The organism is Halorubrum sp. Ib24, from assembly GCF_002252745.1.
Classification (GTDB): domain Archaea; phylum Halobacteriota; class Halobacteria; order Halobacteriales; family Haloferacaceae; genus Halorubrum.
In genome coordinates this window covers 1-53115 of record NZ_NHOX01000017.1, presented here as the reverse complement: position 1 = coordinate 53115, position 53115 = coordinate 1, and the positions used below count along the sequence as shown (strand labels likewise).

At 69.4% G+C, this 53115-nt stretch carries 44 protein-coding genes and 1 pseudogene; 26 read left to right on the top strand and 19 right to left on the bottom strand.

Annotation, left to right across the window (positions count from 1 at the left end; genetic code table 11):
* The first annotated feature begins 2862 nt into the window (after positions 1-2862).
* The 9 genes from DJ82_RS03905 (at position 2863) to DJ82_RS15445 (ending at position 11060) form a co-directional block, all read left to right on the top strand.
* The gene (locus DJ82_RS03905; RefSeq protein WP_094581111.1) at positions 2863-3252 is read left to right on the top strand and encodes a hypothetical protein; all 390 of its coding nucleotides are present in this window, start codon (positions 2863-2865) and stop codon (positions 3250-3252) included.
* A gap of 64 nt (positions 3253-3316) precedes the next feature.
* Positions 3317-3802: a hypothetical protein gene (locus DJ82_RS03900; RefSeq protein ID WP_094581110.1), complete on the top strand. Its 486-nt coding sequence runs from the start codon at positions 3317-3319 to the stop codon at positions 3800-3802.
* Positions 3783-4223, top strand: a complete 441-nt coding sequence (locus DJ82_RS03895) for a hypothetical protein (RefSeq protein WP_094557384.1) — start codon at positions 3783-3785, stop codon at positions 4221-4223. Before DJ82_RS03900 ends, DJ82_RS03895 begins: the two co-directional genes overlap by 20 nt.
* Positions 4220-4924, top strand: a complete 705-nt coding sequence (locus DJ82_RS03890; protein WP_094581109.1) for a hypothetical protein — start codon at positions 4220-4222, stop codon at positions 4922-4924. Before DJ82_RS03895 ends, DJ82_RS03890 begins: the two co-directional genes overlap by 4 nt.
* Positions 4918-8169 (top strand): hypothetical protein, encoded by a 3252-nt coding sequence (locus DJ82_RS03885; RefSeq protein WP_094581108.1) that lies wholly within the window; start codon positions 4918-4920, stop codon positions 8167-8169. Before DJ82_RS03890 ends, DJ82_RS03885 begins: the two co-directional genes overlap by 7 nt.
* 42 nt (positions 8170-8211) lie before the next feature.
* Positions 8212-8691 carry a DUF5791 family protein gene (locus DJ82_RS03880; protein WP_170938220.1) on the top strand — a complete coding sequence of 160 codons (480 nt, stop codon included), beginning with the start codon at positions 8212-8214 and terminating at the stop codon, positions 8689-8691.
* Positions 8688-9608, top strand: coding sequence for an NAD-dependent epimerase/dehydratase family protein (locus DJ82_RS03875; protein WP_094581107.1), 921 nt, complete (start codon positions 8688-8690; stop codon positions 9606-9608). The genes DJ82_RS03880 and DJ82_RS03875 overlap by 4 nt, the downstream gene beginning before the upstream one ends.
* A 79-nt stretch (positions 9609-9687) precedes the next feature.
* Positions 9688-10863: a bifunctional oligoribonuclease/PAP phosphatase NrnA gene (locus DJ82_RS03870; protein WP_094525275.1), complete on the top strand. Its 1176-nt coding sequence runs from the start codon at positions 9688-9690 to the stop codon at positions 10861-10863.
* A gap of 65 nt (positions 10864-10928) precedes the next feature.
* A complete protein-coding gene (locus tag DJ82_RS15445) occupies positions 10929-11060 on the top strand; it encodes a hypothetical protein (protein WP_275093918.1) in 132 nt (43 codons plus the stop codon).
* 58 nt (positions 11061-11118) lie between these two features.
* Here DJ82_RS15445 and DJ82_RS03865 read toward each other — a convergent pair whose 3' ends face one another.
* Entirely contained in the window at positions 11119-12336 is a 1218-nt protein-coding gene (locus tag DJ82_RS03865; protein ID WP_094581106.1) for a proteasome-activating nucleotidase, read from the bottom strand.
* Between the two features lie 140 nt (positions 12337-12476).
* Here DJ82_RS03865 and DJ82_RS03860 point away from each other — a divergent pair, with 140 nt between their 5' ends.
* The 4 genes from DJ82_RS03860 (at position 12477) to rad50 (ending at position 17179) form a co-directional block, all read left to right on the top strand.
* On the top strand, positions 12477-12740 hold the full coding sequence (locus DJ82_RS03860) for a helix-turn-helix domain-containing protein (RefSeq protein ID WP_094525277.1): 264 nt from the start codon (positions 12477-12479) through the stop codon (positions 12738-12740).
* Positions 12741-12819: 79 nt separating this feature from the next.
* Positions 12820-13098: a hypothetical protein gene (locus tag DJ82_RS03855; RefSeq protein ID WP_094525278.1), complete on the top strand. Its 279-nt coding sequence runs from the start codon at positions 12820-12822 to the stop codon at positions 13096-13098.
* A 95-nt stretch (positions 13099-13193) separates the two neighbouring features.
* A complete protein-coding gene (mre11, locus tag DJ82_RS03850) occupies positions 13194-14495 on the top strand; it encodes a DNA double-strand break repair protein Mre11 (RefSeq protein ID WP_094581105.1) in 1302 nt (433 codons plus the stop codon).
* Entirely contained in the window at positions 14492-17179 is a 2688-nt protein-coding gene (rad50, locus tag DJ82_RS03845) for a DNA double-strand break repair ATPase Rad50 (RefSeq protein ID WP_094557378.1), read from the top strand. Before mre11 ends, rad50 begins: the two co-directional genes overlap by 4 nt.
* Before the next feature lie 13 nt (positions 17180-17192).
* Here rad50 and DJ82_RS03840 read toward each other — a convergent pair whose 3' ends face one another.
* From DJ82_RS03840 to DJ82_RS14910, 3 genes are all read right to left on the bottom strand, one after another.
* Positions 17193-17663 (bottom strand): hypothetical protein, encoded by a 471-nt coding sequence (locus tag DJ82_RS03840; RefSeq protein WP_094527638.1) that lies wholly within the window; start codon positions 17661-17663, stop codon positions 17193-17195.
* Positions 17664-17689: 26 nt separating this feature from the next.
* The gene (locus DJ82_RS03835; RefSeq protein WP_094557377.1) at positions 17690-18220 is read right to left on the bottom strand and encodes a hypothetical protein; all 531 of its coding nucleotides are present in this window, start codon (positions 18218-18220) and stop codon (positions 17690-17692) included.
* A gap of 143 nt (positions 18221-18363) precedes the next feature.
* On the bottom strand, positions 18364-18537 hold the full coding sequence (locus DJ82_RS14910) for a hypothetical protein (RefSeq protein ID WP_170938219.1): 174 nt from the start codon (positions 18535-18537) through the stop codon (positions 18364-18366).
* Positions 18538-18639: 102 nt separating this feature from the next.
* On the opposite strand from DJ82_RS14910, the gene DJ82_RS03830 reads away from it, so the two are divergent.
* From DJ82_RS03830 to sufD, 4 genes are all read left to right on the top strand, one after another.
* A complete protein-coding gene (locus tag DJ82_RS03830; protein ID WP_094581104.1) occupies positions 18640-23871 on the top strand; it encodes a DNA polymerase domain-containing protein in 5232 nt (1743 codons plus the stop codon).
* A gap of 133 nt (positions 23872-24004) precedes the next feature.
* Positions 24005-24925, top strand: coding sequence for an ABC transporter ATP-binding protein (locus DJ82_RS03825; RefSeq protein ID WP_094525284.1), 921 nt, complete (start codon positions 24005-24007; stop codon positions 24923-24925).
* 52 nt (positions 24926-24977) lie between these two features.
* Positions 24978-26408: a Fe-S cluster assembly protein SufB gene (gene sufB, locus DJ82_RS03820; protein WP_094526477.1), complete on the top strand. Its 1431-nt coding sequence runs from the start codon at positions 24978-24980 to the stop codon at positions 26406-26408.
* 1 nt (position 26409) lies between these two features.
* Positions 26410-27624 (top strand): Fe-S cluster assembly protein SufD, encoded by a 1215-nt coding sequence (gene sufD, locus DJ82_RS03815; protein WP_094581103.1) that lies wholly within the window; start codon positions 26410-26412, stop codon positions 27622-27624.
* A gap of 105 nt (positions 27625-27729) precedes the next feature.
* Here sufD and DJ82_RS03810 read toward each other — a convergent pair whose 3' ends face one another.
* The 3 genes from DJ82_RS03810 to DJ82_RS03800 all read right to left on the bottom strand — a co-directional run bounded on the left by DJ82_RS03810 (position 27730) and on the right by DJ82_RS03800 (position 29013).
* On the bottom strand, positions 27730-27915 hold the full coding sequence (locus tag DJ82_RS03810; protein ID WP_094525287.1) for a hypothetical protein: 186 nt from the start codon (positions 27913-27915) through the stop codon (positions 27730-27732).
* On the bottom strand, positions 27912-28259 hold the full coding sequence (locus DJ82_RS03805; protein WP_158217272.1) for a HalOD1 output domain-containing protein: 348 nt from the start codon (positions 28257-28259) through the stop codon (positions 27912-27914). Before DJ82_RS03805 ends, DJ82_RS03810 begins: the two co-directional genes overlap by 4 nt.
* A gap of 112 nt (positions 28260-28371) precedes the next feature.
* Entirely contained in the window at positions 28372-29013 is a 642-nt protein-coding gene (locus tag DJ82_RS03800; RefSeq protein WP_094526480.1) for a helix-turn-helix domain-containing protein, read from the bottom strand.
* Positions 29014-29188: 175 nt separating this feature from the next.
* On the opposite strand from DJ82_RS03800, the gene DJ82_RS03795 reads away from it, so the two are divergent.
* The 4 genes from DJ82_RS03795 (at position 29189) to DJ82_RS03780 (ending at position 31554) form a co-directional block, all read left to right on the top strand.
* The gene (locus tag DJ82_RS03795; protein WP_198948005.1) at positions 29189-29770 is read left to right on the top strand and encodes a bacterio-opsin activator domain-containing protein; all 582 of its coding nucleotides are present in this window, start codon (positions 29189-29191) and stop codon (positions 29768-29770) included.
* Positions 29771-29855: 85 nt separating this feature from the next.
* Positions 29856-30455 carry a hypothetical protein gene (locus DJ82_RS03790; RefSeq protein ID WP_094557373.1) on the top strand — a complete coding sequence of 200 codons (600 nt, stop codon included), beginning with the start codon at positions 29856-29858 and terminating at the stop codon, positions 30453-30455.
* A 132-nt stretch (positions 30456-30587) separates the two neighbouring features.
* Positions 30588-31073: a rubrerythrin gene (locus tag DJ82_RS03785; RefSeq protein ID WP_094525472.1), complete on the top strand. Its 486-nt coding sequence runs from the start codon at positions 30588-30590 to the stop codon at positions 31071-31073.
* A 43-nt stretch (positions 31074-31116) separates the two neighbouring features.
* Positions 31117-31554, top strand: a complete 438-nt coding sequence (locus DJ82_RS03780) for a metal-dependent transcriptional regulator (RefSeq protein ID WP_094525468.1) — start codon at positions 31117-31119, stop codon at positions 31552-31554.
* 39 nt (positions 31555-31593) lie between these two features.
* Here the strand turns inward: DJ82_RS03780 and prf1 are convergent, their stop codons facing one another.
* From prf1 to DJ82_RS03755, 5 genes are all read right to left on the bottom strand, one after another.
* Entirely contained in the window at positions 31594-32844 is a 1251-nt protein-coding gene (prf1, locus tag DJ82_RS03775; protein WP_094581102.1) for a peptide chain release factor aRF-1, read from the bottom strand.
* A 491-nt stretch (positions 32845-33335) separates the two neighbouring features.
* The gene (argS, locus tag DJ82_RS03770; protein WP_094581101.1) at positions 33336-35144 is read right to left on the bottom strand and encodes an arginine--tRNA ligase; all 1809 of its coding nucleotides are present in this window, start codon (positions 35142-35144) and stop codon (positions 33336-33338) included.
* 273 nt (positions 35145-35417) lie between these two features.
* On the bottom strand, positions 35418-37271 hold the full coding sequence (locus DJ82_RS03765) for a carboxypeptidase regulatory-like domain-containing protein (protein ID WP_094581100.1): 1854 nt from the start codon (positions 37269-37271) through the stop codon (positions 35418-35420).
* Between the two features lie 407 nt (positions 37272-37678).
* On the bottom strand, positions 37679-38611 hold the full coding sequence (locus DJ82_RS03760) for an NAD-dependent epimerase/dehydratase family protein (protein ID WP_094581099.1): 933 nt from the start codon (positions 38609-38611) through the stop codon (positions 37679-37681).
* Positions 38612-38689: 78 nt separating this feature from the next.
* Positions 38690-40300 carry an iron ABC transporter permease gene (locus DJ82_RS03755; protein ID WP_094525462.1) on the bottom strand — a complete coding sequence of 537 codons (1611 nt, stop codon included), beginning with the start codon at positions 40298-40300 and terminating at the stop codon, positions 38690-38692.
* Between the two features lie 115 nt (positions 40301-40415).
* Between DJ82_RS03755 and DJ82_RS03750 the strand changes: the two genes are divergently transcribed.
* From DJ82_RS03750 to DJ82_RS03740, 3 genes are all read left to right on the top strand, one after another.
* Positions 40416-40979: a gluconate 2-dehydrogenase subunit 3 family protein gene (locus DJ82_RS03750; protein WP_094581098.1), complete on the top strand. Its 564-nt coding sequence runs from the start codon at positions 40416-40418 to the stop codon at positions 40977-40979.
* Positions 40976-42610 carry a GMC family oxidoreductase gene (locus tag DJ82_RS03745; protein ID WP_094581097.1) on the top strand — a complete coding sequence of 545 codons (1635 nt, stop codon included), beginning with the start codon at positions 40976-40978 and terminating at the stop codon, positions 42608-42610. Before DJ82_RS03750 ends, DJ82_RS03745 begins: the two co-directional genes overlap by 4 nt.
* A 247-nt stretch (positions 42611-42857) precedes the next feature.
* On the top strand, positions 42858-43511 hold the full coding sequence (locus DJ82_RS03740) for a dolichyl-phosphate hexose transferase (RefSeq protein ID WP_241881402.1): 654 nt from the start codon (positions 42858-42860) through the stop codon (positions 43509-43511).
* Positions 43512-43632: 121 nt separating this feature from the next.
* Here DJ82_RS03740 and DJ82_RS03735 read toward each other — a convergent pair.
* The 4 genes and pseudogenes from DJ82_RS03735 to DJ82_RS03720 all read right to left on the bottom strand — a co-directional run bounded on the left by DJ82_RS03735 (position 43633) and on the right by DJ82_RS03720 (position 49449).
* Positions 43633-45868 (bottom strand): annotated as a pseudogene (locus tag DJ82_RS03735) (glycosyltransferase family 39 protein).
* A 16-nt stretch (positions 45869-45884) separates the two neighbouring features.
* Positions 45885-47018, bottom strand: a complete 1134-nt coding sequence (locus tag DJ82_RS03730) for an extracellular solute-binding protein (RefSeq protein WP_094557366.1) — start codon at positions 47016-47018, stop codon at positions 45885-45887.
* Positions 47019-47057: 39 nt separating this feature from the next.
* Positions 47058-48239: an alpha-1 4-glucan-protein synthase gene (locus tag DJ82_RS03725; RefSeq protein WP_094581095.1), complete on the bottom strand. Its 1182-nt coding sequence runs from the start codon at positions 48237-48239 to the stop codon at positions 47058-47060.
* A 22-nt stretch (positions 48240-48261) separates the two neighbouring features.
* A complete protein-coding gene (locus tag DJ82_RS03720; protein WP_094581094.1) occupies positions 48262-49449 on the bottom strand; it encodes a lysylphosphatidylglycerol synthase transmembrane domain-containing protein in 1188 nt (395 codons plus the stop codon).
* 230 nt (positions 49450-49679) lie between these two features.
* On the opposite strand from DJ82_RS03720, the gene DJ82_RS03715 reads away from it, so the two are divergent.
* Both DJ82_RS03715 and DJ82_RS03710 read left to right on the top strand, forming a co-directional pair.
* Positions 49680-49952: a hypothetical protein gene (locus tag DJ82_RS03715; RefSeq protein WP_094525454.1), complete on the top strand. Its 273-nt coding sequence runs from the start codon at positions 49680-49682 to the stop codon at positions 49950-49952.
* 58 nt (positions 49953-50010) lie between these two features.
* Positions 50011-50571, top strand: coding sequence for a rhomboid family intramembrane serine protease (locus tag DJ82_RS03710; protein ID WP_094525453.1), 561 nt, complete (start codon positions 50011-50013; stop codon positions 50569-50571).
* Positions 50572-50648: 77 nt separating this feature from the next.
* Here the strand turns inward: DJ82_RS03710 and rpsJ are convergent, their stop codons facing one another.
* From rpsJ to DJ82_RS03695, 3 genes are all read right to left on the bottom strand, one after another.
* Positions 50649-50957 (bottom strand): 30S ribosomal protein S10, encoded by a 309-nt coding sequence (gene rpsJ / locus DJ82_RS03705; protein ID WP_004048854.1) that lies wholly within the window; start codon positions 50955-50957, stop codon positions 50649-50651.
* Positions 50958-50960: 3 nt separating this feature from the next.
* Positions 50961-52226, bottom strand: a complete 1266-nt coding sequence (tuf, locus tag DJ82_RS03700) for a translation elongation factor EF-1 subunit alpha (protein ID WP_094525452.1) — start codon at positions 52224-52226, stop codon at positions 50961-50963.
* Between the two features lie 204 nt (positions 52227-52430).
* On the bottom strand, positions 52431-53115 hold a 685-nt coding region (locus tag DJ82_RS03695), incomplete at its 5' end, for a homoserine dehydrogenase (protein ID WP_094581093.1).

Genomic DNA, 53115 nt, shown 5'->3' with positions numbered 1-53115 from the left:
GCCTCCGGAACGTACCACCTCACGCGCCGTTCGAGAGCTCGACGACGGGCTCCGTCGGCTCGACGACGCCGAAGCGACGGCGCTCAGACGATCGACGCGGGGGCGGGCGAGCGCCCGGCCGAACGGTCCGGACGCCCCCGAGACCGGCGATCCCGTCCTCGACGCCTGACCGATGTTGCTCCCGCGGCACACGCGCGGGTACGGGCGGTTCGAACCACGTGGTTCGCCGACGAGCGCGTGAGAGATCGCGACGCTCTCGGCGCCCCGTGACCGAAACCCGCTCCGCGTCGTCGTCCGATAAGGCGAGCGCGCCGGACGAACGTGCGGACTCCCGCCGAGGGGCCGCCACTCTCGCGTCCAACGACTCCGGCGGACCAGCGGGCGGGTGTTCTCTAAAAAGGTGCGAGCCCCCACGCTCCGACGCGACCCTGGAGACGACCCGGCCGGTCGCCGTGGCCGCGACGACCGACCCCGCCAGCGACCGGGCTCTCCGTTCGGTTCCGCCGCGTGATCCCGACGCCGTGGACCCTCGCACGACTCGTCGACGCAGGGGACGCTCACGCCGGGCGGCCGCCGGGCTCCTCTCCCGTCCCGTCGAGGCGGGGCGTGACGGGCCTCGTGGCCGGCGGGCGGGGTGCGGGAAAGACGACCCGCGCTCGGTGCCCTCCCTCTGGGACTTCCCGCGGAAGGTCCGGTCGATACTGATAGAGGACCAATTCCGCCCGAGCCTCCCCGACGAGCGCCCTAGCGACCCGGGCAGACGCGCACGGCTCTGCCGTCGGCGACGGGCGAGCCGTCGCCGAGCGACGCGGTCCCGGACCGCGCTCCCCGCCCTCGGCGGCGGTGCGATCGGTCGTGGTGGGAGGTCCGCGCGAGGAGGCGCGCCCTCCTACGAGGCGATGCGCGTCGGCCGCGGCCGGCGAGACGGTGCTCGGGACGATCCACGGGGAAGGACCCGCCGCGTCCGGGAGCGGGGTGGTCGCCGACCTCGGCGTGTCCGCCCTCGTCGTTTTCGCGCGACCGACCTGTTATTTCGTTCTCTCTCGACGACCACCCGGCGTCGACGTGATCGCCGAGGTAGTCGGTCACAGGACGGCGCCGCGTTCGAATCGGGTGTTCGAGCGCACCGGACGAGGGATCTGACGCCGACCGGGCCCCCGGGTCGAACCGCGGCGAAGAGCCGACTCCCTCGATCCGTCTCGCGGGACCTCCGACGAGACGTACGCGTCGATCAGGGGGCCGTCGGGGGAGGGGCGAGCGGATCGCGAGCGCGGTTCGCCACCGGTCGGGACGGAGCGGGCGGTACGTCGATCAGTGGGCGCGAGCGGTGAGACTCGACTATGACCGGAGCGGCGGACGAGGCACGACGGCTCGGCCGACGCAACCCCGGGAGCAGAGGGGGTCGAACGCGAACGAGTCGGCAGAGCTCGGCGCGCGTCGCGTTCCTCGGCTGAGGAGGCCTCGGCAAGAGTCGTCGAGCTCGGTATCGCTCCGCGGTCGGGCTCCGGCGGTCGGGACCTCTCTGTGCCGTCGCGCTCTTCGGCGGTTCGTACGGCCCAGTTTCCGGTACGCTCGCTGGCTCGCCGGAAGGGTTGGGCGGCCGACTCAACGCAGGGTCCATCGGGCACCGGTGGGGCGCTCGCCGCGGCATCCGGGTGCGGACGAGCGCCTCGGTTGCGCCCCGTCCGAGGTCTCGCACGGCGTCGTGCGTGGTTGTGAGGCCACGCGGATGCCGACTGGACGACCGTCGGGCGGAATACGCCACAGGTTCCGGTTTCGCCGCCCGCACGCGGGGACGGATCCGCTGCGCGGACGGCTTTGGCGCGTCACGAGCGCGGAGGAGCTGCGGACGTCGCGACAGCGGGCTCCGGGGCGGTTCGCCCGCGAGTGGCGACCGTGTTCCGCCGACTCGGACGCCGCCGCGTGTAATGCGGACGGCGGTCAAGCGCCGGCAGAGCGGCGGGGGGAACGGTGTCTGGACCGCGCATCGACGCGACGATCTCCGGGCGACGACGCGTCGCGGCGTTTGTCGGGCAATCTGTATCCGCGCCGCCCGTCTCGGCGGCTGTACGCTTCGCAAGTCGCTTCCTCCCGCTGGGGCCCTGGATCGCTCTGCTACCGCGGCGGCCGGTCCGCGTTCCGGTCGGGGTGGGAGGGTCGTGCGCCGGACTCATACCTGTCGTAGCCTCCGCGGACTGTTTCGACGCGTCGCGGTGGCTGCTCTGCGCCAGGACGGTTCGCGTTCGCGCGGCGGTCGACTGACGTCGCACCCGGACGTCCCCGAGCGGGCGCACACGGCCCGGGCCGCGCAGGCGCGGCGCCGAAGTCGCGCAGGCCGCGATCGCTCGCGGTAGTCACCGGGGTGGGGCCGCACCCGTCGCCGGGGTCGGCAGGTCGGCGGGGGACGGGCGCTCCTCGTCGGCGTGCGGACGCCGGCGGCGGCTCGCTTGAGACTCCGGGCGGTCGAAACGGAGGGCTCCGGACGCCAATGACCGGTCATCGCGGCGACGTGGCGAGGGCGTCGGCGGTCGAGACGGCAATCGCGAACGCCGGCGAGCGGCTTCGAAGCGGGCGCGACCGGCGAGCTGTTTCAGCGGCCGGGCGCACGAAGCGAGACCCTTCGGTACGGCGTGCGGAGCGTTCCTCGGCACGCGGGGCGCCCCGCGGGTTCCGGGTCCGTCGCGCGGGTCCGCCGGGCGCGCGGTTCGCGTGCTCGCCGTCGCCGCCGGGCGAGGGGTCGCCCGGCGGCGAAGTGCTCCTCGAGCCTCGCCGACCAGCTCGAGGAGCTCGGGCGGCTCGATAACCCGCGCGCGGACGTCAGCTCCGCGTACCGTCGACGACGCGCGAACGAACACCGCGGCGGTGTTCGCGCCGCTCGATCGGTGCGGCGCGGACGGTCGGTTCGCCACGGGGGTCGACGCCGTCGACGCCGGGGGACTGGGCGCCGGAGCGACCGCCGGCGCGGACGCGCTCGGTGTCGGGGGCGGCGGTACTGGTGCCGGCGGCGGGAGCGCGGCCGAGGCGACCGCGGAATCCGGCGCCGGCTCCGGCACCGGAGCGCTCTCCGTCCCGGTACTCGGCCGGATCGTCGGCGCCTACGTGCTGATCCTCGCGGCGCTGCTCACCGCGCTGGCGACCGGGCTGGAGCGCGGCTTCGACCGGACGCTGGTGGCCTACCGCGTGGGGATCGCGCTGCCGACTGCGACGGCGACGTACCTCGTCGCGTTCGCGGGCGCGGGAGCGCTGCTGTAACGACCGGACCGCAGCCGCGTGTCCTCGCCGATCATTTAAATACCAAGCCGCGGCCAGCCGGCCCGTGTTCGAGACTCACCTCGACGCGACGTACGCGTGGCTCGGCCTCGCCGTGGTGAGCGTCGCGACGGCCGGCGTCGCCGCGACGCTCCCGGCGTCGCCGCCGCCGGACGCGGCCGGCGTCGCGCACACGATCGAGACGGTAGCCGGCGGAGAGTACCCCGCGACGGCGGAACACGGGATCGCGGCGGACCGAATCCGACTCACGCCGCGGTCGGTCTCGCTCGGCGGAGACGGGGGAGACGCACGGGCGCCGCTCCACGCGCCGCGGGTGACGCCGGTCCCACCGGTCGATCGAAGCGGAGGTGGGGACCGGCTTCGGCGGGTCCTCGACGGCGTTCCGCCGGACGCCGCGTTCGACGACCCCGACGCGCTGGCCGCGGCGGCGGAGCGCGCGCGGAGCGCCGACAGCGGGTGGCGACCGGCGCCGGAGCGGCTCACCGTGCGGCGGGTGCATTACGGAGGGGTGCATGTCACGCTCGTCGGGTGACCCGTCCGGCGCCGGAAGCGGGGCCGCGGATCGCGCCGCGGTCGAACCGCTCGCCGCGCTCGTCGCGGTGCTGGTAGTCGGGGCGGCGCTGAGTCTGTACGCGGCCGCGCTCGACGACGCGACGGTCGATCGGGAGCGGCCCGGTGCCGAGACCGTCCTCGACAGGGCCGAGCGAACGGCGACCGCCGGCGGCGTCGTCGAACCGGACCAGCTCCGCGGCGCCGACGGCTTCCGGTATCCGACGGCGGTGACGGTGAGGGCCGGCGGGAAGACGTGGCGGATCGAGTTCGGCGATGACGCGCCCGAACGCGCGGCAGTCGGAGACGACGGAGCGATCGGGACGGCCGAGCGACCGGTGACCGTGCGAGTCGGTCCGGGGCGGAACGTCCGCGGGACCCTTCGCGTGGTGGTCCGCCGGTGACGAGCACCGTGCTCGACGTGACGGTGCTGCTCCTGTGCGTGTCCGCGAGCGTCGTCGCGCTCGGTGGCGTCGGCGGGGACGCGGGGACGCGCGGGCCGACCGCGGAGGGGGCGGCCGACCGGATAGTGACGGAGACCGTGACCGTGCGGTACCGGTCGCCGCGGGCGGCGAACGGCACCCGAACGGTACACGCGACGCGCGCCGAACTGCTCGCGCTGCTCGTCGCGGCTCCCGGAAGCGCGGGCGATGAGCGCGGCGCCGTCGACGGCGAGGGCGCGTTCGAGCCGCGAGCGACGGCCGCGATCGCCGCGGGCCTCGGCGAGCGAACCCGGGTCGACGCGACGGTCCCGGCGGTTCCGAGCCGGGAACCCAGCTCGACGCAGCGAGCCGTCGACCGTCGGCCTCCGGCTCCGCGTGGCTGTCGACCCGCAACCGGCCGGATAGCGGCGTCTGGGACACCGAACGCGCCGCGATCCCCTCAACGAACCGCCGGCCAGTCCCGGGAGGGTCCGGACCGGACCGACGGCGGTTCGAGGGGAACCGAGCGGCCTCGCCCCGGGAGAGACGGGAACGCGAGAGCGGTCGTCGTCGGGGCCGAGCCGCCGCGGAACGCCGACGTCACGACGGCGGTGGTCACGCAGCCGACGCCGGACGCGGCCGAGACGGACGATCCCGTTCGGATCGTCGTGAGGAGGTGGTGAGCGTGGGGAAACGCGGCGGAGCATCCGACTCCGAGCGGGTCGGGCGACGGTTCGCGGTCGACGAGCGGGCGCGAGTCCCGTTCGCCCTGATCGGCGTGTTGCTGCTCGTGACGAGCACGACGTACGCAGCGGGGATCGCGGATCAGGGGCTCGTCGACGAGGACCGGAGCGTCGAGCGGGCCGTCGAGCGCGTCGACGCCGACGCCACCGCAGCGCTGCACGCCGCGGCGCGCGAGGCGGCGCACGACGCGGCGCGGGAACCGGTGACGCGGGCGCCCGAGAGCGGTGCCGCGGCCGAGGCGGTGCGCGAGGAGTCGGCGTTCACGGACGCGCTTCGGATACGACTGGCAGTCACCGGGGCAGACGCGCTCTCCGCGGTCGACGCTGACGTCGGATCGGTGACGGCGACGGCGTCGCTACCGGCGGTCGGGGGGCGAGAGGGCCTCACCGCGGCCCGCGACCGCGTCCGCGTCGAGTCGGCGGCCAACGGGACCGCGACTCGCGTCACTTTCGAGGAGGTCGACATCACCGCGACACGGAACGGCCGAACGGTCGTGAACCGCACCGCGGACAGGACCGTCGTGGTGGCCGTCCCGACGCTCGCCGCTCACGAGCGGACGGAGCGGTTCGAAGAGCGGCTCGACAGGGGTCCGGTTGAGGGACCGGGTCTCGGTCGACAGCTCACCGCGAGCCTCTATCCGATGACGTGGGCGAGGGGATACGCGCAGTACGCCGGGGCGCCGGTCGAGAACGTCCTCGCGAACCGGCACGTGGAACTGTCGACGAACGCCGGGATCGTCCGGACGCAGCGGGCAGTCTTCGGGACGAGCGACCCGAGCGCCCGCGGCGGAGTGGCACGGGCGACCGCCCGGACCGGGATGAGCGACCTCCTCGCGCCGACCGGCGTTCGAGAGGACTCGTGGACCGACGCGGTTCTCGGAGCGCCGACGCCGACCGGTTCCGGGGAGACCGCGACGCAACCGAGCGCCGGCACGCACCCGAACGGGGCGGGGAGCGAGGACGACGCATTCGAGTCGAAACGAGACCGGTCCGACGAGGAGACGCCGGTTCCGATCGGGCACGCGGCGGACGTCGGGGCGGTTCGGGTCCACGACGACCTCGACGAGGTGATCGAGGGCGCGTACCGAGTCGAGGCCGACGTGCGGACGGCGACGACGCAGGTCGCGGACGGCGGACGAATCGCGCCGCCGACGCCGGCCGTCGCGGCGACCGGCGAGTGGGATCGCGTCGACGTGGAGCGGTCGGAGCGGCTGACCGACGTCGCCGGGAGCGACGTGCCGCGCGGGGTTCCCGCGGGGACCGTGGATCCGGACGAGCCGGTCGCGTTCGGAGACGCGATCCGCGAGGTGACGGTCGAACGCACCGCGACTGCGACGTGGGAACGGGAAGTCGTGGAACGGGGCCCTAACGGAAGCGTCGTCGACCGCACCGTCCATCGGACGACCACCGCCGACGAAGCGGCCGACCGCTACCGGGTCCGCGTCTCGGTGACGGGGCGACACGCGCCGACCGACGGCGCGGCGGACCGGCCCGCCGCGACGTTCGGAGCGGGAGGTGACGGACCCGACCTACGCGGGACGCCGGCGGCCGCGCGTTCGTCGCTCGGCGTCGACACGGCGGCCGGCGTGGACCGACTGGCCCGGGACGCCGTCCGGAGCGGAGACGTCGACGACTCGACGGTGGTCCACGGCTCGTGGACGGAGACCGAACGGGACCGCGTGGCGGCGGATGTCGCCGCGCTCGCCGTCGAAGTCCGGGCGTTCGAGACCGACGCGTCGATGGAGGCGGCGGCGGTCGGCAAGGCGGAGCCGTACGCCGACCTCGCCGACGCGGTCCGCGATCGCCGAGCGGCGCTCGTCGACGCGCCGAAGACGTACGACGGCGCGGTCGATCGGGCGCGGGTCGCCGCCCGCGCGGCGTACGTCGACGCCGTCGTCGCGGAGCTGGAAGCGGCTTCTGCCGACCGCGAGCGGGCGACGGACGGGTTTCTCGATCGGGTGAACAGCGCCTTCGGCGGCCCCTCGGTCGGCGAGGCGATCGCCGCCCGCGAGGCCGCGACGGACCCGGGCACATACACGGTCGCCGGCGACGGTCCCGGGGGAGCGGTGACGTTCTCGCCGCGAGGGGCGCCGGGATACCTGCCGCGGACGACGGTCGACGGCGAACGGACAGACGGCGCGAGCGACGCCCCGACGCGACCGCTCGCCGTCCGCAACGTGAACTACGTCACCGTTCCGTACGGCGATCTGTCGAGCGGGATCGTGGATCGGATCCTCGGCGCCGGGGACACGGTCCGACTCGGTACCGCCGGGCGCGCGCTCCTGCTCGCCGACGAGGCGCTGGCCGCGAGCGACGACCCGGGACTCCGCGCCGACCGGGACGCGCTCACGAAACGGGTCGACGGCTCGCTTCGCGAAGTCGATCGCGAAGTTGAGGGCGTGCTTCGGGAGCGGACCTCGTTGTCGCGGGAGGCGCGTCGCGACGCGGTCGACGAGGCCGCCGCGTCATACGACTCGACCGGTGACAGAGCGGCCGCGGTCGGTGACGGCGAGTACGCCGAGCGGGTCGCCGCAGAGGCCGCGGCCGACGGATCGCTCTCGACCGCGGCGGAGGCGTCGCTGGCCGCGCACCTCCGCGTCGCGACGCGGAAGGCGGCGGGTCGAGAGGACGTTCGGGTGCCGACGCGGGTCGTCGAACCGCCGACGAAGGGCGCGCGGGTCCTGCTCAGGGACCGCATGGAGAAAGCGATCGAGAGGGAGGCCACGCGCGCCGGCCGGACCGCGACCGAGGAGCTGAGCGAGAGGGCGGCCGAGGACCTCGGCGAGAAGTGGTCGCTGAAGCCCGCCCGGAGCGTCGGGGCGGGGCTTCCGGTCGCGCCGGTGCCCGGTTACTGGGTGACGACGGTGAACGCCTGGCGCGTGCAGGTCCGCGGGGAGTACCCGCGGTTCGCGCTGCGCGCCGACGTCGGCACGCCGGGCGAGCCGTTCGAGTACGTTCGACGGGAGGGCGACGTGGCCCTCGACGTTGGCGGGGAGACCGTTCGGCTCGGTGCGACGGAGCCGATTCGGTTCGAGACGGAGACCGTCGTCGCCGTCGCGGTGCCCGCCGGCCCACCCGGCGTCGGCGACGTCGACGGCACCCGCGACGAGACCTCCGCCGGGTGGCCCTGCCCGAGAGCCGGGGGAGCGTCGGACGGAGGAGCGAGAGAGTGCGCGACCTCGTGAGTCGACCGTAGCCGTTTTGAGAGACGCCGACCGAGGGGGACCATGTTTCACGAGGTCGTCGAGGACGGGACGGTGTCCGGTGTCGACGCCGTCGGCGCCAACGGGACGCCCGATGTCGACGCGGGCGAGGTGACCCCGGGCGCGCTGCTCGCGGCGTTCGAGGTGATGGTGCGCGAGTCGGTGGCCGAGGCCGGGCGCGAGCGCGTCGGCGTCGAGACCGGCGTCGACGAGGCGGCCGTCGAGGCGGCCGCCGCGGGCGACGCGGCGGACCTCAGCGTGGACGACGCGGCGGCGATCGTCGCCGTGACCGCCGACCGCGACGCCGACGCGCTCGTCGCGGAGCTACGCGATCACCTCCTGATGGGGATGGCGACCGCGGTGCTCGACGTCGACACGGTCGCGGCGGGGATCGACGCCGATCTCACCGGCCAAGAGGTCCAACAGGCCCTCGAGGGACGAGCCGGGATGACGCTGGAACAGCTCGCGGAGGTCATGGCGGTCATCGAGCGCCGCAAGCGATGAGGGCCGTCGTCGTCGGCTGCGGCTACGTCGGGATCGAACTCGCGTCGCAGCTCGCCGATCGCGGCCACGCCGTGACGGGCGTGCGGCGGTCTGACGCGGGGATCGACGCCATCGGTGAGGTCGGGGAACGCGTCGACGGCGACGGCGCGGTCGACGCGATACGAGCGGACGCGACCGATCCGCCCTCGCTCGACGCGTTGCCCGACGCGGACGCCGTCGTCTTCGCGGCCAGCTCCGGCGGCCGAGGCGCCGAGGCGGCCCGCGAGGTGTACGTCGACGGCCTCCGAAACGTCATCGAGGAGTACGCGGCGCGGTCGTCGTCGCCGGACAGACTCGTCTACACGTCGTCGACGGGCGTGTACGGCGACCATGACGGCGGGTGGGTCGACGAGGAGACGCCGATCGATCCGACCACGGAGAAGACGCGGGTCCTCGCCGAGGCGGAACGGATCGCGCTGGAGGCCGCCGGCGACGCCGGGATCGGCGGGACCGTCGCTCGGTTCGCGGGACTGTACGGCCCCGGGCGGTACCGATTGGAGCGGTACGTCGAAGGGCCCGTCACCGCGGGGTACCTCAACATGGTCCATCGAGACGACGCCGCGGGGGCGATCCGGCACCTCCTCGAGACGGATCGCGCACGCGGCGAGCCGGTCGTGGTCGTCGACGACGAACCGGTCGACAAGCACGCGTTCGCCGACTGGCTCGCCGACGAGTGCGGCGTGCCGCGGCCGGAGAAGCGGTCGAAGGCCGAGCGGATCGCGGCCGGCGACCTCTCAGCGGCCGCCGAACGCCGGATCCGGACGAGCAAGCGCTGTTCGAACGACAGGCTCCGCGCGCTCGGGTACGAGTTCGACTATCCGACATTCCGCGAGGGATACCGCGACGCGGTGCGGTCGTTCCGCGCGACCCGAGAGTAAGCGACGCCACTGGCGGGCGTCGCCGATCGGTCGAAACAGTGACGAACCTTCATGTGGGGGGAGGGAGTCTCGGGGACACATGTGGAGCCTGAGTGCGGCCGACGAGCGACTCTCGCAGGCGGGGACGCTCGCGCGGGAGAACCCGGAGCTGACCGCGATCGCGGTCGGCGTCGCACTCGTCGCGGTCGCCGGGGGATACCTCCTGTTCCGCGCCCGCTGGACGACCGGAGTGCGGTTCCGGCGGCTGCTCGCCGACCAGGACGAGATCGCGGTGCTGATGCACCCGAACCCCGACCCGGACGCGATGTCGTCCGCCCTCGGTGTCGCGTCGCTCGCGTCTCAAGTCGATGTCGACGCGACGGTGCAGTACCCCGGACAGATCCGTCATCAGGAGAACCGCGCGTTCCGAACGGTGCTCGATCTGGAGCTCGAACCGATCGAACACGTGAGCGACCTCGCCGCCGGGTCCGTCGTGCTAGTCGATCACAACGAGCCGCGAGGGTTCGCGGGCGCCGACGGCGTCCTCCCCACGGCCGTCGTCGACCACCACCCCGGCGACGGCGCCGGAGAGCGGTTCACCGACGTCCGCACCGATTACGGAGCGACCGCCTCCGTCGTCGCCGAGTACTTCGAGGAGAACGACGCGATCCCGGTCCCGCCGGACAAGCACGCGAGCGAGACCGACAGCGACCTCACCCTCCCGACGGACACCGCGACCGGGCTGCTGTACGGTATCCTCTCCGACACGAAACACCTCACCGTCGGGGCGAGCGAGCCGGACTTCGCGGCCGCAGCGTACGTGTACCCCGGCGTCGATCAGGACTGCCTCGACCGCATCGCCAACCCCGCGGTCGACGCGGAGGTGCTGGAAGTGAAGGCGCGAGCCATCGCCGGGCGCCGCGTCGAGGGCTCGTTCGCGGTGGCGGACGTGGGCGGCGTGAACAACGTCGACGCGATCCCGCAGGCGGCCGACGAGCTGATCCAGCTCGAAGGGGTCAGCGCCGTCGTGGTGATCGGCGAGCGGGACGGGACGGTCCACCTCTCCGGGCGCTCCCGTGACGATCGGGTCCACATGGGCAACGCGATCGAATCGGTCCTCTCGGACGTCGAAAACGGAGACGGAGGCGGCCACTCGCGGATGGGCGGCGGGACCGTCGCACCGCGGATCGACCCGACGGGAGAGGACGGGCCGGAGGGGGTCGACCGAGACGAGCTCGCCGACGCGCTGTTCCGGGCGATGGCCGGCGACGTCTGAGTCCCGCCGGCTGGTCGCCGGGAGCCGGAGACAGTATTTAATTATGCGGCCGCGGAGTGAACGGTATGAACCTCGATCTCCCGACCGACGGCGGGCGGCGCGCGCTCGCGGGCGTCGGCGTCGGCTACGCGCTCGCGACCGGACTGATCTTCGTCCTGCTGTTCGCGGTTCCGTATCTGATCGTGCGGGCGCTGTAACGGCCGAACCGTCGTGACGGCAGAAAAACCGATCTGAAGCCGGTAGCGTCGGCGGTGATCAGGCGAACGCGAGCGAGTCGTCCGCGCCGCTCTCGTCGTCCTGCTGGAGCTTCTCGTGGGCCTCGAGGAAGTCGTCGAGCGTGACCTCGGTGCGGTCGTCGCGGATGGCGAACATCCCGGCCTCCGTGCAGATGGCCTTGATGTCGGCGCCGGACGCGTCGGGGGTCATCTCGGCGAGCTCGTCGAAGTCGATGTCGCTCGCGAGGTTCATCTTCCGGGTGTGGATCTGGAAGATGATCTCGCGACCGTCGGTGTTCGGCTCGGGCACCTCGATGAGGCGGTCGAACCGGCCCGGACGGAGGATGGCCGGGTCGAGCATGTCGAAGCGGTTGGTCGCGGCGATGATCCGGACCTCGCCGCGCTCGTCGAAGCCGTCCATCTCGGAGAGCAGCTGCATCATCGTCCGCTGGACCTCGGCGTCGCCGGAGGTCTTCGAATCGGTGCGCTTCGAGGCGATGGCGTCGATCTCGTCGATGAAGAGGACGGCGGGCTGGTTCTCGCGGGCGACCTCGAACAGGTCGCGGACGAGCTTCGCACCCTCGCCGATGAACTTGTGGACGAGCTCGGAGCCGGCCATCTTGATGAACGTCGCGTCCGTCTCGTTGGCGACGGCCTTCGCGAGCATCGTCTTCCCCGTGCCCGGCGGCCCGTACAGCAGAACGCCGCTCGGCGGCGTGATGCCGACGTCCTCGAACATGTCCGGGTGCTCCAGCGGCATCTCGACGGTCTCGCGGACCTCCTGCATCTGGTCTTCGAGCCCGCCGATGTCGGCGTAGGTGACGTCGGGCGAGTGCTCGACCTGCATCACGCGGGCCCGCACGTCCGTCTCCTTCTCCAGCTTCTTCACGACCGAGAGGGAGTTGTTGACCGCGACCCGGTCGTCGGGATCGAGCTTCTCGCGCATCTCCGCGGTGATCTCCGTAAGCGCCTCTTGATTGTTGCCGTGCTGTTTGATCACGGCGCCGTCGGGCGTGATCTCCTGAACGGTCGCCACGAACAGCGGGGACTGCTTCAGCTTCTTGTTCTCGTGGGTGAGCCGTTCGAGCTTCTGCTGGTACTTGTTGTTCTCCGCGTTCGCGTCGAGGAGCTTGTCGCGCATCTCCTCGTTTTGCGACTCCAGCACGTCGAGCTCATCCTGGAGGGACTCGATCTTCTCCTGTCTCGACGCCGACCCTTCGTCGTAGGGCATCTCGACGTCTTCGACGGTGTCAGTCATTGTCCGTAATAAGGCGTCTCGCGCGTAAGAGGTTTCGGGTGGGGGAGAGTAGAGCGGGACGGATCGCCGAATGAATGACCAATAGTAATGAATATGGATAGTAAATATTATTTGTCGGCATGAGATATGAGAGAGTACGCATGAGCACCACCGACGCCGTCACCGCCGACGAGGACGTCACGGACCGCTGGAGCGCCGTCCGCGATCTTCCCCCGAGCGCGAAGCTCGTGGCGAAGGTCCTCGACTACAACGACACGCTGACGCAGAGCGAACTCGCCGAGGAGACGCTGCTGCCCCCCCGGACCGTCAGGTACGCGCTCTCGCGGCTGGAAGAGGAGGACGTGGTCGACTCGCGGTTCTCCTTCACCGACGCCCGGAAGCGGCTGTACACGCTCGCGGTGTGAGTCGGCAGGGGTCGGCAGCGACGTGGACGGAGGCGGGCGAGAGCCATCATCTTATCCCCGATACCGACGCAGGGACGCCGTGGTCTCGACAACCGGCGTCAAGCGGGCCCTGGCCGCGCTGGCGACGCGTACCGACACCGCAACCCGGCCGTACGCCGCCGTGATCGACGAGGCCGAGGCCGCGCGAACCGACCTGCGGCGCGCCGCCGGGTTCGTCGAATCTGTCGGACTCGACCGGCTGGAGGAGGCGGTCGCGGCCGCCGAGCGCGACGGCGACGCGGCCGCGGCCGAGCGGGGTCGCGCGGCGCTGTCGGCCTACCGAGGATTTCGGGAGGCGGCGGCCGGCGGAGGCCGGTGAGGAGCGGTCGGACGGCGGCCCGCTCTCCGGACCGCCGACCACTTCCGCTCCGCCCCCGGAACCCCTAAACCCGACACCGGCCAACGTCCGGGCAGATGACGCGGGTGATCCACACCGGCGACACCCACATCGGGTACGCGCAGTACCACTCGCCGGTCAGACGACAGGACTTCCTCGACGCCTTCGAGGCCGTGATCGACGACGCGATCGACGGCGACGTCGACGCGGTGATCCACGCGGGCGACCTCTTCCACGACCGACGTCCCGAGCTCGTCGACCTGATGGGCACCATCTCCGTGCTCCGTCGGCTCGACGACGCCGGGATCCCCCTCCTCGCGGTCGTCGGCAATCACGAATCGACGCGGGGCGGCCAGTGGCTCGACCTCTTCGAGCGGCTGGGGCTCGCGACACGGCTCGGCGACGAGCCGACCGTGGTGGGCGACACGGCGTTCTACGGGCTCGACCACGTCCCCGTCTCCCGCCGGGACGACCTCGACTACGCGTTCGCGGACCACGACGCCGACTACGCCGCCCTCGTCGCGCACGGCCTCTTCGAGCCGTTCGGCTACGCGGACTGGGACACCGAAGCGGTGCTCGCGGAGAGCGACGTCGCGTTCGACGCGATGCTCCTCGGCGACAACCACACGCCCGACGTCGCTGAGGTGAGCGACACGTGGGTCACCTACCCGGGGTCCACCGAGCGCGCGAGCGCGAGCGAGAAGGAAGGGAGGGGCTACAACCTCGTCACCTTCGACGCGGACGCCGCGGGCGGCGACGACCGCGTGGATATCCGGCGGCGCGCGCTCGACACGCGCCCGTTCGTCTTCGTCGAAGTCGACCTCCGCGAGGGAGAGGGCGCGGCGCGGGTGCGGGAGAAGGTCCGCCAACACGACCTCGACGACGCGGTCGTGCTCGTCGACGTGACCGGCGAGGGCGAGCCGGTGACCCCGGCCGCGATCGAGGAGTTCGCGACCGAGGAGGGGGCGCTCATCGCCCGTGTCACCGACCGCCGCGAGGTCGAGACCGACGCCGAGCGCGACGTGAGCTTCGCCGACCCCGAGGACGCCGTGCGGGAGCGGATCGAGGAGATGGCGCTCTCCGAGGCGGCCCGCGACGTCGACGAGGCGGTCCGCGACGACACGCTCCCCGACAGCAACGTCAGGAAGACGGTGAAGGGGCGGGTCGAGGAGCGAATCGACGACCTCGACGCGTTCGAAGGGGGCGGAGCGGGCGGCGACGCCGAGGAAGGCGACGACGGCGACGCGGACGAGAGGGACGAGGCGCACGAGGAGACCGGGGCCGGCGACGACACCGCGGAAGACGGCGACGACGACGGCGAACGGGCCCCCGAGACCGCCGCGACCGACGGCCAAGTCTCCATGGAGGATTACCTGTGAACTTCGACCGAATCCGGCTCTCGAACTTCAAGCCGTACGGCGACGCCGACCTCCGGCTGACGCGGGGTGTCACGGTCATTCACGGGCTCAACGGGAGCGGCAAGTCGTCGCTCTTAGAGGCCTGTTTCTTCGCGCTGTACGGGTCGAAAGCGCTCGGCGGCACCCTCGACGACGTCGTCACGAAGGGCGAAGAGGAGACCGAAGTCGAGCTGTGGTTCACCCACGACGGGACGCCGTACCGGATCGAGCGGCGGCTCCGGGTGTACGACGACCGGATCGACCACCAGTGCACGCTCGAATCGACCGACGAGAGCGACGTGACCCGCGACGGCGCGCGGGCCGTGCGCGAGTTCGTCACCGAGCTGCTCCGGATGGACGCAGAGGCGTTCGTCGGCTGCGCGTACGTGCGGCAGGGAGAGGTGAACGAGCTGATCGACGCCAGTCCGCGGGAGCGCCAGGACACGATCGACGACCTGCTCCAACTCGGGAAGCTAGAGGAGTACCGCGAGCGCGCCGGGGACGCCCGGCTCGGCGTCGAGGACGTGTTAGAGAACCGCCGCGGACGGCTCGACCAGCTCGACGAGCAGATCGCGGCGAAGGAGGATCGCGACCTCCACGAGCGGCTCAACGGGCTCGAGAGCGACCTCTCGGAGGTGACAGACGAGATCGAACGCTACGAGGACCAGCGGGATCGGGCGAAGGAGACGCGCGACGACGCCGCGGAGACGCTCTCGACCCACGCGGAGAAGCGGGAGGAGCTGGAGTCGGTGAAGGCGGAGATCGGCGAGATCGAGGAGGCGATCCGCGAGGCCGAGCGCGAGCGCGACGAGCACCGGGACGCGATCCGGGAGGCCCGAGAGCGGATCGACGAGATCGAGGCCGGGATCGGGGAGCGGCTCGACGACGCCGGCCTCGACGCGGCCGACGAGGAGACCGTCGCCGCTCGCCGCGCGGAGCTCGACGAGCGCGAGGCGTCGATCCGCGAAGAGCTCGACGACGGACGGGTGAGCGCCGAGGCGCTCCGTAACCAGGCGACGAACCTCGCCGGGAAGGCCGACGACCTCGCCGACCGCGCCGCGGAGCTGGAGGGAGAGGCCGACGACCTCGCCGACGAGGCCGAGACGGCCGACGACGAGGCCCACGAGCGCGAGTCCTCGATCGAGGAGCTCCGCGAGGAGGCCGAGACCCTCCGCGAACGGTTCGCGGCTGCCGACGTGGACCGCGACGACGTCGCCGACGAGCACGAGGCGCTTCGCGAGCGACGCGGCGAGGTCCGCGAGCGGATCGCGGAGCTGTCCGCGGAGCTGAAGAACGCTCGCGAACGCGTCGCGGAGGCCGAGGAGCTGCTCGCGGCCGGCAAGTGTCCCGAGTGCGGCCAGCCGGTGGAGGACTCGCCGCACGCGGCCGGGATCGAAGATGACCGGGCGCGCGTCGACGAGCTGGAGGCCGAGCTGGAATCGGCCCGCGAACGCGAGGAGAGCCTCGACGAGCGGATCGAAGAGCTGGACGGGCTCGCGGCGGCCGCGGACCGGCTCGACGAGATCGACGAGACGACGGAGATGCTCGAAGAGCGCGTCGACGAGCGCCGGTCGGAGGCGGCTGAGAAGCGCGAGGCCGCGGCGGAAAAGCGCGAGGCCGCGGCGGAGAAGCGCGAGGAGGCCGACGAGATCCGCGATGTCGCCGCGGAAAAGCGCGAGGAGGCCGAGTCGGCCGCGGACCGCGTTGCGGAACTCGAAGCGTCGCTCGGTGCGCTCGACGAGGCCCGCGAAGCGGTGGACGCGGTCGAGGAGCGGGTAGGGGCGATCTCGGAGGCGGAGTCGGCGATCGAGCGCCGCCGCGAGAAACGGGAGACGCTCGGGGAGCTCAACGACGAGCGGCGCGACCGGCTCGCCGACAAGCGCGAGCGGCGCGACGAGCTCGCGGCCGCGGTCGACGAAGCGGCGGTCGAGGAGGCGAAGACGCGGAAGGAGAAGGCCGAGAAGTACCTCGAACGCGTCGACGGGGAGCTGGATCGGCTCGCGGAGCGGCGGACGGAGCTGGAGAACGCGATCGGGAGCGTGAACGGCGAGATTCGGGAGCTGGAGACCCTCCGCGGGGAGCGAGCGGAGTTGGCGACGACCGTCGAGGCGCTGGAGGGGCTCCACGGGGAGACGAGCGAGCTGGAGGCGATGTACGGCGACCTCCGCGCGGAGCTCCGCCAGCGCAACGTCGCCGAGTTAGAACGCACGCTCAACGAGACGTTCGATCTGGTGTACGGCAACGACGCCTACTCGCACATCGAGCTCGACGGCGAGTACGCGCTCACGGTCTACCAGAAGGACGGCGAGGCGCTCGATCCCGAGCAGCTCTCCGGCGGCGAGCGCGCCCTGTTCAACCTCTCGCTACGCTGCGCGATCTACCGGCTGCTCTCCGAGGGGATCGAAGGCGCCGCGCCGACCCCGCCGCTCATCCTCGACGAGCCGACCGTCTTCCTCGACTCCGGGCACGTCTCCCGGCTCGTCCGGCTCGTGGAGGAGATGCGCGGCTTCGGCGTCGAGCAGATCCTCATCGTTAGCCACGACGACGAGCTGGTGGGCGCCGCCGACGAGCTCGTCACCGTCGAGAAGGAGCCGCGCTCGAACCGCTCGACGGCCCGCCGCGCGGACGCCGCCGAGCTCGACGCCGCGTCGCTCGCGGACGACTGATCTCGGCCGTCGCTCAGCCGCCCTCGGCGCGGTCGCGCCCCGCGGCGATGTCCGCCTCAGGCCCGCCTCGCAGGAGCTCGATCGCCTCGCTCGCGTCGTCCGTCGCGGCGTACCCCCGCCGGCCGTCGACGTCGACCTCGGCGATCAGGCCGGCCGCGCGGAGCTCGGTGACCGTCCCGTGGAGGTCGGACTCGCACAGCTCCGTCGCGTCGAGCAGCTCGATCACGGGGAGCGGCCCCTCGTCGACGACCACGGCGAGCAGGCCGAGCGACCGGTCGTCGTGGACCGCGCGCATCGTTTTGCGGACCGACGAGGGAACTCCGGAGGCCGCGGTCGCGAGCGGCGACTCCCCGTCGACGACGCTGAGTTCGTCGTTGTCGACGTAGCGCTCCGCGCCCGTGGCCGGGTCGCGGACGCGGCTCGACTCCGCGGAGCGCTTCACCAGGAGGTACGTGTCGCCGTCGGCGTCGCGGACCGTCTGCATAGGCGAAGGAGAGAGTCCCCAATTCATTACGCTTCCGGGGGCGTGTGGTCGTCCGGGTCGTCAGCGTCGTCAGCGTCGTCCGGGTCGTCAGCGTCGTCAGCGTCATCGGCGTCGGCAGCGTCGTCGGCCTTAGCGTCCGCAGCCCCGGAGCGAGCGGCCTCGACAGCGTCCGCGTCGGCATCGATACCATCCGTATCGGCATCCGCGTCGGCCGCCTCGTCCCGAGAGCGCTCCCAGGCACGGTACGTCTGGTACGTCCGAACGCCGGCGAGAAGCCCGGCGACGAGGAGGACCGGACCGACGCGCGACCACCCCTCGAAGTACCAAACCATCGGGCCGAGCGCGACGAGGAACACCGCGGCGTTGGCGTAGATCACGGCGACCACGAACGCGCGGAGCGTGCCGGAGTCGACGTCGCTCGCGCCCTCGAAGTCGCCCCCGTCGTCGAACGTCTTCACCGAGGGGGCCTTCGGGATGTCCGGCGTCATCTCCCGCTCGGCGTCGGAGCTCTCGCCGAAGGAGACCTCGCCCTCGTCGTCCTCGTCGAGGCTGAACACGTACGGTCGTACGCGGGGGCGAGGCAAAGGGGTTCCGTCCGGTCGCGACCGGGACGTCGCGTCCGCGGGGAAGGTGGCGCGGCCGCGGAGAAGCCGGCACCGCCACTACGGACGTGAGACGAGCGCGGAACCGAAGCGCCGCGTCAGGTCGCGTCTGCGAGCCGGACCGTTCGGCTCGCCTCGACCCACGCGAGGGGGTTCGCGGCGTCGAACAGCACCACGTTCCCGTCGTCCTCGTACACCTCCACCTCGGCGTCGACCGCGTCGCGACCGGTCGGGCGAGCCACCTCGGGTTCCGAACGTGGGTCCGAAGACATGGACCGTGGTAAGTCATCACACATTAAAGGCCTTTCCGTGGCGCGAGTCCTCGCCGCACCCGAAAGCCGAGTTTTTTAGCCGGGTGCCGCCGAAGGACCGATATGACTCAGTCGGGGCTGTCGGACTTCTCGTCGCCCGCGGACGCGGACGAGGGGGAGCACGGCGGCACGGAAACCGAACGGGAGGACCTCGCCGCACAGGAGGCGGCCGTCGTCGCCGGCGGCGGGCGGGGCCGCGTCAGCGACGTCGTCGACGTCGACGAGGCGAAGTTCCCGGAGTCGACCGGGACCGTCGAGCTGATGATCACCCAGATCGACTACGCCGTGGAGGGATACGGGAGCGACGAGTACCCCGTCGTTCACGTCTTCGGCCGGCGCCCGGCGGCGACCGTCGACCGCGACGTCGAGGACGACGTCCGCGAGCACGTCCGCGTGCTGGGCGTCGAGCCGTACTTCTACGTCCCCACCGCCGACCTCGACCGCGACCCCGTCGAGGCGTACGACGTCGTGATCGGGACGCGCGAGGAGGGCCCGGACGGCGAGCCGTACGAGAGCATCCGCGGCGAGCCGCTCACCCGGATCGTCACCCGGACGCCCCGCGACGTCGGGAACATCCGCGACGACTTCGAGACCAGCTTCGAGGCTGACATCCTCTTCCCGAACCGCTTCCTGATCGACAACGGGATCAACGGCGGGATGCGGGTCGAGGAGCGCCGGCTCGACGACGGCTCCGGGACGATGCAGGTCCACGAGGGGCAGCTGGAGCCGGCCGAGGTCGACGCCGACCTCCGCGTGAACACCTTCGACATCGAGGTCGACGACCGCCGGGGGTTCCCCGAGGACGGCGAGGAGCCGATCATCTGTCTCACGAGCCACGACTCCTACGACGACGAGTACGTCGTCTGGCTGTACGACGCCCCCGAGGCCGAGATCCCGCCGCCCGAGGACCTCCCCGACTACGAGGGGATCGCGAGCGACGGCGAGATCGACTTCCGGGTCGAGACGTTCACCGAGGAGGCCGCGATGCTCGACGCGTTCGTCGACTACATCGACGACACCGACCCAGATCTTTTTAGTGGGTGGAACTTCGAGGATTTCGACGCGCCGTATCTCCTCGATCGCATGGAAGTGCTCGACGACGGGAGCCAGTACGACCTCTCCGTCGATCGGCTCTCCCGGATCGGCGAGGTGTGGCGCTCCGGCTGGGGCGGCCCCGACATCAAGGGCCGGGTCGTCTTCGACCTGCTGTACGCGTACAAGCGGACAATGTTCACGGAGCTGGAGTCGTACCGGCTCGACGCGGTCGGCGAGCGCGAGCTCGGCGTCGGCAAGGAGCGGTATACGGGCGACATCGGCGACCTCTGGGAGCAGGACCCCGAGCGCCTGCTGGAGTACAGCATCCGCGACGTGGAGCTGTGCGTCGAGATCGACCGGAAGCAGGACGTGATCGCCTTCTGGGACGAGGTGCGCACCTTCGTCGGCTGCAAGATCGAGGACGCGCCGACCCCCGGCGACACGGTCGACATGTACGTCCTCCACAAGGCGTTCGGGAAGTTCGCGCTCCCGACGAAGGGCCAACAGGAGTCGGAGGAGTTCGAGGGCGGCGCCGTCTTCGACCCGATCACCGGCGTCAAGGAGATGGTGACGGTCCAGGACCTGAAGTGTTTCAGCGCCGACACGGACGTCGCAACGCCGAACGGGCTCAAGCCGATAACAGAACTGAATGTCGGCGATCCCGTCTACACGTTGAATTCAGAAACGTTTGAGTGCGAAATCAAGCCAGTCGCCGAGACTCATTCGTACCAAAACGAATACGGCGAGCTACACCACGTCAGCGGGAACACGCACGATTTTAAAGTGACGGAGAATCACCGGTTCCTCCTGTCACAGAGCCGCGGATGGAGCGATCTCGGCCCGTCGGATTTCGAGTTCAGCGAATACCGTGATGTGCCGGAATACGAGCGGTTCGCATTCCCCATACACGAACCGATGGCCGGATCGAAACGCGAGAAGTTCGACCTTTTCGAGGAGGTCGAAGACGGCCACGTCGCCGTGTACGCTCACGACGGCTTGACCGGATTCCGAGCAGCGATGCCCGTGGGAATCGAGTCTGAACTCGATCGGGCGAAGGGAACATCTCGACTCGCGACGGTTGATGGAAAAGCCGGAAAATATCTGATACCGATCGAGGTGTATCGACAGAACCGCGAACAGATCGAGGAACACGCCGACGAGACCCTTCTTAAATACGATCGCGGACACGCTGAAATGCCCCTCTCCTTCAACATGGACGACTGGCTTGAACTGATGGGCTGGTTCGTCACGGAGGGAAGTTTTGTTCGTGAGGTTCCCGGGATCGTGTTACATCAACGCGATCCGCAGGGTCGAGAGTCGATCCGGGATCTGTTAGAACGGATTGATCTGAACTACGCGAGCAACGAAACGCGGTTCAAAATCTCAAACCGATTCCTTCACGATTGGTTCCGGGATCACTGCGGCGACGGGTTCTCTGAAAAACATCTTCCGGAGTGGGTGTTCGGTCTCGACGCGGGCCACCTTCGTCATCTGCTCGACACGCTCATCGATGGCGACGGGAGCCGGACAGAAAGCGGACTCAACAAGTTCTGGACCAAAAGCGATCGGCTGAAACAGGACGCCGTCCGGCTCGGAGTGCGGTGTGGCGAGAAGCCGACGGTTACGAAACAGTCCGACGGGACGTGGTACGTCTCGATCGGAAAGCAAGGGTCATTGAAAAAGGCGAACGCCACGACCGAACCGCACGACGGACAAGTACACTGTATCACAGCCCAGGATAACCACACTGTACTCGCCGGACGGAACGGCCACCTCCAATGGATCGGACAGTCGCTGTACCCGATGTGCATGGTGACGATCAACGCCGGCCCGGAGACGAAGGTCGACCCCGCCGAGTACGACGGCGAGACGTACGTCGCGCCCAACGGAACCCACTTCCAGAAGGAGCCGGACGGGATCATGCGCGAGATGGTCGACGAACTCCTCTCCGAGCGCGAGGAGAAGAAGTCCCTCCGGAACGACCACGACCCCGGCACCGAGCCGTACGAGCAGTACGACCGTCAGCAGGGAGCTGTCAAGGTTATTATGAACTGCTTCACGCCGGACACCGAGGTCGTGACGCCCGACGGCGTACGGTCGATCACGGAGTTGGAGGTCGGCGACGCCGTGTACTCGCTCGATCCCGACACGGAGGAGATGGTGGCGAAGACCGTCGAAGAGACCCACGCGTACCCCGATTACCGAGGCGAACTCGTCGACGTCGAGACCTCGAAGATCGATTTCCGGGTGACGCCGAACCACCGGATGCTCGTCCGAAAGAACGAGACGAACGGGATCACCGAGGACGGGTACAGTTTCGTGGAGGCGGGCGACCTCGACCGGGCGACGAACTACGAGCTTCCCCACGACTGGGACGGACCGGACGGCGAACGGGTCGACGAGATCGATCTGACCGAACTCGTCGACGGCGACTACGAGGTGTGGGTCCGACCGAGCGTCCACGGCCACACGTTCACCGCCGAACTGGGATGGACGCCGCGGCGCGTTCCGAAGGCGGACGTCGGCGAGACCGGCTACGTGTTCACGGCGGCGGAGTTCGAGGAACACCGCGAGTACGTCGAGTCGGTGTGCGAGACGAGCTACGTTCACCGGGAGTCCGGGCGGAAGTGGGTCCCGCGGACCTACGACGGGGACGACTTCCTCGAACTGCTCGCGTGGTACGTCACGGAAGGGAACGTGTACACCTCCGAGGAGAAGCGGTTCGGCGACAACCTCCGCGGCTCCGCGACCACGATACAGATCGCGCAGGACGCCGTGGCGGACGGCGGCGACTCCGACCGCGAGACGATCGGGGATCTCCTCGATCGGATGGAACTAGACTACTACGTCGACGACCACAGCTACCAGTTCACCTCGGAGCTGCTCGGGGACCTCCTCCGAGACAGCTGTGGAGACGGGAGCTTCGAGAAGCGGATCCCGGACCGCGTCTTCGAGGCGAGCGTGGCGCAGAAACGCGCGTTCCTGGAGACGCTGATCGACGGCGACGGCGACCGGCAGACCGGATCGTGGCGGTACACGACGTCGAGCGAGCGGCTTCGAGACGACGTGCTCCGCCTGTGTGCCCACCTCGGGATCACCGCGAGCTACAACCGCGACAGCGGGAGCTGGCGGATTTACGTCACGGAAGGCGGGAAGAACACGCTCCGGATGCATCGGAGCGGGTCCCGGAGCGAGGCCGAGGACGGGGTCTACTGCGTGACCGTCGAGGACAACCACACGCTCCTCGCGGGGCGGAACGGGAAGTTCCAATTCGTCGGCCAGTCGCTGTACGGCGTGACGGGATGGGACCGGTTCCGTCTCTACGACAAAGAGGGCGCAGCGGCCGTCACGGCGACCGGTCGCGAGGTCATCGACTTCACCGAGGAGGCCGCGAACGAGCTCGACTACGAAGTCGCCTACGGCGACACCGACAGCGTCATGCTTTCTCTGTCTGACATGTCGAAAGAGGAGGCGATCGAGACCTCCTTCGAGATAGAGGACCACATCAACGAGCGCTACGACGACTTCGCGCGCGACGAGCTGAACGCCGAGTTCCATCGCTTCCAGATCGAGTTCGAGAAGCTCTACCGGCGGTTCTTCCAGGCGGGCAAGAAGAAGCGCTACGCCGGCCACATCATCTGGAAGGAGGGCAAAGACGTCGACGACATCGACATCACCGGTTTCGAGTACAAGCGGTCGGACATCGCCGGCATCACGAAGGAAGTCCAGCAGAACGTCATCGAGACGATCGTCACGGGCGACGACATCGACGAGGACATGGAAGAGGTGAAGACGTACCTCGTGGACGTCATCGCCCGCGTGCTCGAGGGCGACATGGACCTCGACGAGATCGGGATCCCGGGCGGGATCGGCAAGAAGCTGGACGCCTACGACACGCCGACCGCGCAGGTCCGCGGCGCGAAGTACGCGAACCGCATGCTCGGGACCAACTTCGGGAGCGGGTCGAAGCCGAAGCGGCTCTACATCGAGAAGGTCCACCCCGACTTCTGGCAGCGGATGGAGGGAGAGAAGGGGCTCGACCCGCAGCGCGACCACCTGTACGGGGAGTTCAAGCGCGACCCCGACGTGATCTGCTTCGAGTACGCCGACCAGGTCCCGGAGGAGTTCGAGGTCGACTGGGAGAAGATGCTCGACAAGACGCTGAAAGGGCCCATCGAGCGCGTCATCGAGGCGCTCGGCATGTCGTGGGAGGAAGTCAAGACCGGACAGGAGCAGACCGGACTCGGCTCGTTCATGTAGACAGGTCGTCTCGCTGAAAGCAGTTTTCGATCGTTGGAAAAATTCTTGCTTGATTCGAGAGTTTTGTCGGGGGGATGCGTAACCATTAACCGCCTCAACCACTACCGTCAACGTACGAGGCACGAGAATACACATGGCTACTCTCGAAATCAACGATCTTCACACACGAGTGGCGGAAGAGGGCGGCGAACGCATCCTTCGCGGGGTCGACCTGACCGTCGAGTCCGGCGACATCCACGCGCTGATGGGGCCGAACGGCTCCGGGAAGTCGACGCTCGCGAAGGTCATCGCCGGCCACCCGGCGTACGAGGTCACCGACGGCGAGGTCCTGCTCCACCTCGACGAGGAGGACGTCGCGGACATCAGCGCCGACCTCGACGACGACGACTATCACTGGGAGCTGCTGGAGATGGAGCCGAACGAGCGCGCCGCGCTCGGCATCTTCCTCGGCTTCCAGTACCCGGCGGAGATCGAGGGTGTCACCATGACGAACTTCCTCCGGCAGGCGCTCAACGCGAAGGCGGACGAGCGGGAGGAGCTGTTCGAGGACGAGGAGGCCGACGAGGCCGACGCCGACGAGGACGACGAGGGCTACGAGACCTCCCCGATGGAGGGCGCCGCCGACGACGGCGATATCGGCGTCGCCGAGTTCCAGCAGATCCTCTCGGAGAAGATGGAGCTGCTCGACATGGACGAGAAGTTCATGCAGCGCTACCTCAACGCCGGCTTCTCCGGCGGGGAGAAAAAGCAGAACGAGGTTCTGCAGGCCGCGATGCTGGAGCCCGCGATCGCCGTGCTCGACGAGATCGACTCCGGGCTCGACATCGACCGGCTCCAAGACGTCTCCGAGGGAATCAACGCCCTCCGCGACGAGCAGGGCACGGGCGTCCTCCAGATCACCCACTACCAGCGAATCTTAGACTACGTCGAGCCCGACCACGTCCACGTGATGCTCGACGGCCAAGTCGTCAAGAGCGGCGGGGCGGAACTCGCGGAGAAGCTCGAGGACAAGGGGTACGACTGGGTCCGCGAGGACGCGTTCGATGCGGCGTAACCACAAATGGTCACGCAACAGGAATAAACGGGGGAACACGTAACATAATATCATGAGTTCACAACAAGACGATCTCAAAGAGACAGACACCGAGGCCCGCTTCGAGTTCAAGAAGGAGGAGAAGTCCGCTTTCCAGACCGAGAAGGGCCTCACCGAGGAGACGGTCCGCGTCATCTCGGAGGACAAGGACGAACCGGAGTGGATGCTGGAGCGGCGCCTTCGCGCCCTCAAGCAGTTCCAGGAGATGCCGATGCCGACCGACTGGCCCGGCCAGCCGGACCTGAGCGAGGTCGACGTCGACGAGATCATCCCGTACATCCGGCCGGACGTCGACGTCCGCGCCGGCGTGGACGACTGGACCGAGCTCCCGGACGAAATCAAAGACACCTTCGACAAGCTGGGCATCCCGGAGGCCGAGAAGAACGCGCTCTCCGGCGTCGGCGCCCAGTACGAGTCGGAGGTCGTCTACCAGAACATGCAGGAGCGGTGGGAAGAGAAGGGCGTCATCTTCTGTAACATGGACGAGGCCGTCCAGGAGCACGAAGAGCTCGTCCGCGAGCACTTCATGACGAAGTGCGTCCCCCCGAGCGACAACAAGTTCGCGGCGCTCCACGGCGCCATCTGGTCCGGCGGCTCGTTCGTCTACGTCCCGGAGAATACCACCGTCGACATGCCCGTGCAGGCGTACTTCCGGATGAACTCCGAGGGGATGGGCCAGTTCGAGCACACGCTCATCATCGCCGAAGAGGGCTCGGAAGTCCACTACATCGAGGGCTGTTCCGCGCCGAAGTACTCGAAGTTCAATCTCCACTGCGGCGGCGTGGAAGTGTTCGTCGACGAGGACGCCCACGTCCAGTACTCGACCGTGCAGAACTGGTCGAAGAACACGTACAACCTGAACACGAAGCGCGCCATCGCCGAGAAGGGCGGGCGCATGGAGTGGATTTCGGGGTCGATGGGGTCGAAGGCAACGATGCTGTACCCCTCGACGATCCTGAAGGGCCGCGGCGCCTCCGACAACCACATCACTATCGCCTTCGCGGGCGAGGGCCAAGACATCGACACCGGTGCGAAGGTGTACCACAACGCGCCGGACACGAAGTCCACCGTCGAGTCGAAGTCGATCGCGAAGGACGGCGGCCGCACGAACTACCGCGGCCTCGTCCACATCGCCGACGGCGCCGAGAACTCTTCGACCGCCGTCGAGTGCGACGCGCTGATGTTCGACAACGAGTCGACGTCGGACACGATGCCGTACATGGAGATCAACGAGTCGAAGGTCGACGTCGCCCACGAGGCGACCGTCGGGAAGATCGGCGACGAGGACATCTTCTACCTCCAGTCGCGCGGCCTCGACGACGACGACGCGAAACAGATGATCGTTTCGGGCTTCATCGAGCCCATCACGGAGGAGCTGCCCATCGAGTACGCCGTCGAGCTCAACCGGCTCGTCGAACTCGAGATGGAGGGCTCGCTCGGATAACATGAGCACGCAAGCAATCGAGAGCCTCTCGGAGGACACGGTACGACGCATCGCCGACGAACGCGACGAGCCCGAGTGGCTACTCGAGACCCGTCTGAACGCGCTTTCGGCGCTGGAGACGGCCGATCTGCCCGACGTCATCCAGACGCCCGGGCGCCGCTGGACAGACCTGGAGTCGCTCGACTTCGAGGCGCTCGTCGACCCGCTGAACCAGTCCGACGCCACGGAGCGGTCGGCCGGCGACGACGAGGTCGTCGTCCTGCCCTTCACCGAGGCGTTCGACGAGTACGGCGACGTCATCGAGGCGAACTTCGGCTCGGTGCTCGACCCCGAGCACAACTACCTCACGGCGCTGTCGGTCGCGCTGTTCACGACCGGCACGTTCGTCTACGTCCCCGAGGGCGTCGACGTCGAGGACGTGACGGTGCGCGCGGAGATGAACTCCCGCTCGCTGTTCAGCCAGACGCTCGTCGTCGCCGAGGAGTCGTCGTCGGTGACGATCCTCGAGTCGATCGAGAGCGGTGACAGCGCGGTCGACGGCGACCGCTACTTCTCGAACCTCGTCGAGATCGCCGCGGGCGAGAACTCGAACGTCCAGTTCGGCTCGCTCCAGAACCTCGACGACGACTCGTACACGTACTCGCTGAAGCGCGGCGTGACGGACGCGTACGCGACGGTCGACTGGATCGAGAGCAACTTCGGCTCGAAGCTCACCCGCTCGGACGTCGAGACCGAACTGAGCGGCGACGGCTCCGAGAGCCAGATCGTCGGGACGTTCTTCGGCACCGACGACCAGCACTTCGACATCAACGCCCGCGTCTGGCACCAGGCCGAGCACACGACGGCCGACCTCGTCACGCGCGGCGTGCTCGACGACGTGGCCCGCTCCGTCTACGAGGGCGTTCAGGACGTCGGCGAGGACGCGTGGAACACGTCCAGCTACCAGCGCGAGAACACGCTGATGCTGTCGGACGACGCCGAGGCCGACGCGTCGCCGAAGCTGATCATCCACAACCACGACACCGAGGCGTCGCACTCCGCGACGGTCGGGCAGGTCGACGCCGAGGACCTGTTCTACCTCGAGAGCCGCACGATCGACTCCCACACGGCGCGGAACATGCTCGTCGAGGGCTTCTTCGTGCCCGTGTTAGAGGAGATCGCGGTCGACGAGTCCCGCGACGACGTTCAGGAGCTCGTCCTCCAGCGGCTCCAGTAGACGGAGTCGTCGCGTTTTTTCGGAGACGTCGAAACGGCCGCGGCGACGACGCCGCAGCTCGCGGACGCGTTCGAGACGCCTCGACGCAAAGAGCGTTCGGCGCGGCTACTCGGACTCGTCCGGCTTTCGCACCTCGGAAACGATGATGTCCCAGTCCGGGTTCTCGGCGCCGTTCCGGCACTCCCACCCGCCCTCGACGTCGACGTCTCGCTCGTGGGCGCGGCGGAGGAGGGACCGTAGTTCGTCGCGGAACGCCGACTCGTCTGACGGCGTCTCGTCTCCGGAGTTCACGTGGACGGGACCTCACCGATCCCGACGGTCCCGCTGTCGTCGTCGGGCGTGCGGTTCGCGATCACCGCGTCATTGGTGACGGTGACCTCGCGTCCCGCGACCGTGGAGGTGACGCGAACGTTGCCGTCGGTCGCACCCCTGAAGAGCGCGTCGAGCGACTCGACGTCGATCGATTGAAACAGGGGGTCCATCTCAGTCGGATCGACGTCTGAGATCTCTGTGAGGGTCGCAACAACCGCCATACTGGCCGAAGTCTCCATCTTGTCGTAGCGTGCCAGATACGTCTCCGACCCCGGACGAAAAGTAAACGACTCGAGAATGAGTTCAGTGTCTTCGGCAGACATATAAAGACGTAGCACACTGCGTCGGTTCAGGTGTGGCACTGATGATACAGGAGGTATTTACAAGCAGAAAGGATGTCCGTCGTCATCGGATCCCGACGCGAGCAGCGACGTGTCACTCCGCGATCAGCGTCCTCGCGATCAGCCGGCGGTGGCCGCGTCTGATCCGAGAGGACAGCGACTGTTGTGAGATGCCGAGTTCCGCGGCGATCTCCTCCAGCGACGCCGTCCGCGGCGAGTCGAAGTACCCCATCTCGTACGCCAACACCAGCGCCTCCCGCTGGGTCTCCGTGAGGTCGTACCCGTCGCCCTGAACGGGAAGCAGCGAGTGGACGGCGGTGATCTCGATGGAGATGTCGTGAGCCTGGCAGTCCGTCCGAAACTCGCCGATCCGATCGCGGCTCTCGCCGCGGACTTCGAACTGCCACCCCTCCTTGGTGCCGATACCCGAGAGCACCACGATATTGGCTCGCGCGAGGGCGGTCAGGACGCCGTAGTAGTCGTCTTCCCACTCGGCGCGCATGAGGTACTCTCCGTCGACATCGTCGATGAGCTCGATGTTCACGACCCCTCGGTGCGCCTCGAAGGCGGCCTCGATGTCTGACGCGCGCGCGCCGCGGACCCAGAAGTACGGGATGATGAGCGACGCGGCCGGGATGAGTCGTTCCAGTTCGACCGTCACCCCCGGCAGGTTCTCGAACACCGTGCCCAGCGGGAACTCGTCCGCCGGGCTCGTGAACTCCATGACCGTGGCCATAGCCACCGATCGCTCCGGACCGGCATAATGCACGAGTATGGTGTACCAAGTAGTCGACCGCCGGACCGAACGAGCGGTCGACCGTCACGCTCGACGCGAACATGGTATCCCATGTCTGTCTTCTTTATATGCGGGTCGAGGACCACTCATTCGGAATCGATTAATGAGTGTGATCGTGGAGTTCCGCGTGTCGTCCGGGAACTTCGAACTCGGACGAATACTCGCGGTCGAGGGAAACTCCACCGTCGAACTCGAGACGCTCGTCCCCCTCGGAGGAGCCACAGCCCCGTTGTTCTGGATCCACAACGCCTCGCGTGACTCGTTCGTGGACGGAGTCCAACGGCACCCGACAGTCGACGGGGCCACCCCGGTCGACGTGTTCGAAGACCGCACGCTGTTCACGCTGGACTGGGACGCGACTCGGGACGCCCTCGTGGACGCGGTGCAGGCGAACGGGGGCCAGATCCGAGACGGCGTCGGGACTCCGTCGACGTGGCAGTTCGAGGTCCGGTTCCCGAGCCACGAGTCGCTCGTCGACGACGTTCGTCGCGAGTCTCGGCGCGAGGGGACGACGACGGACGCCGAGCGGCGGCGCCCCCGAACCAGGCTGCATCACGCCGACCTGCCAAAGCTGGAGGCCGCCGGTCTCGTCGAGTACGACGCAGACGAGAAGCGAGTCCAGAGCGTCGAGGGAGCTCTCGCCCGGCGGCTGCGGTCGGTGATCGACGAGCACGAGGGGAAGGCCCGGAACGAGTAGCGCGGTGCGGACGTTCATTGTTTCGGGAATGTAGTAATTTCACACTACCTACAGCAATATACCGTCGGGAGTCGTACACGAGAGAATGGCAGATGATAAAGCGGGACGGGAGGACCAAGCCCGGGACGAGGAGAACCGACAGCGACGGCGCGACGTCGACGCGGAGCTGGAACGCGGCGACGAGCCCGAACCGGAGCTCGACACCGCGGATCTCGGCGAGGTCGAACCCGAGCTCGAACGGCTGGAGTTCCCGGTCACGGGGGCTGAGATCGTCTCGACGATCGGCGACCGCGAGGTCGCGTCCCCGACGGAGCGGTACACCGTCGAACAGCTGGTCCCGGACACGGACCGAGTGGTGTTCGACTCCCCGGACCGCGTCCGCGTACAGATACGGCGTCCCACGGTCGCCGCGGCGATGAAGCGGATCGTCGAGACCAGCGAGGCGTTACCGAACGAGGAGCTCGACGGCTCGCAGTACGACGCCTACGAGAGGACCTTCCAAGAACTGGAGCGGGTCAGCCCCGACGACGAGGACGAGGCGATCGCGGAGATCCGCGACTGGGTCGTCGAGCGGGTCCGCGAGAAGGGGGCGCTCCCGGCTTCGCGCGGGGTCCGTCGGCAGCCGGCGAAGGTCGCTCGGCGAGAGGGACACCAGATCCGGAACAGTGACTGGCTCGGGATATAGGCGGTCGGCGGCCCTCTCGACGCGCCGGCCCGTGCGAACGACCCCCCGGCTGCAGGGGAACATCTTAAGTCGGCCTGCGCCCGAATGCAAGTGTATGCGAACGGGCGTATCGAGTGGTGACGGGTGGTGGCCGTGAGCGTGAGCCAGCGGATCGCCTCCGACGACCAGCTCGCCCGGCTGTTACAGATCGGGATCGTGTTGGAGGAGGTGGTCGAGGCGCGGGCGCACCACCACTACCGGGGCGTCGACGCCGATCTCGACGACGAGATCGAGGCGCTGCTCGCGGACGCGGCCGAGGAGTCCGCCGACCACCGCGAACGGTTGGAGTCGCTTATCGCCGGACTCGGGGTCGACAGCGTGCCGTTCGACGAGATCGAATCGCTCGTCGACGCCCGCTACGGGCGGACCAAGCCCGAGGACTTCGACGGGATCCTGTACGATCAGCTGTGCAACGAGGAGACGGCGTACAAGTTCTACGACGACCTCATCGAGGCGATCGAGGCGTCGGACGCCGAGTTCACGATCGACCGGGATCGCCTCTTACGGACGCTGCGGACGATCCGAGAAGAGGAGGCCGAGGGCGTCAGCGAGGTCACGGAGGTCATGGAGCGACGATGAACCGGCGTATCGAACCGACGACGATCCCCGACGGAGGAGAGCCGTGAACACCGCAGACCAGTATCTCAAGACAATATACGTTGTACAGAAACAGGAAGACGGCCCCGCCTCGACGGGCTCGATAGCCGACGCGCTCGACGTGAGTCCGGCGAGCGCGAACGAGATGATCGGGAAGCTGGAGGAACGCGGACTCGCCGAGCACGAGAAGTACAAGGGAGTTCAGCTCACCGACGACGGGATCCTCCGAGCGCGGGACGCGCTCCAGACCTACTGCATCATCGAGCGCTTCCTCGCGAACGTGCTCGGCGTCGAGGAGTTCCGCGCGGAGGCCCACGAGTTGGAGGCCGTCATCGACGACACCGTCGCCGAGCGGCTGGATACGATCATCGACCGCCAGCCGGAGTGCCCCGACTGCTTCGACCCCGAGACCGACGCCTGCGCGTGCCTCGAAGTCGCGATGGCGCCGGTCGAGTCGGACTGAAGAAAGCGTCGTCGCGGCGTCCGTTCCGCGCCCGCGAGCTTACACTCCCGTGGAGTACCGCAGAATGCCCGCGATGCCGCCGAAGGCGTCCATCAGCTGTTCGCCCTTCTCGAAGTCCGTCGAGATGAACTTCGTGTCCGTCCCGCGCTGCTCGGCGATGTTCATCAGGTGTTCGATGACGTCGTCGCGCTCGTCGACCTCCGCCGGCTCGCCGCACTCGGAGCACTCGTGCTCGGGGGTGGAGTGCCGCGAGTCGACCACCTCGTACTCCTCGTGGCCGTTCGGGCACTCGTAGACGACGACGTCGGAGCGGAGGTCCTCGGAGATGAGCAGCCGGTCGACCGAGCCCATGATCAGGTTGCGACGGGTCTGTTCGAACCCGTAGGTCGCCTCCTCGCCGGTGTGGAGCTTCTCGAAGAACTCCTCCATGTGGCGTTTGTCCTCGACGATCTCCTGATCGGCGAGCGCCTCGCTGGCGTTGTCGACGAGGTCCTTCAGCCCCGACTCGTCGGTGTACGCCACGTCGAACTTGCCGAGCACCTTGTCCCGGAGCTCGTGGTGGAGGTAGTCGCCGTCGAGGAACTCGTCTTTCGTCGGCGAGGGGCCGCCGACGAGGATGCCGTCGAGCTCGTGGCGCTTGTCGACGAACAGGTCGTTGGCCATCCCCGCGACCTCCTGATAGAAGTTGTCGATCGCTTCGAGCCGGAGGCGGGCGAACCGCTGGGCGGATTGCCCCCCTTTCCGCTGTTTGCCGGGGACGAGCGAGGAGGCGGACTTGACGGGCTCGATCCGCTTGCCCTTCAGCCAGCCGACGTTGGCCTCCCGGCGGTCTAAGACGATGAGCCCGAACAGCCCGGAGTCCTCCAGCATGTGTTCGAGCGGTTCGGTGAGGAACTCGGAGTCGCAGTGGTAGCGGAACGACTCGACGGGCTGTGGCGGCGACTCCAGCGTCCGGGTGACCATGTTGGTCTGGCCGCCGCCCGCGTCGATCGCCCCCGAGAAGATCACGATCCCGTTCTCGGGCGGGAAGGTGTCGTAGTAGCGGAGGCGGTCTTTGATCGAGGTGAGCGCGTCTTGGACGGCCGTCCGGGTCTGCTTGGACTTGATGTTGGACGCCTCGCTGTGTTCCTGGGTGACGTGCGCGACCACGTCGGAGATCTGCCGGTCCTCGGGAATGTAGATAGTGACGAGCTGCGTGCCGGAGCCCTCGAAGTCTTTGAGCTCCTCGATGACCTTCCGGAACTCGTACTTCCGTCGGTCTTCGCTCGCCGCTTGGGCGTCGCTACTCATTACCCGAACTACGGCGGCGTGCGTGTAAGTAAGCTTTGACCTCCCCGCCGAGACGACGGTGCCGGTTCACACGGGCCGTCGGCGCCGGTATTATTTATAAACGATGTGCGGTGGCGCGCGCCTCGGAGCGGCCGCCATCGGCGGCCGCGAAGAGCGCGTGCGAGGGAGTCAGTCGTCCGGAGCGAAGCGGAGGACGACTGACGAGGCTGGGGAGGCGTGAGGAGCGGGGCGGTTGCAGTCGAGGAGGACTCAAAGGGGCAGTCGCGAGACGCACGGAGGCGAAGTAAGCACCGCAGGAACGAGCGGAGCGAGTGACGAGGAGCACAGCGAGCGTCCGTGCGTCTCGCGGCTGGGGCTTTGGCGGTCTTTGTCGCCGATCTATCGGTAATCGTTTATAAACGAGCGACTGGGGCTTTGGAAGTGTTCACCGCACCAACGACGACACCACTTCGATCAAAAAGGACCGAACGACCGAACCAATCGCCCCGATCCTACATCGACTCGGGCGCCTCGACCCCGAGCACGTCGAGCGCGTTCGCCATCGTGTGTTTCGCGGCCGCGACGAGCGCGACGCGGGCGGCCCGGAGCTCGTCGTCCTCGGCTGTCACGACCGGGCACTCACGGTAGAAGGCGTTGTACGCGTCGGCGAACTCGCGCGTGAACGTGGCGACCGTGTGCGGCTCCAGGTCGTCGGCCGCCTCCTCGATGACGGCGGGGAAGCGGGCGACCTCGCGGAGGAGCTCGCGGGCCGCGTCGGTCTCCAGCGCGCTCGCGTCGACGTCGAGCGCGTCCGTGTCGACGACTCCTCCGGAGTCGGCCGTCACGCCCGGCACGTCGACGCCTTCGGCCGCGGCCTCGGCGAGGATGCCGGCGCAGCGCGCGTGGACGTACTGGACGAACGGGGCCGACTGCGCCTCGAAGTCGAGCGCGTCCTCCCACTCGAAGGTGATCGCCTTCGCGGGCTGCTTCGAGACGATGTCGTACCGGACCGCGCCGATCCCGACCTGGTGGGCGATGCGCTCGACGTCCTCGTCGGTGAGGTCGTCGTCGCGGATGCGGTCGTCCATCCGGGACTCGACCGCCTCGCGGGCGCGGTCGATCGCCTCGTCGAGCAGGTCGTCGAGCATCACGCCGGTCCCGCGGCGAGTGGACATCTTCCCGTCCGGGAGGTTGACGTACGAGTAGATGACGTGGCCGAGCCGGTCGGCGTCGTTGCCGAGCAGCTCCAAGGTCGCGTCGAGCTGGTCGGCCTGCAGCTTGTGGTCCTCGCCGAGGACGGTGACGGCGCGGTCGTAGTTGTCGAACTTCCACTCGTGGTGGGCCAGGTCGCGGGTGGTGTAGAGGCTGGTGTCGTCCGAGCGCAGGAAGACGAGGTTCTTCTCGATCCCCCACTCGTCGAGCTCTAACTGCCAGGCGTCCTCCTCGTAGACGGCCTGCTCGGTCTCTTTGAGCCGCGCGGCGATGTCGTCGGTGGAGCCGTCGCGCATGAACCGCGTCTCCTTGACGAACTCGTCGAACTCCGCCGGGAGCCGCGCGAGGCACTCCTTCATCCCGCCGAGCACGGTGTCGACGACCTCGCCGACGCGCTCGTACGTCTCCTCGTCGCCGTCTTCGAGCCCCTGGAGGATCCCGGAGATCTCATTCTCCGCGGCGTCGACCGCGGCGGGCTCGGCCTCCTCTAAGAAGGCGTTCCCCTTCCGGTAGTAGCGGACGAGGTCGTACTCGGCGCGGTCGCGGGCGGGCTCGGCGTCGAGGTCCGACTCGTCGAACCGCTCGTACGCCCACGTGAACACGGCCATCTGCCGGCCCGCGTCGTTGACGTAGTAGTGGCGGTCGACGTCGTAGCCGGCGTACTCCATGAGGTTCGCGACCGCGTCGCCGACGATCGGGTTGCGGGCGCGGCCGACGTGGACCGGCCCGGTCGGGTTCGCGCTGGTGTGTTCGACGACGACCGACGTGTCCCGGTCGGGGAGCGCGCCGTAGCCGGCGTCGGCGGCGGCCGCGTCGAGCGCGTCGACGAGGTAGCGCTCGCCGGCGTGGAAGTTGACGTACGGGCCGGCGGTGTCGACCGAATCGAGGTAGTCGTAGCCGGCGATGTCGACCGCGGCGGCGACCTCGCCCGCGACGTTCGGCGGCGCGCCGCCGACCTCGCCCGCGAGCCGGAAGGCGACGCTGGAGGCGAGCGTCGCGTCCATGTCGTCGGGCGGGCGTTCGATGCCGAGGTCGTCGGTCGGGAGGTCGAGCGAGGCGAGGGCGTCGCCGAGCGCGTCGGCCACCTCCGACCGGAACTGCCTGAACATACCGTCCGTTCGTCGGGGGAGTTAAAAGGGCCTTCCGAAGCGGCTCGGGGAGAGTGAGCGACGCAGACGACCGAAGTGCGCGGCGAGCGTGCGCCGCCCTCGCTACCGTGGCTCTGGAGGTGGTTGCCGTGCCGGTACTGAATTAGAAACGAGTAACTGGGGCTTTCGAGACCCCATTGCGTCAGCAGCAACGAGCAGTACTGTAACGGCCCTATTGAAATCAGTAGGAGCTGAGATGAATGGCGTGACCGATACAGAGCGTGGATCCAGCAGTTAGTCGTCTTCAGGCGCGCGGTCGGTGGTCCCAGTGAGGCCAAGGTGGTCTTCGACCGTGGCGAGGCGGTCGTGAAGTCGCTCGTTCTCCTCCTCAAGCGTGTCGATCCGGTCATTCTTGCGTTCGCTTTCGTCTTCGAGGTCGTCAATCCGCTCCTGTTTCTCGTCGAGTTTGTCCGACAACCCCTGGAGGGCGGCGAACAACACGCCGTCGGCGTCGACAGTGCTGATCCGCTCGGGATCCCCTCCCAGACCGAACGCCTCTTCGAAGTCCGCGGCCATTGGGCCCATGTGGGTGACCCCCTCTCGGGTGTCGTACTCCCAGGTACTGACCTCGAGGGCCTCAACGCCGGCCAGCACCTCTCCGGGGTCAACCGGCTGGATCGCGGACTTGGCGGAGCGAGAACTGACCGAACTCCAAGAGCTGTCCCCCGGGGCGAGTTCGACGCCGCTGCTGAAGTCACTGGTGGTCCAGACGACGGCCCCGCCGCCGGCCTGGAAGACGACCTCGTCGTCGGTCAGGGACTGGACGGTGTCGGTACTGCTGTCCCCCCAGACGAACGCCCCCTGGGCGAACGCCTCGGCCTGCCGGCCGGCGGCGAACGAGTAGTTCTCTCTGGCGACAGCATTTTGACCACCCGGGACTGTCGCGAACTCCCCTTTCGACGTTCCCGACTTGCCGGTGCGGTTGGCTCCACCACCGCCCACCGTGCTATTTGTACCACGAGCATCGTTAAAGTAACCCCCTCCGACGGTCGACTGCCGACCGCTTGCGGTGTTGCTGAATCCCCCGGCGACGGTCGACTGGGAACCGCTGGTGATGTTATTTAAGCCCCCGCCGACGGTCGCCAAGTTATCGCTTGCGGTGTTCTGATTACCCCCGGCGACGGTCGCCGAGTTAGCGCTTGCAGTGTTATTTAACCCCCCGGCGACAGTCGCCGAGTTAGCGCTTGCGGTGTTATTTAAGCCCCCAGCGACGGTCGCCGAATTAGCGCTTGCGGTGTTCCGGGTTCCGCCGCTGACGGTCGCGTCGCCGCCGCTAGCGGTGTTGCCCACGCCCCCGGCAACGGTCGCGCCCCGGTGGCTGGCGGTATTTGTGTTGCCCCCGCTGACGGTCGCGTACATGGCGTCTTCGGTGCCCGATTGGGCGTTGCCGGCCCGGTTGTTCGACCCCCCTCCGACTGTGCCGAAGCGGTCGGTCACTTCGTTGGGCCCCGCGAGCACCCTTCCCGACGAATCCTTCGTCGTGGCCCCGCCGCCCCCGCCGATCATCGCCCCGAGTGACCCGTTCACGTCGTTACCGACGTACCCGCCGACCACGCTGCCACCGATACCGTAGGTGACGCCGCTGTCGTTCGTGTCCGTTCCCGCCGGTGCCAGCCGCATAACTCGGTCCCCAGCGACGGTTAACGTGTGGCCGCTGGTGGCGTCAAGGTCGCCTTCGACGAGGGTGTCGTCGGGCGTCGCCAGTCCGTAGCCGTCGCTGGCGTTCGGGGCGGCCCCCAGCACGCCGATGGGCAGGCCGCTGGCGGCGGTGTTACGCCCCAAGACGCCGATACCGTAGGTGTTGGTGAACTGCCCGCGGATCTTGTACTCGACACGACTCGTCGACAGGTCTACGGTCACAGTGGCTCCGGAGTTGACGACGAGACTGGGTTTCTCGACCGGCTCGTAGCCGAACTTGCTCGCTCGCACGTCGTAGGTGTCGGCTGCCACGTTGGCGCTGTACTCGCCGCTCGCGTCGGTCGTCGTTTCGCCTTCGAGCGTGTCGGATCCGGATTCGGTGATGGTGACGGTGGCGTCTTGGATGCCGGTCCCGCTGGCGTCGGTGACTGTCCCTTTTATTGTCGCCATTGATCGGTCCTCCTGATGGCGACGCGATGGTGTCTGCCCCGCGCGGGTGCGGAGCGCGTCGGTCGGTCGCCATCGATCCTCGGTCGTGCTCCTCGACTCGCCCGGTCCTTGTAGGTCGAGGTGACCGAGGCTTGGTCGGCGTTCGATACGTCCGGTCGGTAGTCCGATGGTGTGTCGGTCATGGCTGGTGGCTCCTCCGACCGCCCCCGGGAACCGCCGAGTACACCAGACAGGCTGTCACTCGTCCAATCACGGGAGTGGCCGCCCAATACACAACTCTATATTGGTAATTAGTAACAAAGTTTGGGAGTGACAGGGACATCTGTAAGATACGCGCCCTGTATTCAGCATCATCTCAACGACCCACCATCGACTGAATATTTCGACGGAGCCGAAGCGATTACTCGCTATTCCACGATCTCGTCGATCAGTTCGCGCGCGCTCCGCCGGACCGCCTCGTCGCTCTCGATCGACGGCTCCCAGCCGAGGTCGACGAGCCGTTCGATGGAGAGGCGCATCTTCGGCACGTCCCCGGTCCAGCCGCGGTCCCCGCCGGTGTACGCGTAGTCGGGGTCGACGCCGAGCTCGTCGGCGACGATGTCGGCGATGTCGGTGACCGAGGTGGTCGTCCGGGTGCCGAGGTTGTAGACGTTTAGGTCCTCGTCGGCGCGCTCAACGTCGTACTGGATGGCGTCGACGCACTCCGAGACGTGCATGTACGACTTCTCCTGCCGGCCGTCGCCGAGGATCTCCAGACTCGTAGGGTCGTCGTCGAGCTTCTGGATGAAGTCGGGGATCACGTTGCCGCGCTGGTGCGGGCCGACGATGTTCGCGAAGCGGAACACCCACGACTGCACCCCGTACGAGTGGGCGTGCGTGGAGATCAGCGCCTCGTCGGCGAGCTTCGAGGAGCCGTAGATGGAGATCGGTTCGAGGGGACCGTGATCTTCGGGCGTCGGGCGGGGCGCCTCGCCGTACACCGTCGAGGAGGAGGTGAACGCGAGCCGGTCGACGTCGACCTCGTGCATGCGTTCGAGGACGTTGTACGTCATCGCCGTGTTGTCCTCGAACAGCTCCCGATCGTCGTCGTAGTTCGTGTCGGTGTACGCGGCGAAGTGGAAGACGGTATCGAGGTCGCCGGTGACCGCCTCGGCGACGTCACCCGGCTCGGTCAGATCGGCCTCGATAAAGTCGGCGCCGTCGGGGACCCGGTCGCGGTCGCCCTTCGAGAGGTCGTCGGCGACGCGGACGGTCGCGCCGCGGTCGAGGAGCCGGGCCGCGAGGTGGCTTCCGACGAGCCCCGCGCCGCCCGTGACCAGCACGGTCGAGTCATCGAGCATACACGCGAGTCGACGCGGGCCGGTAAGTACGCGTCGGTCGATCCGCGTCGCTCCCGCGATCCCGCTCTCCGTCCGCGCTCAGAGCCCCTCTCTGCCGCCCTCCTGCGCGAGGATGACGACCATCGAGAGCCCGGAGATGACGAGCAGGATGAGCGTTGGGACGACCGCGTACTGGTACAGGGCGTCCTCCTGCGCGCGCCAGATCTGCGTGACGATCGTCTCGAACCCGGAGGGACGGAGAATGAGCGTCACGGGCAGCTCCTTCATCGTCGTGAGGAAGACGAGGGCGGCGCCGGCGACGATCCCGGACCGCGTGAGCGGGAACGTCACGCGGCGGAACGCCCCCATCGAGGACTCGCCGAGGGTCCGGCCGGCCTCGACGAGCGTGGGGTCGACCCCGAGGATCGCGGTCCGCGTCGAGCCGACCACCTGCGGCAGGAAGCGGACGACGTACGCGAACACGAGCAGCGGGAGGGTCTGGTAGATCCACGGGACGTACCCGGAGCCGAAGTAGACCAGCGCGAGCGCTAACACGATCCCGGGCACGGCGAACCCCACGTACGTGGCCCGCTCGAACAGCGTCGCGAGCGGCGAGTCGTGGTTCGCGGCGAAGTACGCGACGGGGATCGCCGCCAGCGCGGCGGCGACCGCGGCGGCGGCGGCGACCGAGACGCTGTTGACGACCTGGATCGGCTCGAACGCCATCGAGGGGCGCCGGCCGGCCTCCGAGCGCACGAGCCACAACAGGAGGATCCAGAGCGGGACGAGGAGCGCGACCCCGGCCACCGACGCGGGCAACAGCGTCGCCGGCCACCGCCACCGGCCGAGGCTCACCGGTCGGTCGGTGGTGCCCGCGTCGTCGCCGTGGGCGTCCCGGTCCGACCGGACCAGCCACTCCAACGCGAGCACGACGAGCACGACCCCGAGCAGTTGGAGGGAGAGCAGCGCGGCGTAGTCCCGGCCGAACGCGTTGTACTCGACGTATATCTGCCGGGTGAACACCGGCAGCCGCATGATGGAAGGCGTGCCGAAGTCGGAGACCGCGTACAGCGCCGCCAGCAGCGACCCGGCGGCGATCGCCGGCCGGATCACGGGGAGCGTCACCCGGCGGAACGCCCCGATCCGACCGTGGTTCAGCGTGCGGGCCGCCTCGATCAGCGTCGTGTCGAACGAGAGGAGAGCCGCTCGCGTCGTCAGGTAGACGTACGGGTACGTGTACAGGGTGATGACGAGGATCGTCCCCGAGAGCCCGTATATCTCCGGGACGCGCTCGACCCCCAGCGGCGCGAGCACGTCGTGGAACTCGCCTCGGGGGCCGAACGCGGAGACGAACGCGAACGCGCCGACGTAGCTCGGCACGACGAGCGGGAGCGCGGCGGCGACCGACCAGAACCGACGGAAGGGGAGGTCGGTGCGAGCGGTGAGATACGCCAGCGGGACCCCCAACAGGATCGAGAACGCCGTGACGCCGCCCATTAGCAGCAGGCTGTTGAGCAGCACCTCGGCGGTCCCGGCGCTGAACAGGAGGTCCATCGCCCGCGCTCGCTCGACGGTGACGGCCTCGATCACCAGCCACGCGAGCGGGAACATCATCGTCGCGGCGATCGCCGCGGACAGGAGGGTCAGTCCCGGCGGGAGGCGGCCGTCGCCGTCGGTCAGGAAATCGCGGATCCGGCGTGTCAGGCTCATGGTCCGGGAGACGGGGTGCGTTATCGGAGGGACGTGGCACCGACCGTTAGCAGTTCCGGTTCGGTCGTCGATCGGGTCCGACGGATATAATAGTTTAGGGAGGCCTAAACCGAATATGGAACTGACGCGTCGCGACGCGGTGGCCGCGCTGGCCGCCGTCGGCGCGACCGGGGGGGTCGCCCTCGCGGCCCGGCGGACGAGCGACGGTCCCGGAGCCGGGGGGGACGCGGCCGACGGCGGCGAGGGGGGCGACAGCCTCCCCGACGAGGCCGTCGTCCGGGCGTCGATGACCGCGGTCGCGACGGTCCTCTATCCGAGCGAGATCGACGGCGTCGAGGCGTTCGTCGGTGGCTTCCTCGACGGGCGCCTCGACGGGTCGACCCACGCGGAGGGGGTTCGAGCCGCGGTCGGCGAACTCGACGCGGCCGCCCGCTCGTGGCACGGCGCGCCGGTCGCGGATCTCACCGAGCGCGACCGCGACAGGCTCCTCCGAGAGGTCGGCGCCGACACGGCGGCGGAGGACCCGGACGGGACGCTCGCGGAGCGGGTGCGCTACTACGTCGTCAACGAACTGCTCTTGGCGCTGTACGCCTCGCCGACGGGCGGGGAGCTGGTCGGACTGGAGAACCCGCAGGGACACCCCGGCGGGACCGAGAGCTACCGGCGGGGACCGCGATGAGCGCGGGCGACGCCCGAGGGGGAGGGACCGATCGCGAGGCGGTCCGCGACATCGACCGATCCCCCGTCGCGAACACGGACGTCTGCGTCGTCGGCGCCGGTCCCGCGGGCGCGCTCGTCGCCGACCGGCTGGCCGCGGACCGCGAGGTCGTGGTCCTCGACGCGGGGCCCCGATTCGACCCCGCCGACCGACTCGCGCGGCAGGAGCGGGCGATCCGCCCGAGCTACGACCGGCCCGACGTGTGGGGCGGCGGCGGCGAGCGCGACGCCTACAGCAACGCCGGCGAGCGGTTCTACCCGTTGAACCACGCCCGCGTCAAGGGGGTCGGCGGGTCGACGCTCCACTGGCAGGGGATGGTGATGCGGCTCCACGAGGACGACTTCGCCTCCGAGACGGCGCGCGGCGTCGGCGCGGACTGGCCGATCGACTACGCCGACCTCCGGCCGTACTACGCCGAGGCCGAGCGCGAGCTGGGCGTCGCCGGCGCCTCGGACAACCCCTACGCGCCGCCGCGCGAGGAGCCGCACCCGATGCCGGCGTTCGAGCCCTCCTACAGCGACTCGCTGTTCGCGGAGGCGTGCGAGGAGCTGGGGATCGACATGCACTCGGTGCCGAACGCGCGCAACTCGGAGCCGTACGACGACCGCTCCGCCTGCGTCGGCTACGGCACCTGCCAGCCCGTCTGCCCGGCGGGCGCGAAGTACGACGCGACCGTCCACGCCGAGCGCGCGGAGGAGCGGGGCGCGACCGTGATCGACCGCGCGCCCGTCCAGCGGCTGGAGCACGACGCCGACCGCGTCACGGCCGCGGTGTACGCGACGCCAGACGGCGAGGAGCACAGGCAGGCGGCCGACGCGTTCGTCGTCGCCTGCGGCGGCGTGGAGACGCCGCGGCTCCTCCTCCTCTCGGAGTCCGACGACTACCCCGACGGCCTGGCGAACTCCAGCGGGACGGTCGGGAAGTTCTTCATGGACCACCTGTTCGCGGGCGTCGGCGGCACCCTCGACGAGCCGACGCGCCAGAACCACGTCGGGTTCTACACCAGCGCCTGCGACCAGTTCTACGACGAGGCCGACGCGCAGACCGCCCCGTTCAAGCTGGAGTTCTTCAACTACGCCGGGCCCTCGCCCGTCGAGATGGCGCTGACCGGCGACGACTGGGGGGACGCCCTCTTAGACCGGCTCCGCGACGGCTACGGCACTCACGTGGCGATGGGCGGACTCGTCGAGCAGCTCCCCCGGTCGGACAGCTACGTGACGCTCGATTCCGACCGCACCGACGGTCACGGCAACCCGGTCCCGGAGATCCACTGGCGCGTCGGCGACCGGGCGCTCCGGACCATCGAGCGCGCCAACGAGATCCAGCGGTCGGTCCTCGAAGAGCTGGGGGCGGATATCGAGTGGGTCGCCGGCCCCGACGCGACCGGCCCCGCCTACCATCACATGGGCACGACCCGCATGAGCGACGACCCCGAGGCGGGCGTCGTCGACGCCGACTGCCGGACCCACGACCTGGACAACTGCTGGATCGCGTCCAGCTCGGTGTTCCCCACGGGCGGCGCGATGAACCCGACGCTCACGATCGCCGCGCTGGCGCTGCGCGTCGCCGACGACGTCGAGCGCCGGTTCTGACTCTGTTTTAGGCAAACCTAAAAGCTCAAGTGGGTGGGGCGACCCGTACGAGGTAATGAGCGGATCACTCAGCGCGAACGGGTCGGCCGCCGAGGTCGACGAGACGGGGGACGATGCGGCGACAGACGGCGATGCGACCCCCGACGGCGACGCGGCGACCGCCGACGGCGACGCGACCTCCAACGGCGACACGGCGACCGCCGCCGACGACGCCGAGCACTACACCTTCGACGACGTCAGCGTCGTGATGGGGACGTACAACGAAGAGGAGGCGATCGCGACGGTCGTCGACGACATCGACGAGGTCACCGGCGGACGCGCCGAGGTCGTCTGCGTCGACGGCTCCTCGGATCGGACCCCGGAGATCGCCCGCGAACACGGCGCGACGGTGATCGAGCAGGAGCCGCAGGGGTACGGCGTCGCCGTCCGCGAGGCGATCCTCGCGCCCGACCGTCCGGTCGTCGTCACGACCGACTGCGACGACACCTACCCGATGGAGGCGCTCCCGGAGTTCCTCGAGGCGATCAACGACGCCGCCGACGTCGTCAGCGGCGACCGGCTCTACCACGGCGCGAAGGCGATGCCGGCGTTCAATCGCCTCGGCAACCACGCGTTCGCGCTCCTCGCGTCGGTCCTGATGGGCGAGCGCGTCCGCGACACCACCACCGGGATGCGCGCGTACCGCCGCGACGTCGTCGAGGGCATCGAGTGGACCGAGAACACCGGCCTCTCCGCCGAGCTCCTCATCCGCCCGCTGATGCGCGGCCGCGACGTGCGCGAGCGCCCGATCGACTACGCCGAGCGCCTCGGCGAGACGAAGCTCGACCCGATCGAGGGCGGCGCCGCCATCGCCAAGTCGATCGTGACGGTGTGCGTCGAAGAGCGGCTGCGGCGGCTCTGAGGCCGCGCAGAGCGTCGCGGACGCCGGACGGCGGTCCGGACGGACGCTGTGGGCACAGCGGACCGCCGCCGGCGGCGTTTTCGAAACCGCGAGCGACGGCCACGAATTATAAGCGGTCAGCTCACGTTGCCTCGCTCGCCTCGGCGTCCGTCTCGAAGGCAACCCACTCGGCGTGGGCGTCCGGGTCGTCGGGCAGATACGTCTCCTCCGATCCGCACGCGACCGCGAGCCGGCAGACGGAGCGCTCCGGGGGCCAGATCGCCTCGACCGTCCCCTCGTCCGTCGCCCGGACCGTCGCCTCCTGCCGGTAGGTGAACGTCGAGCCCGCGGGGTCGACGAGCGTCACCGTCACGATCACCTCGTCGCCCGCGGGGTCGATCGGGGCGGTCGCGTTCGGCGCGCCGGCCAACCGCGCGCCGGCGGGCGTCAGCGACCAGTCGACCGTCAGCGAGCCGTCGGGATCGCGCACGCCGTACTCGGCGTCCCCGTCGCCGCGCGCGGTCTCCAGTCGAACGACCGCGCGCTGGACGCGGTCGGGCACGCCGACGGTCGTCTCCGCGCCGACCCGCGACCCCTCCCGGACGTCGAGCGGTTCGAGCTTCGGGGTGACGTGCCGGGTCGGGTCCGGCGTCCACTCGCCCCGGTACGCGTAGCGGTGGAACTCGCGGTCGGGGTACGCGTCGATCACCGCGAAGTCCTCGACCGGGTCGCGGTCGAGCGCGTACACGACCGGCCCGTCCAGCCCGGGCTCGTTCCGGAGCGCCTGAAACGGGTGGCCGAGCCACTCGCCGTACGGCGTGGGGACGAACACGAGGTCGTCGTCGAACTCGGCCGCCTCGATCGGCGCGTAGGCCGTCTCGTACTTCTCGGCGTGCGACGCGTGCCGGTCGAGCGGCGCCTCGGCCGCGGCCGCCGCGCCGAGCGCCCCGCCGAGGACCGCGATGACGGCGAGCGCGGCGACGACCCGCCCGCGCGGTTCCCGGCGTGACGCGGGACGCGAGCCGCGCTCGGAGCCGGGAGAGCCCCCGCCCGCCGGCGACGACGGCGACGCCGGCGAAGAGCGACAGCGGGACGAGGAGGTCGAAGTGGTAGAACGGCCCGAAGCCGGCGACCAGCCCGTCCGTCGGATCCGAGAGCGTCGCGAGGAGGTTGTTCGTCCCCCAGAAGAAGAGGTTGCCGACGACGACGGAGCCGGCGACGCCGGCGACCAAGACACCGGCGGTGCGCTCGAATTGAGCGTCGCCACCGGACCCGAGCGCGCCCCGCCCCGACAGCCACCCGCGCGCCGCCAGTCCGCCGCCGGCGAGCGCGAGCAGCGTCCCGAGCGGCCCGGCGACGACCCACCGCGTGGCGAGGTACCACAGCGCATATCCGTTCGATCGAAGCGCCAGTTCGGGCGTGTACTCCTCGCTGTGGCCGAGGATCCGGCGCTCGCCGAATCCGGGGCCGTCCATCGGCGCGAACGCCTCGTAGGGGAAGGTCAGCGGGGAGCCGGTCATCCGGAGGTTGTACGCGAGGGTGACGCCGACGAACAGCGTCCCGAACAGGGCGGTGAGGCCGTGGCGACGGACCGTGCCGGGGAGCCGGAGCGACGGACTCCCGACGTCCCGGACCGCGACGACCTCTCGGGTCGCGACGACCGCCCTGACCGCGGCGACGGTCCGGACGAGCGCGTGCAGGATGAACGGCGCCGCGAACAGCACCGCCGTGTACGGCCGGGCGAAGAAGGCGAGCCCGATCGCGACGCCCGCGAGCCCCGCGAGCGGGAGCGACCGGTCGCGGACGCTCCGGAGGTACGCGACCGCGAACAGGAGGTTCAGGAACGTCGTCGGCGCGTACGGGAGGAACACCGAGGAGGTGACGAGCGCCAGCGGCGAGGCGACGAAGCAGACGGCGGCGGCGAGACCCACCCGCCGCTCGAATATCGTCGACCCGAGCAGGTACACGAGCGCCGCGTTACCGGCGGCGACCGCCGCGAGCGTCACCCGCGGCTCGCCGAACAGCGCCATCGAGACGGCGTACATCGCGGCGGGGACGGGGTTGTACTTTGGGTAGAGCCGCCCGCCGTCCTCGATGAAGAACCACGGCTGGACGGCGTCGGCCAGCGCGCCGGCGTGGATCTCGAGCTGGCCGGAGAGCAGCAGCGCGGCCTGCGTGAGGTACACCGCCTCGTCGTGGTTGACGGAGTGGTAGCGGAACAGCGTCGCGGCGATGAGGAAGGTGACCGCCCCCGTCGCGGCGGTGAGGAGGGCGGCCGCCAGCGTCAGGCGGTCCGCCTCGGCCAGCCGGACGCGGGCGCCGCTCGCGAGGCGGCGGGCGAGCCGGCGGGGACGGCGGAGGGCCGGAGGAGAGGCCACGGGCGGCGGCGCGGACCTACACCTCGACGCCGGCCTCGCGCATGAGGTCGATCGTCGGTTCGAGGTCGGACAGCTGCGTCAGGTCGATGTCGGGGACGTCGAGCTCGTCGATCGAGGGGAGGTCCCCGATCGGCTCCACGTCGGGGATGAGGGGGTACTCGAACGTCGTCCGGGCGAAGTAGTCCTGCGCCTCGGCCGACAGCAGGTGGCGGACGAAGTTCTGGGCGAGGGTCGCGTCGCTCGCCGTGTCGATGACCGCGGCGCCGGCGACGTTGAACACCGCGCCGGCGTCGCCGCTCGTGAACGCGGTGCCGATCGACGCGTCGGGGTTGCCGTCGAGGACGCGCTGAATGTAGTAGTGGTTGGTGAACGCCGCGTCGATCTCGCCGTCGGCGATCGCCTGACAGGCGGCGAACTCGTCGGGGTAGCTGCTGATGCCCGACTCGACGACAGACTCCAGCCAGTCGAGCGTCGCCTCCTCGCCCTCGATGAGCCGCATCGCGGTGACGAAGGCCTGACAGGAGCCGTACGAGGGCGCCCAGCCGAGGGTGCCGGCGAACTCCTCCGGGTAGGCCATGACGTCGTCGGGGAGGTCCCCCTCGGAGAACTCCTCGGTGTTGTACGGAACGGTGCGGGCGCGACCGGACGTGCCGATCCACTGCTCGGTGCGGAACTCCGATCGGATCATATCGGTGATCTCCGAGGGAAGCGCCTGCGTGCGTCCCTCGTCGGCCAGCGCGCCGAGCGACCCGGCGTTCACCGAGTAGAACACGTCGGCCGGCGACCCGTCGCCCTCGTTGGCGATCTGGTTGACGAGGTCGGTGGAGCCGCCGTACCTGACGGTCAGGTCGAAGCCGTCGTACTGGTCGTCGATGTACTCAACGAGCTCGCCGACGAGGAACTCCCCGCGGCCGGAGTAGACCGTGAGCTCGCCCTCCAGGTCGGGCATCTCGGCGATGGGGGTGCCGCCGGGGGCCCCGCGCCCCGCGCGCCCGGAGCCGATCTGTCCGATCGACCCCTCGGCGTCGCCGTCGCCGTCACCGTCGCCGTCGTCGCCGCCCATGCAACCCGCGATCCCGGCCGCGCCGAGGGCGCCCGTCGCCGCGAGGAACCGCCGGCGGTCCACGTCGTCTGAGAAGTGGTGAGTCATGTGTTTTAGGCTAACCTAAATCGACTTAGTGGTGTCGGTTCAGTCGTCCGCGACCGCCGCCGCCCGGCGGATCGCGTCGAGGCAGTCGAGCCAGTCGCGCATGTGTTCGCCGACGTGGGTGAAGAACGCACCGTTCCGGTACTCCTCGAACTCGCCGTCGGCCAGTCGGTCGGCCATCGCGGCGTACACGGCGGCGTAGTCGCCGGCGTCCGCCCCCGCGTCGTCGATGAGCTCCCAGAGGTGCTCGTTCAGCTCCAGCCCGGCGACCTCGTTGTGGAGGTCGTCGAACGTCGAGCGGGCGGCCTTGTTGTGCTCGCAGAGGGGCCGGCCGTTGTAGATCCGCTTGCCGAGCACGTCGCAGGCGCGCTTGAGGAACACGCCGCTCCAGATGTCGTCGAAGCGGCCCACGTCCCACTCGTTGTCGTCCATCGGGAGCTGGTAGAACGCGGGGATCACCTCGCGGCGGAACGCGAGGTTCATCGAGCAGACGGTGAGGTAGTTGCCGCGCGCGGCGACGAAGTCCCCGCCGAAGTCGTCGGCGGTCGTCCGGGTCTGCGCCTGGCCCTCCAAGTCGCCGTCCATCAGGATCCGGACCGCGTCGAGGTCGGGGACGTTCGTCCACAGTCCCTGCGAGGCGACGACCTCGCCCGCCTCGATCTCGGCCGTGCCCGTTTCGACCGTCTCGTCCATCGCCGAGTACGGGTAGCCGCGGGGGTAGAGCCCGTGCTCGTCGGCGTTCTGATAGAGGACGTTCACCCAGCTCTCGTCGGAGCCGACGGACTCGATCGAACCCTCGAACGCGAGGTTCTCCATGTGGCGCCCGAAGTAGTCCTCGTCGTCGTGCGGGAGCGTGTCGTCGTCGATGAACAGGCCGTACTCGAAGGCGTCGTCGGCCCACATGTAGAGCAGTCCGAAGCTCGTCTCGGCGTGGCTGGCGGCCGGGACGACGTGGCCGTACTCCGCGACGCCGTTGGCCTCGTACCACTCCTCGCGGCGGCTGCCGTCGAACACTTCGCCGGAGACGTCGAGGTCGTCCAGCATCGCGCGCATCTCGTCGACGTCGCAGAAGTCCTCTGTGACGAGCACGAAGTGGAGCCGGGAGACGTCGAACCCGTGCTCTCGGGCGTTCGCGACGTACTCGCGGAGGCACTCGTACTCTCGGATCGTAGGGACGATCACGCAGATGTCCCCGCTCGCGGCGGCTGAGCGGCGTTTTTCCATACACCGAGGTTTTTAGGCTAACCTAAAAATCTGGCGGTCCGGCGCTCGGCGACTCTCCCTCGTCGGCCGCTTCCGGCCCGTCAGCGGGGATTCCCCCGTCGGCCTTCGCCGGGGGAGCCGGCTCGTCGCCCGTCGTCGGCCCGGCCGTCGGCGAGAGGCCGAGCGCGAGCGCCGCGACTCCGCCGCCGGCGAGCGTGACGGCGTTCTTCAGCGCGTGGTCGAGGATCGCCGCCGCGAGCGCCGTCTCGACGGGCAGCCCGGTCGCGCTCACGACGAGGCCGGTGAACGCCGCCTCGTACAGCCCGATCCCGCCCTGCGAGAGCGGGAGCACCTTCGCGAGGTTGCCGACGCTGACCGCGAGCGTCCCGACGACGAGCAGCGTCGGCGCCGGGACGATCCCACCGAGCCCGCCCACGAGCGCGGCGAGCACGAGCACCGCCGTGAGGACGTCGAGCGCCCAGATCCCGAGGCTCCAGAGGAACACCGCACCGAGGCGCCGGGGATCGGCGGCGACAACGCGGACGGACGCGCCGAACCGGACGGCGGCGTCGACGGCCCCCGCGAGTCGCGATCCGGATACGCGGTCGCGGAGCGCGCGGCCGAACCGCCGGTCGCTCCGGGCGACCGCGACGGTCGCGACCGAGAGCACCGCGGCGACGACCGCGATACCGGCCGCGGCCGCGAGCGCGGTCGACGGCGCGACGGCGCCGACGGACGCTCCCGACCCGGGCGACCGACCGGTCAGAAACAGGAGCGCGAGCGCGACGCCGCCCAGGGCGCCGATCGCCACGAGCTCGAACGCGCGCTCGACGGCCAGCGAGGCGACGCCGGTCGGGTACGGCACGTCCCGGCGCTCCTTGAGCAGGTACGCGCGGACGCCGTCCCCGGCCCGCGCCGGAACGGCGAGGTTCGCGGTCTGGCTGGCGAACACGGTCGCCGTGAGGAAGCCGGTCCGGCAGCGCCGGCCCATCGCCGCGAGCACGTCGCCGTACCGCCGCCCCCTGAGCGGCCACGAGAGCAGGTAGACGCCGAGCGCGGCGGCGAGGAGCGTCGTGTCCGCCGCCGTCACCGCGCCGACCACCGCGTCCGCGTCGAGGCTCCGAGCGATGATCGCCGCGCTGAGCCCGACGACGAAGAGCGTCCCGACGAGGGTGAGTCGCTTCCGCGAGAGCTCGGCGCGGAGCCGCGCCCGGAGGCCGGCCTCGGTCACGGGCGCGACCCCCGGCGTCGGGCCGTTCGGAACCGACCGGCTCTCTCACCGGTCCGCGGGCGTTCGAGGCGCCGTTCGACGGTCATGCGTTGATTTAGGTTGCCCTAAAACATATAACGCTGACGGTTCGGCGACCGTGTGCGACCGCCGCCACGGGACGGACCGGACCGCGTTCCCGCGAACTGCCGACTGCCGAAAAGCGCTTTTGTGCGTCTATCAAAATATCACACATGTCCGACTCCGTCCGAATGTGGCTCGTCGAGCGGACGTACTCCGACGACGAGCAGAACATGGTGATCCTCACTTACGCCACGCCCGACGGCAAACGCTACTTCCGGAAGGAGCGCGCCCTCACCTCCTTCACCGACGTCCGGGACACCACCGCCGCGGTCGACGCCGACCCGGAGAACGTCGGGAGCGTCGACGACCCCGCCGAACGCGAGCGGTACGCGGCCGAGGCCGACCGCATGGCGGCGGCTCACGCTCCGGACGACGTGATCTGACCGCCGCGATCCGACCGACGCGGCCGCGCTTAAGTAGGTCCGGCGCGAAGTCCCGTCGATGCGGGCCACCTTGGAAACCCTCGCGGCCGCCGCGCTCGTCGGAGTCGTGCAGGGCGCACTGCGCCTCGTCGGCCTCGCCGGGCTCCTCGCGCTGTCGACCCCGCTCTCGCTGGCGCCCTGGACGGTCGTCACCAGCGTATACGCGCACGGGTCGGTCGGCCACCTGCTGGCGAACGGCCTCGCGCTGCTCCTCGTCGGCCCCCTCGTCGAGCGCCGGACGACGCGACTGCGGTTCCACGCGTTCGTGGTGACGACCGGGGCGGTCGCCGGGATCGCGCAGGTGATGCTCGGCGGGCTGATCGGTCCGCCGACCGCCGTGTTGGGGCTGAGCGGCGCCGTCTTCGCGCTCGGCGGCTACCTTCTCGCCGGCAACGTCGTGACCGCGACGCTGTTCGACCGACTGCGGCTCCCGCCGCGCGCGCAGTTCGCGCTGTTCGGGCTCGCCGCCGTCGCGCTCACCGCGACGACCGCGGCGCCCGGCGTCGCGCTGATCGCTCACGCCGTCGGCGCGTTCTGCGGCCTCCTCTCGGGACGAGCCGGACTGCTGGACGTTCGGTGACGCGAGTGGAGAGGAGACCGCGGCGCCGTCGCTGGCGGCGGTAGAAAATGCGGAGAGAGCGAAATACGCCCTAGCGCTTAGTCTTCGAGAACGATCTCGATGCTGACGTCGTTCGGCACTTGGACGCGCATGAGCTGGCGGAGCGCGCGTTCGTCGGCGTCGATGTCGATCAGACGCTTGTGGACGCGCATCTCCCAGTGCTCCCACGTCGCCGTCCCCTCACCGTCCGGGGACTTTCGCGACGGGATCTCGAGCGTCTTCGTCGGCAGCGGGATCGGGCCCGACAGGGCGACCCCCGTCGAGTCCGCGATCTCGCGGACGTCGTCGCAGATGTCGTCGAGGTCCTCGGGGCTCGTGCCGGCGAGGCGGACGCGTGCCTGCTGCATCGATTATCGCTCGTTGACTTCGAGCACCTTGCCGGCCGCGATGGTCTGACCCATGTCGCGGATGGCGAAGCTGCCGAGTTCCGGGATCTCGCCGGACGGCTCGATGCTGAGCGGCTTTTGCGGGCGCACGGTGACGACCGCGGCGTCGCCGGACTTGATGAAGTCCGGGTTCTCCTCGGCGACCTCACCGGACGACGGGTCGATCTTCTGGTCGATCGACTCGATCGTACAGGCGACCTGCGCCGTGTGGGCGTGGAAGACGGGCGTGTACCCGGCCGTGATGACCGACGGGTGCTGCATGACGACGACCTGCGCCTTGAACGTCTCGGCGACGCTCGGCGGGTCGTCGGCGGGGCCACAGACGTCGCCGCGACGGATGTCGTCCTTGCCGATGCCGCGGACGTTGAACCCGACGTTGTCGCCGGGCTCGGCCTTGGGCACCTCTTCGTGGTGCATCTCGACCGTCTTCACCTCGCCGCCCACGTCGGACGGCTGGAAGGAGACGTTGTCGCCGGTGTTGAGGATCCCGGTCTCGACGCGTCCCACGGGGACGGTCCCGATACCAGAGATGGTGTACACGTCCTGGATGGGGAGTCGGAGCGGCGCGTCCGTCGGCGGCTCGGACTCCGGCAGGTCGTTGAGCGACTCCAGCAGGGTGGGGCCGTCGTACCAGGGAGTGTTCTCGGAGTCCTCGGAGACGTTGTCGCCCTCGAACGCGGAGATCGGCACGAATGTCGTGTCGTCGGTCGCGAAGCGGACCTGGTTGAGCAGGTTCTTGACCTCCTCGATGACCTCGTTGTAGGTGGACTCCTGGTAGTCGACCAGGTCCATCTTGTTGACGCCGATGATGAGCTCGTTGATGCCCAGCGTGCGGGCCAGGAACACGTGCTCTCGGGTCTGGGGCGCGACGCCGTCGTCGGCCGCGACGACGAGCACCGCGTTGTCGGCCTGCGAGGCGCCCGTGATCATGTTCTTCACGAAGTCACGGTGGCCCGGGCAGTCGACGATGGTGAAGTAGTAGTTGTCCGTGTCGAACTCCTGGTGGGCGATGTCGATCGTGACGCCGCGCTCGCGCTCCTCGGCGAGGTTGTCCATCACGTAGGCGAACTCGAAGCCGCCCTTGCCCTTCTCTTCGGCTTCCTCGCGGTGCTGCTCGATTACGTGCTCGGGGACGCTCCCCGTCTCGAAGAGGAGGCGACCCACGAGCGTGCTCTTGCCGTGGTCGACGTGGCCGATAATGGCCAGGTTCTGGTGCGGTTTGTCACTCATGGGGTAATCACGCGCTAAGGCGCTCTGTGAGTAAGTTTCGGTTGATTCCACTAAAACGGTTTCGATACGGTTCACAGACCATCGCGACGCAGTCAGGCGATTCTCGACAACGCGGGGCACGTCAGCGGGACACACGGTAGGGGTCCCGGTCACGCGGTTCGACTGCGAGAGGGTCGGCCGTCCCCCGAAACGGGGTGAAAATCGCTACTCCAGTCGCCCGACGTCCCCGAGCACCGCGCTGGCGGTCTCCGGGCCGCCGCCGCCGCGTCCCGAGATGTTGAGCCGACCCGCGTGCGAGGTCTCGATCTGGACGATGTTCTGGGTGCCCGAGACCGCGAGCGTCCCGTTCTCGGGGACGAGCCGCGGGGCGACCCGGACCGTCTCGCCGGTCGCCTCGCCGATGAGCCGGACCGTCCGGCCGTCCTCGGCGGCGAGCCGGAGCGCCGAGCCGGGGACGTCGCGGATCCCGGAGACGTCGGCGTCCTCGAGCGTGAACTCGCGAGCGTCGGCCGGGTCGTCGGCCGCGCCGAACGAGAGCACGTTCGCGAGGATGACGCACTTCAGCGCCGCGTCGGTCCCGTCGACGTCGAAGGAGGGGTCCGCCTCGGCGACGCCGAGGTCCTGCGCCTCCGCGAGCACGTGCTCGTAGTCGAGCCCCTCGGCGGCCATCCGCGTGAGGATGAAGTTCGCGGTCCCGTTGAGCACGCCGCGCACCGCCGTGACGTGGCCGGGCTCGATGTCCTCGACGGTCGAGACCGCCGGAATCGCGCCGCCGACTGTGGCCTCGAACCGGATCTCGCCCGCGCTGTCGGCGACGGCCGCCCGCAGGTCGCCGAAGCGCTCCGCGACCGGGCCCTTGTTCGCGAGCACGGCGTCGCGGTCGCGCTCC

What these genes read in the sequence shown, in the direction of transcription:
- DJ82_RS03730 (WP_094557366.1), bottom strand. Translation starts at nt 47,018, where the DNA reads ATGACTCACCACTTCTCAGACGACGTGGACCGCCGGCGGTTCCTCGCG.
- DJ82_RS03790 (WP_094557373.1), top strand. Translation starts at nt 29,856, where the DNA reads ATGGCAGATGATAAAGCGGGACGGGAGGACCAAGCCCGGGACGAGGAG.
- DJ82_RS03760 (WP_094581099.1), bottom strand. Translation starts at nt 38,611, where the DNA reads ATGCTCGATGACTCGACCGTGCTGGTCACGGGCGGCGCGGGGCTCGTC.
- tuf (WP_094525452.1), bottom strand. Translation starts at nt 52,226, where the DNA reads ATGAGTGACAAACCGCACCAGAACCTGGCCATTATCGGCCACGTCGAC.
- DJ82_RS03710 (WP_094525453.1), top strand. Translation starts at nt 50,011, where the DNA reads ATGCGGGCCACCTTGGAAACCCTCGCGGCCGCCGCGCTCGTCGGAGTC.
- argS (WP_094581101.1), bottom strand. Translation starts at nt 35,144, where the DNA reads ATGTTCAGGCAGTTCCGGTCGGAGGTGGCCGACGCGCTCGGCGACGCC.
- DJ82_RS03840 (WP_094527638.1), bottom strand. Translation starts at nt 17,663, where the DNA reads ATGCAGACGGTCCGCGACGCCGACGGCGACACGTACCTCCTGGTGAAG.
- DJ82_RS03865 (WP_094581106.1), bottom strand. Translation starts at nt 12,336, where the DNA reads ATGACTGACACCGTCGAAGACGTCGAGATGCCCTACGACGAAGGGTCG.
- mre11 (WP_094581105.1), top strand. Translation starts at nt 13,194, where the DNA reads ATGACGCGGGTGATCCACACCGGCGACACCCACATCGGGTACGCGCAG.
- DJ82_RS03725 (WP_094581095.1), bottom strand. Translation starts at nt 48,239, where the DNA reads ATGGAAAAACGCCGCTCAGCCGCCGCGAGCGGGGACATCTGCGTGATC.
- DJ82_RS03860 (WP_094525277.1), top strand. Translation starts at nt 12,477, where the DNA reads ATGAGCACCACCGACGCCGTCACCGCCGACGAGGACGTCACGGACCGC.
- DJ82_RS03830 (WP_094581104.1), top strand. Translation starts at nt 18,640, where the DNA reads ATGACTCAGTCGGGGCTGTCGGACTTCTCGTCGCCCGCGGACGCGGAC.
- DJ82_RS14910 (WP_170938219.1), bottom strand. Translation starts at nt 18,537, where the DNA reads ATGTCTTCGGACCCACGTTCGGAACCCGAGGTGGCTCGCCCGACCGGT.
- DJ82_RS03825 (WP_094525284.1), top strand. Translation starts at nt 24,005, where the DNA reads ATGGCTACTCTCGAAATCAACGATCTTCACACACGAGTGGCGGAAGAG.
- DJ82_RS03895 (WP_094557384.1), top strand. Translation starts at nt 3,783, where the DNA reads ATGTCACGCTCGTCGGGTGACCCGTCCGGCGCCGGAAGCGGGGCCGCG.
- prf1 (WP_094581102.1), bottom strand. Translation starts at nt 32,844, where the DNA reads ATGAGTAGCGACGCCCAAGCGGCGAGCGAAGACCGACGGAAGTACGAG.
- DJ82_RS03880 (WP_170938220.1), top strand. Translation starts at nt 8,212, where the DNA reads ATGTTTCACGAGGTCGTCGAGGACGGGACGGTGTCCGGTGTCGACGCC.
- DJ82_RS03715 (WP_094525454.1), top strand. Translation starts at nt 49,680, where the DNA reads ATGTCCGACTCCGTCCGAATGTGGCTCGTCGAGCGGACGTACTCCGAC.
- DJ82_RS03875 (WP_094581107.1), top strand. Translation starts at nt 8,688, where the DNA reads ATGAGGGCCGTCGTCGTCGGCTGCGGCTACGTCGGGATCGAACTCGCG.
- DJ82_RS03750 (WP_094581098.1), top strand. Translation starts at nt 40,416, where the DNA reads ATGGAACTGACGCGTCGCGACGCGGTGGCCGCGCTGGCCGCCGTCGGC.
- DJ82_RS03740 (WP_241881402.1), top strand. Translation starts at nt 42,858, where the DNA reads ATGGGGACGTACAACGAAGAGGAGGCGATCGCGACGGTCGTCGACGAC.
- DJ82_RS03800 (WP_094526480.1), bottom strand. Translation starts at nt 29,013, where the DNA reads ATGGCCACGGTCATGGAGTTCACGAGCCCGGCGGACGAGTTCCCGCTG.
- DJ82_RS03870 (WP_094525275.1), top strand. Translation starts at nt 9,688, where the DNA reads ATGTGGAGCCTGAGTGCGGCCGACGAGCGACTCTCGCAGGCGGGGACG.
- DJ82_RS03765 (WP_094581100.1), bottom strand. Translation starts at nt 37,271, where the DNA reads ATGGCGACAATAAAAGGGACAGTCACCGACGCCAGCGGGACCGGCATC.
- DJ82_RS03755 (WP_094525462.1), bottom strand. Translation starts at nt 40,300, where the DNA reads ATGAGCCTGACACGCCGGATCCGCGATTTCCTGACCGACGGCGACGGC.
- sufD (WP_094581103.1), top strand. Translation starts at nt 26,410, where the DNA reads ATGAGCACGCAAGCAATCGAGAGCCTCTCGGAGGACACGGTACGACGC.
- DJ82_RS03745 (WP_094581097.1), top strand. Translation starts at nt 40,976, where the DNA reads ATGAGCGCGGGCGACGCCCGAGGGGGAGGGACCGATCGCGAGGCGGTC.
- rpsJ (WP_004048854.1), bottom strand. Translation starts at nt 50,957, where the DNA reads ATGCAGCAGGCACGCGTCCGCCTCGCCGGCACGAGCCCCGAGGACCTC.
- sufB (WP_094526477.1), top strand. Translation starts at nt 24,978, where the DNA reads ATGAGTTCACAACAAGACGATCTCAAAGAGACAGACACCGAGGCCCGC.
- DJ82_RS03805 (WP_158217272.1), bottom strand. Translation starts at nt 28,259, where the DNA reads ATGTCTGCCGAAGACACTGAACTCATTCTCGAGTCGTTTACTTTTCGT.
- DJ82_RS15445 (WP_275093918.1), top strand. Translation starts at nt 10,929, where the DNA reads ATGAACCTCGATCTCCCGACCGACGGCGGGCGGCGCGCGCTCGCGGGC.